This is a genomic window from Arcticibacter sp. (assembly GCF_053551015.1).
The window spans coordinates 1-45,775 of the sequence record NZ_JBMQOB010000014.1 but is presented as its reverse complement, the minus strand read 5'-3'; the positions used below and the strand labels follow the sequence as shown (position 1 = coordinate 45,775).

33 protein-coding genes, 1 pseudogene and 1 riboswitch are annotated in these 45,775 nt (G+C 47.1%); of the genes and pseudogenes, 22 read left to right on the top strand and 12 right to left on the bottom strand.

The features are described 5' to 3' along the window. The 3 genes from ACO1NU_RS08350 to ACO1NU_RS08340 form a co-directional block, all read right to left on the bottom strand. Positions 1 to 284: transposase (locus ACO1NU_RS08350; protein WP_448818018.1), on the bottom strand; the 284-nt coding region annotated here is incomplete at its 3' end. Between the two features lie 24 nt (positions 285 to 308). Beyond that, the gene (locus ACO1NU_RS08345; RefSeq protein WP_448818017.1) at positions 309 to 1,208 is read right to left on the bottom strand and encodes a helix-turn-helix domain-containing protein; all 900 of its coding nucleotides are present in this window, start codon (positions 1,206 to 1,208) and stop codon (positions 309 to 311) included. Between the two features lie 9 nt (positions 1,209 to 1,217). Then, on the bottom strand, positions 1,218 to 2,192 hold the full coding sequence (locus tag ACO1NU_RS08340; protein ID WP_448818016.1) for an alpha/beta hydrolase family protein: 975 nt from the start codon (positions 2,190 to 2,192) through the stop codon (positions 1,218 to 1,220). A gap of 276 nt (positions 2,193 to 2,468) precedes the next feature. Between ACO1NU_RS08340 and ACO1NU_RS08335 the strand changes: the two genes are divergently transcribed. The 14 genes from ACO1NU_RS08335 (at position 2,469) to ACO1NU_RS08270 (ending at position 20,106) form a co-directional block, all read left to right on the top strand. Beyond that, on the top strand, positions 2,469 to 2,798 hold the full coding sequence (locus ACO1NU_RS08335) for an ArsR/SmtB family transcription factor (protein ID WP_448818015.1): 330 nt from the start codon (positions 2,469 to 2,471) through the stop codon (positions 2,796 to 2,798). A gap of 53 nt (positions 2,799 to 2,851) precedes the next feature. Further along, positions 2,852 to 3,700, top strand: a complete 849-nt coding sequence (locus ACO1NU_RS08330; RefSeq protein WP_448818014.1) for an arsenite methyltransferase — start codon at positions 2,852 to 2,854, stop codon at positions 3,698 to 3,700. Positions 3,701 to 3,760: 60 nt separating this feature from the next. Further along, a complete protein-coding gene (locus ACO1NU_RS08325; RefSeq protein ID WP_448818013.1) occupies positions 3,761 to 4,177 on the top strand; it encodes an arsenate reductase ArsC in 417 nt (138 codons plus the stop codon). Positions 4,178 to 4,192: 15 nt separating this feature from the next. Next, entirely contained in the window at positions 4,193 to 5,278 is a 1,086-nt protein-coding gene (gene arsB, locus ACO1NU_RS08320) for an ACR3 family arsenite efflux transporter (protein ID WP_448818012.1), read from the top strand. A gap of 27 nt (positions 5,279 to 5,305) precedes the next feature. Then, positions 5,306 to 5,467, top strand: a complete 162-nt coding sequence (locus tag ACO1NU_RS08315) for a hypothetical protein (protein WP_448818020.1) — start codon at positions 5,306 to 5,308, stop codon at positions 5,465 to 5,467. 120 nt (positions 5,468 to 5,587) lie between these two features. After that, positions 5,588 to 6,178: an RNA polymerase sigma factor gene (locus tag ACO1NU_RS08310; RefSeq protein WP_448818011.1), complete on the top strand. Its 591-nt coding sequence runs from the start codon at positions 5,588 to 5,590 to the stop codon at positions 6,176 to 6,178. 76 nt (positions 6,179 to 6,254) lie between these two features. Then, positions 6,255 to 7,409, top strand: a complete 1,155-nt coding sequence (locus ACO1NU_RS08305) for a FecR family protein (protein WP_448818010.1) — start codon at positions 6,255 to 6,257, stop codon at positions 7,407 to 7,409. Positions 7,410 to 7,657: 248 nt separating this feature from the next. Continuing rightward, the gene (locus ACO1NU_RS08300; protein WP_448818009.1) at positions 7,658 to 11,062 is read left to right on the top strand and encodes a SusC/RagA family TonB-linked outer membrane protein; all 3,405 of its coding nucleotides are present in this window, start codon (positions 7,658 to 7,660) and stop codon (positions 11,060 to 11,062) included. A gap of 21 nt (positions 11,063 to 11,083) precedes the next feature. After that, positions 11,084 to 12,673, top strand: coding sequence for a SusD/RagB family nutrient-binding outer membrane lipoprotein (locus ACO1NU_RS08295; protein ID WP_448818008.1), 1,590 nt, complete (start codon positions 11,084 to 11,086; stop codon positions 12,671 to 12,673). Positions 12,674 to 12,691: 18 nt separating this feature from the next. Continuing rightward, positions 12,692 to 13,693, top strand: coding sequence for a glycosyl hydrolase family 18 protein (locus ACO1NU_RS08290; RefSeq protein WP_448818007.1), 1,002 nt, complete (start codon positions 12,692 to 12,694; stop codon positions 13,691 to 13,693). Positions 13,694 to 13,714: 21 nt separating this feature from the next. Then, positions 13,715 to 15,052 carry a glycosyl hydrolase family 18 protein gene (locus ACO1NU_RS08285; protein WP_448818006.1) on the top strand — a complete coding sequence of 446 codons (1,338 nt, stop codon included), beginning with the start codon at positions 13,715 to 13,717 and terminating at the stop codon, positions 15,050 to 15,052. 12 nt (positions 15,053 to 15,064) lie between these two features. Continuing rightward, positions 15,065 to 16,237 (top strand): DUF5009 domain-containing protein, encoded by a 1,173-nt coding sequence (locus ACO1NU_RS08280; RefSeq protein ID WP_448818005.1) that lies wholly within the window; start codon positions 15,065 to 15,067, stop codon positions 16,235 to 16,237. 4 nt (positions 16,238 to 16,241) lie between these two features. Continuing rightward, positions 16,242 to 18,863, top strand: a complete 2,622-nt coding sequence (locus tag ACO1NU_RS08275; RefSeq protein WP_448818004.1) for a family 20 glycosylhydrolase — start codon at positions 16,242 to 16,244, stop codon at positions 18,861 to 18,863. Positions 18,864 to 18,972: 109 nt separating this feature from the next. Further along, a complete protein-coding gene (locus tag ACO1NU_RS08270) occupies positions 18,973 to 20,106 on the top strand; it encodes an acyltransferase family protein (RefSeq protein ID WP_448818003.1) in 1,134 nt (377 codons plus the stop codon). Between the two features lie 147 nt (positions 20,107 to 20,253). On the opposite strand, the gene ACO1NU_RS08265 is transcribed toward ACO1NU_RS08270, so the two are convergent. Both ACO1NU_RS08265 and ACO1NU_RS08260 read right to left on the bottom strand, forming a co-directional pair. Further along, positions 20,254 to 23,043 carry a glycoside hydrolase family 2 protein gene (locus ACO1NU_RS08265; protein ID WP_448818002.1) on the bottom strand — a complete coding sequence of 930 codons (2,790 nt, stop codon included), beginning with the start codon at positions 23,041 to 23,043 and terminating at the stop codon, positions 20,254 to 20,256. A gap of 175 nt (positions 23,044 to 23,218) precedes the next feature. Continuing rightward, a complete protein-coding gene (locus ACO1NU_RS08260) occupies positions 23,219 to 24,853 on the bottom strand; it encodes an ABC-F family ATP-binding cassette domain-containing protein (protein ID WP_448818001.1) in 1,635 nt (544 codons plus the stop codon). 309 nt (positions 24,854 to 25,162) lie between these two features. Next, positions 25,163 to 25,380, top strand: a riboswitch (cobalamin riboswitch). A gap of 162 nt (positions 25,381 to 25,542) precedes the next feature. Between ACO1NU_RS08260 and metE the strand changes: the two genes are divergently transcribed. Then, positions 25,543 to 27,861: a 5-methyltetrahydropteroyltriglutamate--homocysteine S-methyltransferase gene (gene metE, locus ACO1NU_RS08255; RefSeq protein WP_448818019.1), complete on the top strand. Its 2,319-nt coding sequence runs from the start codon at positions 25,543 to 25,545 to the stop codon at positions 27,859 to 27,861. Between the two features lie 114 nt (positions 27,862 to 27,975). Beyond that, on the top strand, positions 27,976 to 29,424 hold the full coding sequence (locus tag ACO1NU_RS08250; protein WP_448818000.1) for a PepSY-associated TM helix domain-containing protein: 1,449 nt from the start codon (positions 27,976 to 27,978) through the stop codon (positions 29,422 to 29,424). Positions 29,425 to 29,435: 11 nt separating this feature from the next. Here the strand turns inward: ACO1NU_RS08250 and ACO1NU_RS08245 are convergent, their stop codons facing one another. Next, positions 29,436 to 30,113 carry an anaerobic ribonucleoside-triphosphate reductase activating protein gene (locus ACO1NU_RS08245; protein WP_448817999.1) on the bottom strand — a complete coding sequence of 226 codons (678 nt, stop codon included), beginning with the start codon at positions 30,111 to 30,113 and terminating at the stop codon, positions 29,436 to 29,438. Then, positions 30,106 to 32,292 (bottom strand): ribonucleoside triphosphate reductase, encoded by a 2,187-nt coding sequence (locus ACO1NU_RS08240; RefSeq protein ID WP_448817998.1) that lies wholly within the window; start codon positions 32,290 to 32,292, stop codon positions 30,106 to 30,108. The genes ACO1NU_RS08245 and ACO1NU_RS08240 overlap by 8 nt, the downstream gene beginning before the upstream one ends. A 185-nt stretch (positions 32,293 to 32,477) precedes the next feature. On the opposite strand from ACO1NU_RS08240, the gene ACO1NU_RS08235 reads away from it, so the two are divergent. The 3 genes from ACO1NU_RS08235 to ACO1NU_RS08225 all read left to right on the top strand — a co-directional run bounded on the left by ACO1NU_RS08235 (position 32,478) and on the right by ACO1NU_RS08225 (position 37,855). Continuing rightward, positions 32,478 to 33,197: an RluA family pseudouridine synthase gene (locus ACO1NU_RS08235; protein WP_448817997.1), complete on the top strand. Its 720-nt coding sequence runs from the start codon at positions 32,478 to 32,480 to the stop codon at positions 33,195 to 33,197. A gap of 509 nt (positions 33,198 to 33,706) precedes the next feature. Further along, positions 33,707 to 35,488 (top strand): site-specific DNA-methyltransferase, encoded by a 1,782-nt coding sequence (locus ACO1NU_RS08230; RefSeq protein ID WP_448817996.1) that lies wholly within the window; start codon positions 33,707 to 33,709, stop codon positions 35,486 to 35,488. Positions 35,489 to 35,491: 3 nt separating this feature from the next. Further along, a complete protein-coding gene (locus ACO1NU_RS08225) occupies positions 35,492 to 37,855 on the top strand; it encodes a DEAD/DEAH box helicase (RefSeq protein WP_448817995.1) in 2,364 nt (787 codons plus the stop codon). A 165-nt stretch (positions 37,856 to 38,020) separates the two neighbouring features. Here the strand turns inward: ACO1NU_RS08225 and ACO1NU_RS08220 are convergent, their stop codons facing one another. Continuing rightward, complete coding sequence (locus tag ACO1NU_RS08220; protein ID WP_448817994.1) at positions 38,021 to 38,230, bottom strand: hypothetical protein; 210 nt, start codon at positions 38,228 to 38,230, stop codon at positions 38,021 to 38,023. A 318-nt stretch (positions 38,231 to 38,548) separates the two neighbouring features. Between ACO1NU_RS08220 and ACO1NU_RS08215 the strand changes: the two genes are divergently transcribed. Continuing rightward, positions 38,549 to 39,769: an IS256 family transposase gene (locus ACO1NU_RS08215; RefSeq protein WP_448817993.1), complete on the top strand. Its 1,221-nt coding sequence runs from the start codon at positions 38,549 to 38,551 to the stop codon at positions 39,767 to 39,769. 360 nt (positions 39,770 to 40,129) lie between these two features. Here the strand turns inward: ACO1NU_RS08215 and ACO1NU_RS08210 are convergent, their stop codons facing one another. The 4 genes from ACO1NU_RS08210 to ACO1NU_RS08195 form a co-directional block, all read right to left on the bottom strand. Beyond that, on the bottom strand, positions 40,130 to 40,555 hold the full coding sequence (locus tag ACO1NU_RS08210) for a DUF6591 domain-containing protein (protein ID WP_448817992.1): 426 nt from the start codon (positions 40,553 to 40,555) through the stop codon (positions 40,130 to 40,132). Between the two features lie 235 nt (positions 40,556 to 40,790). Beyond that, positions 40,791 to 41,294 carry a hypothetical protein gene (locus ACO1NU_RS08205; RefSeq protein WP_448817991.1) on the bottom strand — a complete coding sequence of 168 codons (504 nt, stop codon included), beginning with the start codon at positions 41,292 to 41,294 and terminating at the stop codon, positions 40,791 to 40,793. Then, complete coding sequence (locus ACO1NU_RS08200; protein WP_448817990.1) at positions 41,294 to 41,962, bottom strand: DUF3800 domain-containing protein; 669 nt, start codon at positions 41,960 to 41,962, stop codon at positions 41,294 to 41,296. Before ACO1NU_RS08200 ends, ACO1NU_RS08205 begins: the two co-directional genes overlap by 1 nt. A 176-nt stretch (positions 41,963 to 42,138) precedes the next feature. Continuing rightward, complete coding sequence (locus ACO1NU_RS08195) at positions 42,139 to 43,071, bottom strand: helix-turn-helix transcriptional regulator (protein WP_448817989.1); 933 nt, start codon at positions 43,069 to 43,071, stop codon at positions 42,139 to 42,141. 462 nt (positions 43,072 to 43,533) lie between these two features. Between ACO1NU_RS08195 and ACO1NU_RS08190 the strand changes: the two genes are divergently transcribed. Both ACO1NU_RS08190 and ACO1NU_RS08185 read left to right on the top strand, forming a co-directional pair. Then, positions 43,534 to 44,778: an ATP-binding protein gene (locus ACO1NU_RS08190; RefSeq protein ID WP_448817988.1), complete on the top strand. Its 1,245-nt coding sequence runs from the start codon at positions 43,534 to 43,536 to the stop codon at positions 44,776 to 44,778. A 732-nt stretch (positions 44,779 to 45,510) separates the two neighbouring features. Further along, positions 45,511 to 45,775 (top strand): annotated as a pseudogene (locus tag ACO1NU_RS08185) (hypothetical protein); the annotation flags it as partial.

Below are 45,775 nucleotides of genomic sequence, written 5' to 3'. Positions count from 1 at the left end.
TTGGCTGAGACTTTTTTTAAAAAGTCATTCTCCACTTTCAGTTGCCCGATCTGGGCGTAGAGTTTCTCCGTATCGACCGTTTCGCTCTCTTGGGAGGAAGATCCTGGACGATCAAAAATACCCGGTAGCTTTTCTAAAAGCTCCGATTTCCACTTCGAAATAACGATCGGACTTACATCAAACTTCTTACCCAATTCGGCTAAAGTTTGCTGGTTCTTAATGGCTTCCAAAGCCACTTTGGCTTTAAATGCAGACGTAAATTTGCGTCGGATTTGCTTGCTCATCTCTTTAGTTAAGTTAAGAATTTTTTAACTAAACAAATGGTCCGGATTTAGGGGAGTGTTATATAGTTTGCTAAAAGACTGAGGATGTTCAAATCCTAATGCATAGGCTATCTCGCTTATCGAAGCATTGCTGGTCGACAAGTGTTCCTTTGCCTTTTCAATTAAGTGGTTATGAATGTGCTGTTGCGTATTTTGTCCGGTCAGTGACCGAAGCATATCACTTAAATAACTTGAGCTGACATTTAACTGGTCAGAAAGAAACTGAACAGTTGGAAGCCCGGGCCTTTTCGCTTGTGCTGACTGAAAATAAGCACTTAAAATGTCTTCTACTTTTCGAAGAAGATCGCTGCTTACCGCCTTTCGGGTGATGAACTGCCGGTTGTAGAACCGGTTGGCATAATTGAGCAGCAATTCGATCTGAGAAATAACAACGTCCTGGCTGAAATTATCAATTCTGCCCTTTAATTCTTCTTCAATACTTTCAAAAACTGAAATGATCGTAACTTTTTCTTTTTCTGATAGGTGCAGCGCTTCATGGACAGAATAGGAAAAAAATCCATACTCTTTGATCTTTCTGGCGAGTTCGTAACCAAGTAAAAGATCCGGGTGAAAAAGCAAAGTATAGCCAGACTGGTCACTGAGTGGGGCGTGGCCTCCTGTGATTTGATTCGGCGAAACAAAAAACAAGCCCCCCTCGTCGAAATCGTAGTAATGCTGTCCGTATTTGAACTTGCCCCTGAAGTTCGTCTTGTAGGAGATCTTGTAAAAATTCAAAATGTGGGGACTGGGAAGCCTTTCCAGCGGAACGGTCCCTTCAGCATTATTTATCAAACTCACCAAGGGGTGCATAGGTGCCGGCATACCCAGCGCCTTATGCAACCTTGATAAAGAATTGAATCTATGGTTAGACAGGTCATTCTTCATTTTGTCTGTTTATGATTTACTTTCAATGCTGCCTAATGCACCATGTACCCCGTTGAGGTTTTTCTTTGCTTGTTCCCAACTCGTATCGTTTGGATCAAGGGTACTCCGAATATACGCAAGAATGGTTTCACATACAAAAGCAACACGGCCCGGATCTTCATCACTTGTCTCGTGGGCATCATAACCTGAAATGCCCCCAAAGATGTGTTCAGCGCCAAACACTGTCAACAGATCTTTCGGACCCGGGCTTTGATGATAAGCGTCTGCTCGCCAGTTGTCCACATCAGAGAACATGGGGTTCTTGTCTTTGTCACCGTTGACTATGAGCGCTGGTAAGTTCATCGTGCTAAAATCGGAAGCTGACAATACAGGATAGTGATGTCTAGCTGCTTCGTTCAATCCTTCAGGACCGCCAGGTAAGCCAATCAGTACAGGAGCTTTTATCCGTGGTTCTGTTAAATTCAATATTTTGCCAGTTGAGGGATCCTTCACCTCCATGCCAGCAAGCATAGCAACCGTATGACCGCCTAAAGAGTGGCCAATAGCTGCAAGCTTTGCTTTATCAACTCTTCCGGCTAAGCCTGGTACTGTTGAAATAATTTCGTCTAAATGATCCAGAATGAATATCATGTCCGCTGGCCGTGAACTCCAAAACAAGGGTGCTTCTGGAAGGGATGAAGAAAGCGCAAGTGCTTTTGAATTTTGATGAGTAGGTTGGATGACTACAAACCCCTCTGCGGCAAAAAAATCTGCAACCGGGCCATATCCTCTGTAAGAAGAGAGGAAGTTAGAAGCGCCGTGCCCGTGCGATAGAAGAATGACAGGCAGGTTGTTTCCGATCGCTGGAAAAGAAACTTTCATTTCAAGGTCTACATGGCGACCGGGAACCGGTAATACAACCGGACTAAAGCTGATGATGGGTGTTTGTGACTGTTTCATTTTATTATTGATTAAATTTTGATATAAGCAAAGGTCATCAGTCATCAACTCCCTGGTGTAGTGAAATCGGGCTATTGCTTAGCCAAAATCAGGAAACGGTAGCGATCGCCAGGTGGAGAATGTTACAGGGATGGATACAGGCGCAGAAGCATACATGCTTTGACTCAGCTACCCAGCTGCGTCCATACTTAGAGGGGAGATAGAAGGACGGGAAGAGAAGACCTTGTAATCGTTTTTCAGGGCAAACTGCCAAATCCTAAGGAAATATTTTTTTGATTCTAATCATGGTAGTATAAAAGTATAATCGTAATATTGCAATGAATGGGAGCGACTAAAACAGAAATATTTACAGAACAGCAGAACAGGATGGCGATTCTATTAAAAGCAATCGCTCACCCTGCACGAATCGCCATTTTGCAGGAAATCATCAATAGAAATGCCTGTATTTGTGGTGATCTGGTCTCTGAGCTTGGGCTCGCTCAAGCCACAATATCTCAGCACCTAAAAGAATTGAAAAACGCCGGACTGATTCAAGGCACCATCGAAGGGGCCAGTGTATGTTATTGTATTAACCCCGAAGCTTGGGAGACTTTGAAGAATGAACTGGATGGATTCTTTCATTCGTACAAAGGGCCGACAACCTGTTGCTAAAAAAATTTAAATAGAAGTATCGCAATATTGCAATAATCTAATAGCCAAATGTCATGAAAACAGATGATCAATTAAAAGAACTTGTAAGGCAGAAGTATAGCGAAATAGCACTTCAGGATAAAGAAACCAATCAGTCGTCATGCTGTGGGGCGGGTGGTTGCAGCACCGAAGTCTACAATATCATGAACGATGACTATACGAAATTAGAGGGCTATAATCCTGAAGCAGATTTAGGTTTAGGTTGCGGACTTCCAACCGAATTTGCAAAGATGAAGCCGGGCGATACCGTTATCGACCTTGGTAGCGGTGCCGGGAACGATTGTTTTGTAGCGAGGTCAGAAGTAGGGGAACAAGGAAAAGTTATCGGTATTGACTTCACTCCGGCTATGATAGAAAAAGCTCGTTTAAACGCTGATAAACTTGGATTCAATAACGTTGAGTTCAGACAGGGTGATATCGAGAAGATGCCTCTTAGGTCTGATGTGGCCGACGTGGTTGTAAGCAACTGTGTTTTAAACCTGGTTCCAAACAAGGATGGTGTGTTTAAAGAGATCTTTAGGGTGTTAAAACCAAAGGGACATTTCAGTATATCTGACGTGGTTTTAATCGGCGATTTGCCGGATGGATTACAGTCTGCAGCTGAGATGTATGCCGGCTGCGTTTCCGGCGCAATTCAAAAAGATCAATATTTAGAACTTGTTCAATCAAACGGGTTTAAGAACATTGTCGTCCAAAAAGAAAAGCAGATTCATATTCCGAACGATATTCTGGTGAATTATTTAAATGAATCCGAGATAGCTGCTTTTACATCCGGCAATACCGGGATCTTCAGCATTACCGTATATGCAGAAAAGCCAGCGCCTGAAGGAGCGGCGTGCTGTGGAACAAATTGTTGTAATTAAAATTAATGGAATTATCCTGTAAACACCTCAGGATGGTTTCTCAACCTTTAAACAAGATACATGAAAAATATTCTAGTGCTTTGCACCGGTAACAGCTGCAGAAGTCAAATTGCAGACGGATATTTAAAACACTTTGCGGGTGATAAAGCGGCTGTCTACAGCGCCGGTATAGAAACGCATGGAGTAAATCCCAAAGCAATCAAAGTAATGGCGGAAAACCAGATTGATATTTCCGGGCATACATCTAACCATGTTGACGAATATCTGAACATCCCGTTTGATTATGTAATAACGGTTTGCGATAATGCTAATGAGGCATGTCCCTTCTTTCCCGGAACGGTTGAACGTTTTCATCAGAACTTCCCTGACCCCGCAAAAGCGTCTGGCTCAGAAGAAGAAATATTCCAGGAATTTGTCAGGGTCCGGGATATGATAAAAGTGTATTGCGAAAATTTTGTTAAGCGGCATCTTTCGTAAATAACACCAGAATTTATGTCAGCAACAAATTGCGCTCCGGCAGCAGAACGCAAAAAACTTGGATTTCTAGACAGGTATTTAACCCTATGGATCTTCCTCGCCATGGCTATTGGAGTAGCGATAGGCTACTTTCTGCCATCTTCGTCCGGCTTTATCAATTCCTTTTCGTCCGGCACTACTAATGTCCCCTTGGCGATCGGATTGATCCTGATGATGTATCCACCTCTCGCCAAGGTAAAGTATGAAAATATGGGCGAAGTATTCAAAGATACCAAAGTACTCGGTGCTTCACTCTTCCTCAACTGGGTAGTAGGGCCGGTACTGATGTTCTTCCTGGCCATTTTCTTTCTCCGTGATTATGCTGAATATATGGCTGGGCTGATCCTGATTGGTCTTGCCCGTTGTATTGCCATGGTGGTGGTGTGGAATGAGCTTGCAGAAGGAAATCGTGAATACGGAGCCGGGTTGGTTGCCTTGAACAGTATCTTTCAGGTCTTACTATATAGCGTTTATGCTTATATTTTCATCACCGTATTGCCGCCCTATTTCGGACTTGATTCCCTTCAGATAGAGATTACGATCGGTCAGATAGCTGAAAGCGTAGGTATTTATCTGGGTATTCCATTCGCACTAGGTATCATCAGCCGGTATGCTTTAATCAAAATGAAAGGGGAAGAGTGGTTCCAGGAAAAATATGTTCCGTTCATTTCGCCGATTACGCTGGTGGCCTTGTTGTTCACCATTGTGGTCATGTTTAGCCTCAAAGGCGAACTGATCGTACAAATTCCCTGGGACGTAATTCGTATCGCTATTCCCCTCGTGGTTTACTTTGCCATCATGTTCCTGGTGAGCTTTTTCATGGGCAAATCCTTTGGAGCGGATTATTCCAGGAGCACTTCCATTGCATTTACTGCAACCGGGAATAATTTCGAACTGGCTATTGCCGTAGCTATAGGAGTATTCGGAATAAACTCGGGGCAGGCATTTGCAGGGGTAATCGGACCTTTGGTAGAGGTGCCCGCTTTGATAGCCCTGGTTAACGTAGCATTCTGGCTCCGGAAGAAGTATTACAGGACTGAGTCAGGCGCAGGGGCTAAATAGTATGCTGCCTGAGTTAGAACTGGACTCATTGATGAATTCTACCTGGTTGTTCATCCTGTTATTGCGGGTCAGGGGAGACCCTGGTTTCCTGCGGGAAGCCTGACTGACTTCTTAAAACTAAAACTGATACATACGCGCACGTTCGAAAATGGGTGCGTTGCACATCATTATGCCCGGAAGCTTTCCTAAACTTGCATACCAACTGAGGAACTGGCCAATTTTTGTTACCGTGTTTTCGCTTGAAATTCATTAACTTTTTCTAGTTTTAGTGAAATGATACGGGCTTTCTTAAAGAAAGAAGGTAAAAAAATGAAGCACAGGGACGAATTTTCGCTTCTTCAGGACATAGCAGCCGGTAATACGACCGCTTTTAAGGTAGTCTATGAACATTACGGTCCCCCTGTTTGCTCTTTTATCAGAAAATATCTGCGGTCTGAGGAGCTTTCCGACGATATCTGCCAAAACGTTTTCATCAAGATCTGGGAACAGCGTGAACAGCTATCCGGAGTTAGCGAATTCGGTGCATGGGCGTTCACCATCGCCAAAAGGCAGTGTATAGACTTTTTGAAGAAGGCTTCCCGCGAACAATCAGCCATGAGCATGATCCTTTCTGCGTATCAGGCAGATGCCAGTCCAAGTGAAAACATGCTTTACACCAGGGAGTATCTTCAGTTTATTGAGGGTGTTCTGAACCGTATGCCGCCAAGAACGGTGGAGGTTTTTCGGCTCTGCCGCCAGCAGTTCAAAACGTATGATGAAGCAGCAGAGGAACTCGGCATCACGCGCGATGCCATAAAGAAGCATATGGTGCGCTCCATGCGAATACTGAAAGACTCAGCTGAAAAAGAACTCGGTGTTTCCTTTACGCTGCTTTTCATCCTTTTGAATACCTGGGAATAACATCATGGTATAATTATTTTAATATAAGGGTACCCTCTTTCCAGTTTCAGCCGACATACTGATAAATACCGTCTCCATGTCGCTTTCCGATCAAGAACATATCAAGGAACTACTTGCCAGGTACAAAGCTGGTGAAGCCAGTCCGGAGGAGCTGCAGGCGCTCCTGGGACTGATCGGCGAAGAGCGCTTTGATAAACTCCTGGAACAGGATATGGACGGGGAGATTGCATTGCATCTGTCCTCCGTTTCCCCCAAACGTAGTGCAAAATCTTGGCCCCGCTATTTCGCCGCTGCCTCCATCTTTCTCTTACTGGGTACGGGTATCTACCTGTATCAGAGAAGCCCGGCACCAGCCACAGAAAAAGAAGCCAAAATCAGAACCATAGTAACAGATGTTGAACACGGTTCCTCCAGGGCAACGCTTACCCTGGCAGACGGACGTGTTATAGACCTCAATAATGCTGCCTACGGTACCATATCAGGGCAGGATGGAATAAAAATTTCAAAACGTAAATCTGGACAGCTGATCTACCTGGCGGAGGAAGATGGCTGGGGACAGCCGGCAGGAGAGGAAATAGCTTATAACACGATCACGACCCCGAAAGGCGGGCAATGGCAGGTCATCCTTCCCGATGGTTCCGCCGTATGGATGAATGCCGGTTCAAGCCTTCGTTATCCCACACGCTTCAGTAAGGAAGGGCGACAAGTTAACTTAACGGGCGAAGCCTACTTTGAAGTCGCTAAAGCAATCGATCCCACCACGGGTGGGCGCATGCCTTTTATTGTCATGACCGGCAATCAGAAAATAGAAGTACTAGGCACGCACTTTAATGTCAACGCCTACACAGATGAAAAGATTGTCAGGACCACACTACTCGAAGGCAAGGTACGGCTCTCTTCTCCGCAGACGCCTACATCCATTGAACTAAAGCCGGGCTATGAAGCTGTGCTCAACGATCAGCGCTTTACAACAGCTAAAGCAGATGCACAGTTCGCGCTCGCATGGAAAAACGGGGATTTTATTTTCGACGGTCAGGATTTGAAAGCTACAATGAGGCAAATTGCCCGCTGGTACGATGTTGAAGTAGTTTACCAGGATATGCCTGATGAAGTGCAGATAGGCGGTACAGTTTCCAGGAATAAAAAGCTCTCCGCAGTGCTCCGTGCACTTGAGCTAACAGGTAAAGTAAAGGTTGAAACACAGGGTCGTAAAGTGACCCTAAGCAGATAACTAGTATTCACCATAAAACTCAAATGTATGTCCCTAATTCTACGATGTTAAGCTAAACTGAGGACAAACGAAAGAAACGTAAAGGTGCTGGTAACACCTTCACGCAATCATCTGAGTTCGTCCCTTCCGGCATAGCCGGCCTTTGTCAGTAATCAGGTATTCACTCAAACTCAAGCAAAAGTATGCATTTTAATGCTATTAATCTTGGCAGGCCACTTCTATGGCTGCCAACTAAACTACTCTTGGCTGTGAAACTAACTATTCTCTTGCTCTTCGTCGGCGCCATGTCTGTCAGTGCGGGATCTTTCGCACAAAGGATCAGTATGGATAAGAGAAACGTTCCCCTTAAAGCGGTTTTCCAGGAGATCAGAAAACAATCGGGCTATGACTTTATTTTCGATGAGAACCTCATTAGCAGGGCCCGCCTCGTTAGTCTTTCCATTAAGAACGCAGAGCTGACGCAGGTGCTCGATAAATGCCTCGAAAACCAGCCGCTCACCTACGTCATCCAGGAGAAGATCGTCGTTGTAAAAGAGAAAGAAAGACGTGCCTTCAGGCTGCAGGGCCTCATCAAAGATGCAAAGGGGACGCCTCTCCCTGGCGTCGTGGTCGCAAACGTAAATAAAAGCCTCTCTGTCGCCAGCGACCAGTCCGGTCGCTTCAGCATTGATGCCGATCCGGGCGACATGATTCGCTTCCGCATGATCGGCTTCTCTGAGCACTCGGTGGTTGCCGAAGAGGGACAGCGAGACATTACCGTCATCCTTACCGAAACAACTGTTGAATTGCAGACTACCGTGGTAACAGCCCTCGGTATCAAAAGGGAACAGCGTGCACTCGGATACGCGGTGTCTGAGGTGGACGGCGAAAGTCTTAAGAAGGCCCGTGAAACAAATGTGATCAACTCACTGGCGGGTAAGGTGCCGGGACTGATCATCAACAGTACGGCAGCTGGACCTTCCGGTTCATCACGCGTCATCATTCGCGGAAATACCACCGTGACCGGCAATAATCAGCCGCTGTATGTGGTCGACGGTATTCCGATTGATAACTCCAATTACGGAGGTACCGGTTCGGGGATGTATGCCCAGGGATATGATTTCGGGGATGCGATTTCGGCCATCAATCCGGATGATATCGATAAAATAAGTATTCTTCGCGGACCCTCTGCTGCCGCTCTTTATGGTGCAAGGGCCGCAAACGGCGTGATCCAGATCACCACCAAGAAAGGGAGAGGGAATTCGGGGATAGAGCTGAACAGCACGACTTCATTTGAAGATCAGCTCACCAGTTTTGACGGTTACCAGTATCAGTACGGACAGGGCAGGAATCAAACCATTAACACTTCAGCGGATCAGGCCAGGACCTCCATGTTCAATAACTTCGGTGCGCGTCTGGATCCTGATCTAAGCGTGATCTCCTATGATGGCGTCTACCGGCCTTACCAGAAGGTGGAGGATAACATCGGCGGTTTCTTCCGTACGGGAGTCACCACAACCACTACGGTATCGCTGAACAGCTCTACTGAAAGAGGATCATTCCGTCTGTCCGTCTCCGACCTGAGGAATCGCGATATTATCCCTGAAAGCGGGATGCGCAGAAATTCCTTCACCTTCAACGGAACCTCCAATTTCGGTCCCAAACTGACAGTAGAAGCCCGGGCGTTCTACATGAATGAAAAGGTTGATAACCGTCCCGCCCTCGCAGACGACCCCGGCAACATTGGTAATGCTTTCATCGGCCTGGCTAACAATGTCGACCAGGACTGGTTCGCCCAGAAATATAAAAATGCCGACGGATCGTACATTGAGTGGGGCGGAGGCCAGTACCGCCTGAATCCCTACTGGGTCATCAATGAAATGCGCAACGAAACAGGCAAGAACAGACTTCTCGGTGCGTTCCAACTGAACTACAAGGCCACTTCCTGGTTAAGCCTGCAGGGACGTGCCTCTACAGATCTTACCTATATCGATTTTGAGAAGTTCAGTCCCCGCACCACGCCAGGATTTATCACCGGCGCACTCGATCAGATCAATCGTAAATATGTCACCACTGAAGCCGATGTGCTGGTCACAGCGGAGAAGCAGGTTACCAGGTCCTTACATCTTTCGGCCCGCTTCGGAGGAAGTATCTCCCGGGTGCATAATCAGGCAGACAATATGCAGTTCACCAATCTGACAGTGCTTGATGCGATCACGCCGACCAGTTTTACCGACAAGAATATCGTTCAGGTGCCCTATCGCAAGCATCTGAACTCTGCCTACGGATTGTTCAGCGCCTCTTACAAGGGCTATCTCTATGTCGACGCAACGCTGCGGCAGGATGCATACTCTACGCTCTCTAAATCCTATACGTATCCCTCATTAGCTACGAGCTTTGTCTTCTCGGATGCATTGAAGCTTAATAAGAAGTTCCTGAGCATGGGTAGGATCAGAGCGGATATATCCGAAGTGGCCAGCGATACCGACCCCTATTTGCTTGATCTTTATTATGCCGTGAATCCCCTGCCATTTGAATCTATTTCTTATGGGGGATTGAGCACGGATGTGATGGCCAACAAAAATCTTGTTCCTACCCGCACGCGCTCATGGGAAGTCGGTACGGAGCTTCAGTTCTTTGGTAACCGCATTGGTCTCGACCTGACCTATTACAACCAGCGCTCCCGCGACCAGATCAACCGGGTACCAGTACCTGTTTCATCCGGATTCGCTACCCAAACGATCAATGCAGGAGTGGTGACCAACAGAGGTCTTGAGATGATGCTGAATGCAAGTCCCTTTACCAAAACAGCTTTAAAATGGAACTTCAGCCTGAACTTCGCGAGGAATATCAACAAAGTCGAATCCCTTGCCGATGGCGTTCCCTTTCTCACTTTGTCTGAAGCCAGATGGATGGGGGTTGCTGTTATAGCCAAACCGGGAGAGGACTATGGTTCCATATTGGCGTTCGACTATCAGTATGATCCGCAGGGAAATCTTGTCCTCGACCCAAATACCCTATTGCCTATGCAAAGTACTGAAAGGCAGGTAGTGGGTAAAGGGATCTACGACTGGACCGGAGGTATGAGCAATACTTTAAATTTCAAAGCCTTTACGCTGAATGCCCTGATCGATGTGAAATACGGCTCAGACCTGTTCTCCATGACCAATCTTTTTGCAGCAAGCAGAGGAAGTCTCAACACTACTCTCGAAGGCCGGGAAGAATGGATCGCTTCGGAAGAAGAGAGGCAGTCGCTGGGCTATACCGCAGAACAGTGGAGAGCAATGGGACGGGTCAAAGGGCTGGTTCCGCAAGGCGTGGTGATGGACGCAGACGGGAAGTATGTACCGAACACCCGCGCAGTCGATCCTTCGGTTTACTGGCCACAGATTGTCGCCAGCGGTGGCGTCGCCAGGCCCTATATCTATGATGGTTCCTATGTCAAAATGCGTGAGATCTCCCTGGGTTACAGCTTTCCGTCGAAACTGGTCTCCCGCTATGGCATCCGCGACCTGCAGCTTTCTGTGGTCAGCAGAAACCCCTTCATCATCTATAAGGACACACCAAACGTTGACCCCGATTCGAACTACAACAACGGCAACGGGCAGGGACTCGAGTACGGCTCCCTTCCAACCAGACGCAGCTGGGGCTTCAACCTGAACTTTAGATTTTAAAAACTTATCATGAGATATAACATGAAGACGAAATTAACTCGACATCTGCTCCGGTTGCTGGTCATCGCCGGAGTAATGAGTTCCTGTAATAAGTTCGAGGCTACCAATATAGACCCTTCGCGGTCCAGCAATCTCGATCCCGCGCTGCAGCTGACCAACGTACAGCTTCGTTTCTCCGGTGATCTGGAAGTAAATGAAAAGCTGGGTCTTGTTTTTACCATGCCGCTCGTGCAGCAGATCGGAGGGATCTGGCTGAACAGGAACGGACAGTTCTACGTGTATGACAGGAACTACCTTTCTTCGCTCTGGAATAACACCTACAATAACGATGTCGTCAATATTGTCGATGCGGTAAACCGGACGAGCGGAGATCCTGCCAAGTCAAACATGAATGCCGTGTGCCGGATCATGAAGGTCTATGAGTTCGCGCGCCTGACTGATGTGTATGGCGATATTCCCTACAAAGAAGCCGGAAAGGCGTATTCAGACGGTATCATACGGCCGGTGTTTGATAAGCAGGAAGATATTTACAACGATTTCTTTAAGGAGCTGACCGAAGCCGCAGCTCAGCTGGATGCATCAAAAGATGCGGTGACGGGTGACCTGTTCTACCGCGGCAATATAGAGTCCTGGAGAAAGTTTGCCAACTCACTCCGCCTGCGCTATGCCATGCGGCTGGTCAAGGTCAATCCGGAGAAAGCCAGGCAGGAGGCCGAAGCTGCCGTCCAGGCCGGGGTATTTAGCTCCAACGCCGAAATGTGTAAAATGAACCATCTGAATATCCAAAATACGTATACAGATGTCCGCGGAAACGCCGTATCTGCTGCCTTCTGCCAGTCGGAGGTGATTCCGCGCGTTCAGAATACCTTTATCGAGCAGCTTCGCAGCACCAACGACCCGCGTCTGTCAAGGCTCGTCAAATATTATATTGATATCGTCAACAGGCCCTTTGAACGGATCGATATCACGGCTCCTGTGGTGGCCCAGATCGGATACAATGGCGTTCCATCCAATGAATACATCTGGGACGGCTGGCGCAATCCCATCACCATTGATGTTCCAGGAAGAGGGACCATGCAGGCCGTGAATAACGATCAGAAGGCACAGCTCGCCAACTTTATGATCCGGAATGACGCTCCTTATCTGCACCTCACGTATGCAGAGGTCGAATTCCTTCTGGCTGAAATGGCAGTGCGCTGGGGTAGCAATAACGGTGGAACAGCCGCAGAGCATTATGCCAGGGGCATACAGGCGGCGATGGGACAGCTCAGTCTGTTCCCTGGTGGACCTGTAATTCCCGATACGGAGATACAAGGCTTCATCAGAGCGAACGCACTTCTGCCGGGCAGGGAGATCGAAATCATTAACCAGCAGTTATGGATTGCCCTTCTGCTGAACGGCCCTGAGGCCTATGCGAACTGGAGAAGGACAGGCTTCCCGCGCCTGACTCCGTCGCCAAACTACGATTCATCCATTCAGACAATTCCCCGCCGCTTTGAATACCCATTACTTGAACTGGAGCAAAATGCAAGCAATGCAGCAGCGGCCGTTCAGTCGATCGGACCGGGAGGCAACGTCTGGACAAACCGTGTATGGTGGGACAAGCCCTGATGCTTAACAAAAAAGAACATGATGAAACAGATCAAAATATTATTCCTGCTCAGCCTGCTTTTTTCGCTGCTGGCAGGCTGTGAGAAGTCCAAAGCTGAAGAAGGGCAGAAAGATGATGCAGGCGCAGAACGCAGCCGGCCCTTTGTAGTCGGCTATCTCTTTAGCAGCAGCGATAACCTGAATGCCGCATTTGCCTCTCTGGATCTCAGGCACATCACCCACCTCAATATCGCCTTCCTTAATCCCGGAGCAGATGGCCTGTATAAACCGGTGAACAGGTTGGCAACAATAGTGAAGCAAGCTCAGGATCAGAAGGTCAAAATTCTCTTCTCAATAGGTGGAGGAGTGCCGCCGCCGTACCTGAAAGACCTGCTCAAACCGGAGAAGCGTTCTACCCTGATCAATGAGCTTGTGAAGTTTGCAGTCGACAATAACTTTGACGGCATCGATGTGGATATTGAGAATGAGTTTATCGACGAAAACTATGAGCCTTTCGTGCTTGCTCTTTCCGCTCAGCTTAAAGCACTCAACAAGATGATCACCTCGGCGCTGAATACCTGGACAGGGAAGGCGGTGTCTGACAAGGCGCTTGCCGTTTATGACATCATCAATATCATGTCCTACGATCAAACCGGTCCATGGAACAAAGAGCGGTCCGGTCCCCATTCTACTTTTGAGGCTGCTCAGGCAGACCTGGATTATTGGATCAATACCCGTAAAGTTCCGGCCGCGAAGGTCACACTGGGACTTCCGTTCTATGGCTACGGCTTCGGTCCCGCTATAGCAGAGAGTTTCTCTTACGGCGACATTGTGAAGCAATGGCCCGGCACTGAGCTCCAGGATCAGGTAGAAGTTCCCGGACAAGGAACCATTTATTACAACGGCCTGCTCACCATCCGCAAAAAAGTAGAGCTGGCCCGCTCAAGGAAAGCAGGCGGGGTGATGATATGGCAGCTGCTGGGTGACGCTCCGGGAGATAAGTCCCTGCTCAAGGCGATCAATGAAGTTCTATCCGATTAATTACTGTTAATCTATTTCAACATGAAGAAGCTTAGTTATTTTCTCTTATTTATATCTTACTTGCTGGCGTCGTGTGCTAAAGAAGATGAGCCGGATACCTCCAATTACTTCCCGCGGATCTTTGACGGGGGGCTCGTTTTTCAAGCCCCTTCCCGGATCATTCAGGAGGGAGAGTCAGCGGTGTATACCGGGTTGCTTTTCTCACCGAAGCCTGTAGAAAAGACAAAGATCAGCTGGAAGGTCAACGGCCAGGAAGTATCCACCGACACGGCGTTTACCTTTGCTCCGAAGGAAGGGGGAGAGTTTGAGATCAAGCTGGAGGCCAGCTACAACGGGCAGACGGCAACCCGCATCTCCAAAGTGCTCGTTAGCCCTTCAAGATATACTCCCAAGCCCGCTGCTCGCACCGTTATGTCGTATCTATCAGAGAATGCGACTGCCGCAGGTATTAACTGGGGCGATGTGACACATATCGCTTTTAACGGCGCAAGAGTCCTGCCTGGCGGAAGTGTGGATTTCTCGAAGTCCAACCAGAATCAGAACCTCGACGAACTCGTAGCAAGGGGACATATCAACGGCGTTCCTGTCCTGCTTGGCGTCAGTGGCCGGCTCTCGGGCGTTGACGGCTGGTCCCTCTATAACAGCAATGATTTCGGATCATCGATCAGTGATCCTGCCCTCAGATCCTCGCTTGTGGAAACACTGGCCAGCTACGTTCAAGCCCACCGCTTGGATGGGATTGATATTATGATGACAGATTTAAGTAATGACGATCCTGCCATCGCCGGAGGCAATGCTGCTGCGGTGACACCGTTCCTGACGGCCTTAAAAGCAGCATTGCCACAAGGCGCACTCGTCACAGTAACCGTCACCACCAACTATATGCATTGGGAGTATGCCAATCTTTCAGCAGCCGACTGGATTAATGTTCATGCATTTGAAAACGGCGTGACGGTCGGTCCCGGTGCGAAACCCGGACAAGCCTCTCCGTTTAATTTTATGACTGCAGGAGCAACGATCTGGACCAATAAGGGTATTCCCGCCAATAAACTCGTGCTGGGCATCCCGGCCTTCGGTCTGAGGTACAACGAACTCGATGCCAACGGCAACAATGCCAGTTGGGGATCTTATGAGTACATGCCCTTTTCAGCTATTCTTGCAGCTGATCCGGGAGCTCTGGAGAGAGACTCCTCCACGACCATTGCCAAGGGAGTCTACTATAATGGCAAACCGCTTGTCAGCCAGAAAGCTACGTATATTAAAAATCAGGGTTTCCGTGGCGCATATGTATGGGCCGGCAACTACGACGCCGCTGAAGCGAATTCGCTGATCAAAATTATATCAGGCATCTTAAAGTAGACGATCAGGACTGTGAAACCGCCCCGTTCAATTGCTATCGATGCCTTCAGAGCACTGATCATGCTCCTGATGATCTTTGTCAACGATCTCTGGACCCTCCATCATACTCCCGGCTGGCTCGAGCACGTGCCAGCCGATGTGGATGGTATGGGTCTGGCCGATGTGGTCTTCCCGGCGTTTTTGTTTATTGTAGGACTCTCCGTACCGTTCGCTTTGGAAAGTCGCCGCCGCAAAGGCGACAGCCCGATCGGGATCTTTATACATATCCTGTCGCGCACCTTTGCCTTGTTGCTTATGGGGCTATTTCTGGTGAACGCCGAAATGTATGGTAAAGCCGGTTTGCTCCCCCGGAACATCTGGATGATCTTGCTTATCATCGCTTTTTTCCTGATCTGGACAGCATATAAAGATCCCGGAGCCACGAGCGTGAAAGTAAGGAAAGCTTGCGGATTGCTTTTTCTGCTGGTCCTGACCTTTCTCTATGGCAACGAAGATTCGTCCGGCATTAAAGCTATGGGAGTGCACTGGTGGGGAATCCTCGGCCTGATCGGCTGGGGATATTTCAGCGCTTCCTGTGTTTACCTGTTTTCAAAGGGCAAGCTCTTTATCCAGGTCATCGCCCTGGTGTTTTTTCTTTCTTTCAGCGCGGCAGCCTCTCTCGGCTGGCTCGGGTTCCTCGAACCTGTTCGTTCCTATATCTGGATCTCCGGTGATGGAGCCATGCCTGCTTTATGCATGGGTGGGGTGATCACCGCTGTTCTTTATAGAAAATACGATATCAAGCGATCGATGTTCTGGATCACGCTGGGCCTTTTTACTTTAGTGATGACGGCGCTTGGCTTTATGAGCCGTCCACTCTGGGGGATCTCCAAGATCCACGCCACGCCATCCTGGGTACTCATCTGTTCAGGCATCAGCCTGATCTGCTTTATGCTGATTACCTGGATCACTGATCTCCGGCAAAAAACAAAATGGTACACCCTGATCAAACCGGGCGGAACGAGTACGCTCACCTGTTACCTGCTGCCCTATATTCATTATGCATTGATCTCCATGATGGCACTGCAATTACCTCCCGAACTAAGGGAAGGAGGAGTAGGCATCCTGAAATCCCTGCTTTATGCACTTGCGATTATTATATTTACAGGACTACTGGAAAAAAGAAATATTCGCCTGAAAATTTAACTGTATGAAGATAACCATGTACGAACTTCCCAAAAGCTTACTTTCAGCGTTGCTATTGATCTCTACCGTCACAGCAAGTGCAGAAGCGCGAGTACCATCCCGACTAAATGACAAAACAAAACACAACCCTTTTGTAACAAGTGGACCCATGCAGAACACCCAACGTGCACTGGCTACAGACAGTATTCCCCTTACACTCACATGGGAAGTCCTGGAAAATAACTACAACGGAACAAGAGAAACCCGCTCCGTTCTGAAGATCAGCAACACAGGCAGCGAAGTCTTTCCCGCATCCGGTTGGACGATCTATTACAACGGCGCCGCTGTCTGCTCTACAGGTGCCGACACCGCCGCCATTTCCGCACAACTGATCAATGGTGACTTTCTGAAGATCATGCCGGGAAAAGCCTTCGCAGCATTAGCTCCCGGTAAGACCTTCCAGGCTGCTTTTCTATCCAGAAGCCTGAAAAACATCACGGATTATCCCAAGGGCTTTTATATCATATTTAATGATCGTCCCACTCAGGCATACATTCCCAGACTGGTCACAAGATCCCTGACGGACTATCCAAAACGGGAGGAGCAGCTCGCTGCGCGGAGCTTCCAGCAGAACGCGCAGATCACCAATCTTCCTCTGGAAGCGCTGCCTCCGGTGTTTCCAACGCCTGCGAGCTATAAGAAGAACACCGGGTATTTCGAGCTAAAGAAAGTGATGACTGTATATGCAGATGCAGCATTCCGCGGCGAAGCGGATCATCTCCGGGCAGAAGTGCTGAGACTGACAGGTACAAACCTGACATCTTCGAACCAGAGATCCGGTGCGAGCATCGTGATCAGCAAGAAAGCGATGCCCTCAGTTGAAGCATACGAGCTTCTCGTCAGCCCGGAGCAAATCACGATCACCGCATCATCTCCCGCAGGTGCCTTCTACGGAATTCAATCATTGACGATGTTGTTTCCTTCCGATAAAGCTGCAACAACCGCTCAGCCTAAGAAGATCGCTGCTGTCGAGATAAAAGATCAGCCGCGCTTTGGTCACCGTGCCTTTATGATGGATATTGCCCGAAATTTCCAGTCCGTATCCCAGATCATGAAAGTGCTCGACATGATGGCCTTATACAAACTGAACGTTTTTCATCTTCACATGAGTGAGGATGAGGGCTGGCGCCTGGAGATACCCGGACTGCCGGAACTCACCGAAGTCGGCTCCCGGAGAGCTCACCCATTCCATCCGCACCAGGCTATCCAGCCATCTTATGGATCGGGTCCCGACACCCTGAACCGTTTCGGAAGCGGACATCTCAGCAGAGCAGATTATATCAAGATCTTAAAGTATGCTACTGCACGGCACATCAAAGTAATTCCGGAGGTTGAGACCCCCGGCCATGCAAGAGCAGCCATCAAAGCGATGGATGCGCGTTATGAGCGACTGATCAAGCAAGGCGATAAAGCCGGGGCCGAAAAATACCTGTTGCGCGATGTGAACGACAAGTCGGTCTACCGTTCCGTCCAGGGCTTCAACGATAACGTCATTAATCCGGCTGTACCCTCCGTTTATACCTTCCTGGAGAAAGTTACCGACGAGATTATCGCCATGCACCGCGAAGCAGGCGCCCCGATCGAAACGATCCATTTCGGTGGAGACGAAGTACCCGGGGGAGTATGGGAGCGGTCGCCCGCCGCAGAAGCCTTGATCCAGCGTGATAAATCCATCGGCACGGTCGACGAGCTCTGGTACTATTTCTTCAACAGGATCAATACCATGCTCGCCTCCAAAGGTCTGTACACCTACGGCTGGGAGGAGACCGGTATGAAGAAGGCCATGGTAGACGGCAAAAAGAGAATGGTGGTAGAACCCCGATTCGCAGGAAAGAACTTCCATGTTGACGTTTGGAATAACCTCTCCGGAAATGAAGACCTCGCTTACAAGCTGGCCAATGCAGGCTACAAAGTCATACTCACAAACGTTACCAATATGTACATGGATCTGGCCTATAGCGAAAGCTATGACGAGCCCGGACAATACTGGGGCGGTTATGTGGATGTCGAGAAGCTCTTCCGCTTTATTCCGTTCGACTACTACAAGAACCAGACGGACAGGGAAACCGACGAGCCGCTTCCCAAATCGTATTTCGACAAGATGGAGCGACTAAAACCAGAAAATAAAGCGAATGTAGTCGGCTTGCAGGCACCCCTCTGGAGTGAGATCATCACCAGTGCGGAGAGACTGGAATACCTGCTTCTGCCTAAAGTGCTGGGCCTTGCAGAACGCAGTTGGGCGCCCGATCCTGCCTGGGCGAACGAGACAGACGAAAGTAAGGCAGCTGCTCTGTACAAGAATGCCTGGTCTGAGTTTGTGAATACCCTTGGCAAAAAAGAGTTGCCGCGCCTCGACCAGCATGCAGGAGGATTCCAGTACAGAATTCCGCCAGCAGCATATGTCAAAGAAAACGGTCAGCTAAAGGCTAACGTGCTTTACCCCGGATTTACCATCCGCTATACAACAGATGGTACAGAACCAACTGTGCAAAGCAAAGTCTTCCCGGGTGAGATGAAGGATGTGCCGGGAATATCCCTGCGCGTCTTTAATCAGGCTGGAAGGGGAGGAAAGACGATCAAGCCCTAGGCAAAGCAATACCCCCGGGGAACAGGAACCCCCGGGGGATTGCTAAAAAAACCACGCGATGCGATTCAAGCTTTTCAAGAACGACCGATAACCAATTTGAATACCTCAAATGAATGCTACTCAATCTGCTCCCCTCAGGTATCTCTCACTGGATGTGCTGAGAGGCCTGACAGTTTGCCTGATGATCATCGTAAACACCCCGGGCGACTGGGGGAATATCTATGCCCCCTTCAGGCATGCAGAATGGCATGGCTTTACATTGACGGACCTGGTCTTTCCGACTTTCCTGTTTGCAGTTGGGAATTCGATGAGTTTCAGCATGAAAAAGCTGGGGGACTTATCCCAATCCGCTTTCCTCGCCAGGGTTTTCAAAAGAACGCTCATCATATTTGCGATCGGCTATTTCCTGAACGGCTTTCCTTTTTACAAGCTGCAGAACGGAGAAATCCATCTGGTTGATCTGACCAGCATCAGAATCATGGGAGTACTGCAGCGGATTGCGATATGTTATTTCCTGGCCTCCCTGATGATCTATTATTTTACAAAGAGAACGGTCCTGATCGCCAGCTGTGCAATTCTCTTCCTGTATTGGGCCATCCTGTGCTACTTTGGAGATCCAGGTGCACCTTACAGTCTGGAGGGCAATGCCGTGCTTAAGTTCGATCTTCTCTTCTTTGATCCCGCCGTATTGTATAAGGGCTTCGGCATTCCGTTCGACCCTGAAGGCCTTTTGAGTAGCCTTCCCGCAATTGTCAATGTCACTGCCGGCTATCTTGTCGCCGATTACATACGCGAAAGCGGGCATGCCAAAAAGAGCTTGCTAAAAATGATGCTTCTGGGTTGGCTGCTGGTTGCCATGGCTCAGCTATGGAACCTGTACCTTCCGATCAACAAACCGATCTGGACCAGTTCTTATGCCCTACATGCTATCGGTCTCGACCTGATTATTTTGTGCGTCCTGGTGTATGTTATTGAAGTATGTTCGATCAAACGCTGGACCTATTTCTTTGAAGTGTTCGGCAAAAATCCTTTGTTCCTTTACGCCTTATCCGGAACCCTCATCATGATCCTCTATTCCATTCCTACAACAGAATCGACCGTAGCGCAAGAGATCTACGCAAAGCTTTATACCAGGCGGCTGGCGGATAAGAATGCCTCGTTGTTATTTGCGATTTCATACATGCTGGTATTATGGTGTATCGGGTATGTGTTAGACCGGTTAAAGATTTACCTCCGGGTTTAGAGATTCTAGACAAATACAGCGATCTTCCATATGTAGTTAAACAGGCATTTCAAGGAAAAATTAGTGTTTATCTCATATTAATCTCAAAATCAGTAGCCGTTCGAACAGAAACGCCTGCTGATCAACCCTCAACAGTATGTAATGCCATCAAGACGACAAATCAAACCTGAAATAAAGTCTGTTCCTCATATTTGGCGTACCACTAAACTCCTTGAACCGGTGCAGCTGCGATTGTGGACCCATTTCCTGTGCACCACCGAACTTGGTTCCTACAGCCGGAATCGCATCCATAAAGGAGATATTTCCCTGCGGATACTTAGGAAAGGTGTAGTTTTTCTTCGGATCGTACTGACGCTGGATACTGGGTGTAAAAAGATGCAAAGTCAGATCTTCTGATGCCGAGTAGACTTCAAAAGGAGTGGGGCATTGAAGGGACATACCGTAGAACAGACTATAGTACCCTTTGAACTCCGGATATTCCCAGACCTCTCCTGTTATTGCATCGTTGTACTTCTTGTTCCAGACATCAAGGGAGCCCCCCTTCATGCGGTTGTTATACACCCGGTAAGGTCCATTGGCAAGCAGCTGAGCCCCCCGAATATCTTTCTCAGGGAAAGTAAATGTGACCCCAGCCATCTCGATATTATCCTGAGGGCGGTAATAATAATCTAACTGCAGTACCCCGCTGGCAGCCATTGCCCAGGTAAAGCGATACGCTTCACGGCCACCCCTGTAATTGTAGGTAACCTCTATTTTGCTGCTGTTATCCGAGCGGATAAGCTCCACCTTCTTACATTCTACATCCCTGCTGGTGATCAGTACAGGACCGTCTGTCAGCGGAATCCGTTGTCCTTTATTGATCACTTCCTTCAGCATCCCGCTTTCCTTGCCAATCCGAACGGTAACGCCAGAAGCCGTAAGGTTGTAAAAGGATGCATCTTCGCTGAGTTTTGACCCTTTAGGATCTGAGGCTATCTTGTTCAATATCCGCTCCGTAAAGAAAGCCGGAGAGCGCAATTCAAAGCTCCAGGTAAAGATCTCCGCGCCCCGTTGGTCTCTTGCAGTCAGATGCAACACATCAAATTCCTTCCAGTTTTCGGGCAGAGCTAATTTAAGCTGTCCTTTTCCGCCCGGGGCAAGGTCGGGGGCACTGAGGGTACCGCTTATGTTGTCCGTGTTCCCGTTCAGGGAATTGAACCTCGACAGTCTGTACGAAAAGCTGCAGGTGTTCGTATTGGTAAAGTCGTAGCGGTTCTCCAGGTTCAGTGTACCATCCCAGGCCAAAGTGATGTATTTCTTCTCGATGAAGAGGGGCGACCATATTTCTTTGATGGTGTAAAAGCTTCCTTCTTTCTCGCGGTAAGGCCCTACAATCCCGTCGGCTCCGTGATCTTTATCGGTATCGAGTATCCCATTCTTATCCGTCCGTACCACAGCCTGATCAGCAAAGTCCCACAAAAACATCCCTGCCGAAAGTGGATTGGAGAGCATCAGGTTCCAGAAATCATCCAGTCCCGCACCATGGCCGCCGTCGTACAAGCCGTGGATCAGCTCGGTCGGCATAAAGATGTCTCGGCCATTGAACATATTCTTGATGCCCGAATTATACGTAATATAGTGAGTGGTATTAATTCCCCCAAAGTGCGCAAAAGGATGAATCACAGGTCTTTTCTGGATGTCGAGCTTCGGAAACAGCGGGTCAAGGTCGAAGTTGAAGCCTCCTTCATTGCCGTTTGCCCAAAAGATGATGGAGGGATGATTGATATCGCGCTTCACCATTTCGTTGGTCAGTATGGTCCCCACTTTGGTGTCATACGGCGGAGACTGCCAGGCACAGAGCTCGTTGATCACGTACAATCCCAGCGAGTCGCACAGTTCCAGGAAATGCTTGTCGGGCGGGTAGTGCGACATGCGGACCGCATTCATGTTCATTTCCTTCATCAATTTGATATCGGTCAGGCTATGTTCTCTGCTCGTCGTTCTACCCGTAGTAGGCCAATAGCTGTGCCGGTTAACTCCCTTGAACCGTACCTTTTTATCGTTGATGTAGACGCCGTCCCGCTCTCTTAGTTCCACTGTTCTGAAGCCGAACCGCTCCGTGATCTGGTGCAGCGGTTTACCCCTTTGTTCGACGGAGATCACCGCATGGTAAAGCTGAGGCAACTCAGGCGTCCAGGCGCTGATTCCCGGGACAGTGGTGGATGCCTGCAGACGAGCGGTCTTTCCCGCCGGATCGGATCGGAACGACTTCACCTTCCTGCCGCCCTTCACATCAAAAATGTCCACCCGGAGGTTCGCGTTGGCAATCTCCTTATCCAATATGACCTCCATATGGAAGTCTCCATTATGTTTAGCATCAATGCCGGAATACTCTATGTGGGTCTTTAGGACTGCCTCCAGATATACCGGCCTGAAGATACCGCCGAAAACCCAGAAGTCTGCTTCCCGCTCGGCGGCGTTCACCGATGCGTTGGCCGACATTTTGCTTACCTCCACTTCGAGCTTGTTGACCTGTCCCGTACCAACAAGATCCGTGATCTCCCGTTTGAAGCGGTAGAATGCACCCTGGTGGACGTCACCCGCCTGTTTACCGTTGATCATGACCTTCGTGTCGGTCATGGATCCATCAAATACCACAAACACCCGTTTATCTTTCCAGCCTTCAGGAATCCTGAAGCTTGTCCGGTAGATGCCCTTCTCAGCTGCCATGTTCTTATCATGGCCGTAATTGTACTCCCCGAATCCTTCCAGTTCCCAGCAGGAGGGCACCTTTATTTTGGTCCATTCCTTGCTTTTCCGGCCGGCAGTACAGAAGAAGTCCCAGAGGACAGCATCTTCAGGACCCGCTCCTGAGAGTAAAAGTTTTTCTGTTTTTTGAGCCTGTAAAGTATTTCCGATGAACAAGAGCAGGAGTGCGGCAATAATTGGTCTGAACATGCTATTCCTTATTTTTCTGGCGGTTAGTTTTAGGTTACGTTCCGGAAAGATAACATTTTGCTGCATAGCAATTTGTATACATTTCCCGAAACGTAATTCTTATGCCGCACATACAGGGGCATCTACAAATAACAGTAGACATTTCCCTGGCAGAATTAAGGAAGGATGATTTTTCCTAGCCCTGTTCAATCTCCTTCAAGCTCGTCATCTTCTTATACTCCAGGAATCCTTTGATATCTTCAAAATGCTCTCGCACGCGCTTATTGCCGAACTCAAACACCTTCTTTACCAATCCGTCTAAGAAGTCGCGGTCGTGAGATACCAGGATCAGTGTACCATCGAAATCCTGCAGGGCCTCTTTGATGATATCCTTGGTTTTCATATCCAGGTGGTTGGTAGGCTCATCGAGGATCAGTACGTTCACCGGCTCCAATAACAGTTTAATCATGGCCAACCGGGTTTTTTCACCGCCCGAAAGGACTTTAACCTTTTTGGTGGTATCATCGCCACTGAACATAAAAGCACCCAGGAGGTCTTTGATCTTGATAGTTCCGTCGCTCAGCGGAATTTGATCGATCGTTTCGAATACCGTCAGGTTTTCATCCAGCAAGGCAGCCTGGTTCTGGGCAAAGTACCCGATCTTGGCATTGTGACCCACTTTCAGGCTTCCCTCAAAGTCAATCTCGCCCATAATGGCTTTGATCATGGTCGATTTACCTTCACCGTTCTTTCCGACAAAAGCCACTTTCTCACCGCGCTCAATCACCATCGAAGCCTTTTCGAATACCACATGATCGCCGTACTTTTTAGTCAGCTCCTCAACCATCACCGGGTACTGACCCGAACGTGGCGAAGGCGGGAACTTCAAGCGCAATGCGGAAGTATCTACTTCATCAATCTGCAGGATCTCCAGTTTCTCGAGCATTTTCACGCGCGACTGTACCTGCAGTGTCTTGGAATACGTACCCCTGAAGCGGTCAATGAATTCCTGGTTGTCGGCAATAAAGCGTTGCTGTTCTTCGTAGGCTTTCAACTGATGCACCCGTCGGTCAGCACGCAGCTGCAGGTAGTGGCTGTATTTGGCTTTATAGTCGTAGATCCGGCCCATGGTGACCTCAATCGTACGGTTGGTAATATTATCAACGAAGGTACGGTCGTGGGAGATGACCATCACCGCTTTTGCAGAGTTGATCAGGAAATCCTCGAGCCACTGGATACTCTCGATATCCATGTGGTTGGTAGGCTCATCCAGCAGGATCAGATCAGGTTTCTTCAACAAGATTTTAGCCAGCTCAATCCGCATGCGCCATCCGCCGGAAAACTCAGAAGTCTGGCGGCCAAAGTCTTCACGACTGAAACCCAGACCTTTTAATACTTTCTCTACCTCAGCGTCGTAATTCGTTTCTTCAACAGAATAAAACTTCTCGCTCAGCTCGGATACACGTTCAATTAACTTCATGTAATCATCGCTCTCATAGTCGGTCCGGATAGTGAGCTGTTCGTTCAGTTCTTCCAGTTCCTTTTGCATGGAATGCACCTCATGAAAGGCTTTTGACGCCTCTTCGAATACGGTAACATTATCCTGAGTAAGCAAATGCTGTGGGAGATAAGCAATGACCGCATCTTTTGGTCCGGTGACACTACCGGTAGTTGGTTTTGCTGCACCGGCAATGATCTTTAAAATCGTCGACTTGCCTGCGCCGTTCTTACCCATCAGGGCTATCTTATCGTTCTCGTTGATTGGGAAAGTGACGTCGCTAAACAGGGTGGTTCCGCCAAAAGAAACAGAGATGTTATTTACATTAATCACGAAGTGAGGGTATTAAAATGAGCGGCAAATATAAAGTAATTTCTGGTACTAAGGGGCAGCTAAAGGTGGTCAAAGCCGTAGATTCAGACGCGAATCAGCTTCGGATCAACTTGACCAACTTCGGACCGACTTCGAGAAAACACGTTAAAAAAGCGTAGTTGATCCGGGGTTGGTTTGCCTTTTCTCTGAATTTATTGTAGACAAATCATAGAGCGTTTGTAGCCCGTTTATGCATCGTTCGCAGACCAATCGGGGGAAGCCATTCGCTATTCTCAAAGCAGTACACTATATTTGGAGCAGTTCTTTACATTCATTCTTATAACAGACAGGTTCTATATCGCAAACGATATGGATTAAAGAGGAACCGTGTGCAATTCACGGGCTGTCGCGCAACTGTAAGTAACAACCTGCTCATAGGCAGGATTTTCGAGCCACAAGACCATGTCCATTGTCCGCCTTCACGCGGATGAGAAGGACGGCGAAGGAAAGTTACAAGCCAGGATACTTGCCATCTGTTCAAGACCAATGCTTTCGCGATTGAAGCAGTAGTCCCGCGCCATGTTCCGCGGCAACGATCCCCATGCTGGTCGCTGCACTGCAAACTACGCCAACTACACCACAATTCTGAAAGCATACCCAAAACGTAAGGAGCATTAATTCACATTAATGTTTAACAAAGTTTTATGCGTATGCTCAAAAACAACCTTGGTTACCCCCGCATCGGAAGTAACCGACAACTGAAAAAAGCCTGTGAAAACTACTGGTCAGGCCAAATCACCCGTGACGAACTCTTTCATGCTGCCAGGCAGCTCCGCGAGGAGAGCCTGAAACTGCAGCAGGAGGCAGGTATCGACCTGATCCCCTGCAACGATTTTAGCTTCTACGATCATGTGCTCGACATGTCGCTCATGCTGGGCGCCATCCCCAAACGCTATTCGCCTGTGCTGACGGAGGTGTCCGGAAATTCCGAAATCGATGTTTATTTCGCTATGGCCAGGGGTTACCAGCGTGACGGACTGGATATTCCTGCAATGGAAATGACCAAGTGGTTTGATACGAACTACCACTACATTGTGCCCGAATTTACCGCCAACCAGCGCTTCAAACTATTTTCTCAAAAGGCATTTGCGGAATACTCCAGTGCGGCCCAGATCCTGGGTACAGCACCGAAGCCGGTGATCACCGGTCCCGTTTCCTACCTGCTGCTCGGAAAGGAAAAAGACAGTGAAGCCGGTCGCGCAGAAGACTTTAAGCGGATCGACCTCATCAAAAAGTTGACTCCCGTTTATATCGAGATCATCAACACCTTCAAAGGCTACGGTGCTAAATGGATCCAGATTGATGAGCCTTGCTTATGCCTGGACCTGAGTGAAGAAGAGCAGAACGCCTTTGAATACGCCTATACCGAGATCAGCAAGAAATGCGGCGGCATCAAGGTGCTGCTGACGACCTATTTCGGGTCTTTAGGTGATAATACCGCTCTGGCGCTTCGGCTGCCAGTAGCAGGGTTACATATCGACCTGGTAAGAGGAGCGGAACAGCTCGAAGGATTGCTGCAGCGCTTTCCGCAGGGAAGATGGCTGTCGCTGGGACTGGTAGACGGACGCAATATCTGGAAGAACGACTACCAGAAATCGCTTGAGCTGATCGAAAAAGCCGAAAAGGTTGTAGGCGAAGACCGCCTGATGATTGCGGCATCCTGTTCGCTGCTGCACAGTCCCTGTGATCTCGATCAGGAGACTAAGATTCCTTCGCAGATCAGGAACTGGATGGCCTTTGCCAAACAGAAGCTGCAGGAGATCGGGGAGCTGGCGGAAATTGTGGCAGGTAATACCGAGCTGCTTTCTTCGAACACCCATGCACTGGAAGACCGGCGCAGCAGTACGCTGACCCAGCGCCAGGAAGTCAGGAAGCGGGTAGAAGCCATCTGCGAGGAAGACTCCCGGAGAAAGAGCCCTTTCGCTGTGAGGCAGAAGCTCCAGCAGGAGCGGCTGAAACTTCCGCTGTTCCCAACGACGACGATCGGCTCCTTCCCGCAGACGGCAGATATCCGTAAGCTGCGCGGACAGCTGAAGAAGGGGGAGATCAGTCAGGAGCAATACGACGAGGCCATTGCCCATGCCACAAGCGAGAGCATCCGCTGGCAGGAAAAGATCGGCTTGGATGTGCTGGTGCATGGAGAGTTCGAGCGTAACGATATGGTGGAGTACTTCGCCGAATTGCTCGAGGGATTTCTCTTTACCAGCAACGGTTGGGTGCAGAGCTACGGAAGCCGCTGCGTGAAACCACCTGTTATCTTCGGCGATGTGAGTCGCGAGAAAGACATGACCGTGCGCTGGAGCAAATTCGCGCAGGAATGCACCAGTTTGCCGATGAAGGGCATGCTCACCGGACCAGTTACCATCCTGCAATGGTCCTTCGTGCGGGACGACCAGCCGAGGTCTGCAACAGCCATGCAGATTGCCTTGGCGATCCGCGACGAGGTGCTGGCACTGGAAGAAGCAGGCATCAATATTATCCAGATTGATGAGCCGGCAGTACGGGAAGGATTGCCCTTAAGGAAGAAGGACTGGGAGGCTTACCTCGACTGGGCCATCCGAGCATTCCGGATCTCGGCATCAGGAGTACGTGACGAAACTCAGATCCATACCCATATGTGTTACAGTGAGTTCAATGACATTATTGAAAGTATTGCTGATATGGATGCCGACGTGATCACGATTGAAACTTCCCGTTCTCAGATGGAGCTGCTTGACGCTTTTGTCGAGTTCAATTACCCCAACGAGATCGGTCCCGGCGTGTATGATATTCATTCGCCAAGAGTGCCTACCACCGAAGAAATGGTGGCGCTAATGGAGAAAGCCGCAGCTTCTATTCCGCTGCGCAATCTGTGGGTGAATCCGGACTGCGGGCTGAAAACGAGGGATTGGCCGGAGACGACGCTTGCCTTAGGTAACATGGTGAAAGCCGCACTAACGCTTCGTAAACACGTAGAAGAACCAGTTTAGGAACAATCCTAATAGTAATATTTAAGGAAGTTGTGTCATGCAACTTCCTTTTTTCGTTTTATTACTTATCTTTAACCAGTCTAAATAACTACGTACTATTAATATAAGAAGCGCATGTCATCCAGGCCAAAAACACTTTGGGAGAAAGTAAGAAAGTTTTTAAACGACGTCCACCTGTGGATCGGTCTATCAAGTGGTATCATTTTACTGCTGGTTTGTCTGAGCGGAACCATCTACGTCTTTAATACTGAGATCCGCGAAAGTACATCTCCGGAGTTGTTTAAGGTCGACTATAAAGAAGGCATGTTTGCTCAGACCTCGACGGAGCTGATCGCGAAAGTGAAGGAGCAAACCAAGGGACAAGTGCTTTCTGTACGGATTCCGGCAGACCCAGCGCGGTCATGGCAGTTCGTAGTGAAGCCGAAGGCTGAGGGCGAAGGAGCCGGAGGCAAAGGTGAGCGTGGCGGAAAGGGCAGACCGGAAGGTGCTACAGGACCTGAAGGCCGTGGGACCGGGCCACGCGAAGGAAAGGCGGATGCTAAAGGCGCTGGTCATGGCGGTGGTGAGAAAGGAAAAGGTGCCGGTCAAGGTGGAGGAGAGAAAGGCAAAGGCGGCGGTCATGGTGGCGGCGGCGGTCGCGGTCCCCGCGGTACCACCTATTACGTGAACCAGTACACCGGAGCTATTCTGGGCGACTCGAAGACAACCAAGACCGCCAGTTCAGAATTTATGCAGCTGATGTTCAGTCTGCACAGATGGCTGCTATTAGATAAGATCGAGAAACCCATCTTCGGGGAGTTAGAGAACCGCACGCTGGGCAGCTATATCGGCGGTACGGCCACCATCCTGTTCACCATAGGGGTGATCACGGGAATGATCATCTGGATCCCGAAAAGGGCAAGGTCATGGAGACAAGGATTAAAGATCAAGACAAAAGGAAGCTGGAAGCGTACCAACCACGACCTTCATAATACACTGGGATTCTATTCCTGCATTTTGCTTTTCATCATGGGTGCAACCGGACCGCAGTGGTCGTTCCCCTGGTACAGGGAAGCCCTTCAAAAGACATTGGGGACCTACAAATCTCCGGATGCAGCACCACAGGCAGCAACCCTTTCTGTGAATCCACTAGGTGGAGCCGGTCGTGCCTTGACTGCCGAAGATTACATCCTTGCCGTTAATCCCGTGCTTGGATACGAAGGAGACTATACGGTCAGCCTGCCGGCTGATTCGGCCGCAACAGTAAATGTTGCCAAGAACAAGCTGGGCTTTTTTGCTCCGGCGGCCAGCGATAAAGTAGTGCTCGACCAATACAGCGCCAAGGTTTTGGAAGTAGACAAGTTTGGCGATAAGCCGTTCAATGAGCGCGTAGCAGGATCGATCAAGGCACTGCACGTGGGAGATGTTTACGGGATGTTCAGCAAGATCCTGTACTTTATCGCCTGCCTGATTGCAACCAGTCTGCCGGTAACCGGAACGCTCATCTGGATCAATAAGATGAAGAAGAAATCCCGTCCAGCAGGCAGCAGGAAGGCTTTGAAAACACAGCCGGATGTGGCATAATCTCCGGTAGATTAGCGGTCTCTGATCACGATCTTCTGGCCCAAGCCCGGGAGGTGTTCAGTCCGCAGAGGGATAGAAGGTCCCAGGTTTTTCAGCGTAGGGGCGTCGGATACGAAGTTCTGAATGAAATAGGTGCCGGGGTATCCTTTGTTGAGGAGCAGGTTCTGAATCTCCTGAAGATCAGCGAGGCTAAGCAGATCCGAGTGATAGGTCGTCCGGGCCTCAAAGGGGATATCCGAATCAAGAAGTACATCTAAACTTTTGATCAATTGTTCGAAGAGCTTACTACTGGTAAGCTCTTCGAACGTTTTAGAAGGAGCTTTGAAGTCGAGCGCCACATAATCGACGAGCTTATTCCTGATCATCGTTTCAAGCTTTTTCGGCGAGCTGCCGTTCGTATCGATCTTGACAAGCATCCCGAGCTCCTTGATCGCCGCAGCAAATTGCGGCAGGTCTTTGTGCAGCATACACTCACCTCCGCTAAGTACCACACCATCCAGCAGTCCCCTGCGCTGCTTCAGGAAATTTAAAGCATCCGCATAATGGAAACGCCCCTTTCCATCGACGATCTGTGGGTTGTAGCAATACCCGCACCGCATATTACAGCCTGCAAACCAGATGATGCAGGCCGTCTTATCAGGAAAGTCGAGCGCAGAAAAGGGCGTTATGTCGTAAATGGGTCTATGCACTTTTGCTCTCCAGGAAGTGCAGGCGCTGCTTATGTTCGCCTTTTTTACCAATGTTGAAGCTTTCGACCGGACGGTGATAACCCATCACACGCGTATAGACCAGGCATTTCGTGTCCTCACAATCCGGGCAATAAGCATGTTCACCATGCAGGTAGCCGTGAACCGGACAAATGCTGAAGACAGGCGTGATGGTGATATACGGCAGGCGGAAGTTGGACACGATCTTCTGCACAAGATTGCGGCAAGCCTCAGCAGAACTCAGCCTTTCGCGCATGTAGACATGCTGCACGGTACCGCCCGTGTATTTGCACTGCAGCTCATCCTGAAGCAGGAGCGCCTCGAAAGGATCATCCGTATGATCCACCGGGATCTGCGAGCTGTTGGTGTAGTAAATATTTTTCTCTTCACCCGCCTGGATGATATCGCTGAAACGTTTCTTATCTTCCTTGGCAAAGCGGTAGGTAGTACCCTCGGCAGGAGTCGCTTCCAGGTTGTAGAGGTTGCCCGTTTCTTCCTGAAATTGAGTCATGCGTTTGCGGATGAAATCAAGCACCTTGAGTGCAAATTCCTTCCCCTTGGCATCGACGATAGTTTCCGTGTCGCGGCTGAAGTTGCGGATCATCTCGTTCATGCCGTTCACGCCAATGGTGGAAAAGTGATTGCGGAAATGTTTGAGGTAGCGTTTGGTGTAGGGGAAAAGACCACGGTCGAACATCTCCTGAATGAAGATCCGTTTCTTCTCCAGGGTAGATTTAGCGATATGCAGGAGTTCGTCCAGACGCTTATATAGCGCCTTTTCGTTGCCCCGGTACAAGTAGCCCAATCGGGCCATGTTGATGGTGACCACACCGATGCTGCCCGTCATCTCCGCACTACCGAAGAGGCCGTTGCCGCGTTTAAGGAGCTCCCGGAGATCCAGTTGAAGGCGGCAGCACATGCTTCTGACCGCATTGGGTTTATAGGCTTCCGGGTTCTCTTGTTTGTTGCCGTTCTCGTCGCGGATATACTGGCTGCCGATGAAGTTCTGGAAGTAAGAAGAACCGATCTTTGCCGTATTCTCGAAGAGGACGTCGGTATTGGGGGAGTTCCAGTCGAAGTCCTCCGTGATGTTCACCGTAGGGATCGGGAAGGTAAAAGGCTGCCCGTTGGAGTCGCCCTCCGTCATGATGGTGTAGTAGGCGCGGTTGATCATGTCCATTTCCTGCTGGAAGTGGCCGTAACAAAGGTCTTCCAATGAGTTGGCGCCGCGGGCTTTTGCCCTTGTCAGAAGCTCATGATTACTGATGCTTCTGAAGAGATGCAGGTCGTTCTTCGTAGGAATCTGCGCTTTCAGGTCTTCAGGAACCGTCCAGTCGATCGTGATATTAGTGAAAGGCGACTGACCCCAGCGGGCAGGAACGTTCAGGTTATAGACGAAACTTCTGATAGCTTTCAGGACATCATCATACTTGAGCTGATCCTTGAAGACGTAGGGAGCGAGGTAGGTGTCGAACGAGCTGAAGGCCTGCGCACCCGCCCATTCACTTTGCAGAATGCCCAGGAAGTTAGCCATTTGTCCCAGTGCCTCCCTGAAATGGGCAGGAGGGCGGCTCTCCACACGACTGCGGACACCGTTAAAACCTTCATTCAGGAGGGCGCGGAGGCTCCAGCCAGCGCAGTAGCCAGTCAGGCAATCCAGGTCGTGAATATGCAGATCGCCATTCCGGTGCGCATATCCCTCTTCTTTAGAGTAGACCTTGTCGAGCCAGTAATTGGCAATCACTTTACCCGCCACGTTGTTGACGAGGCCCGCGTTGGAGTAGGAGGTGTTCGCGTTTGCATTGATCCGCCAGTCCGTTTGATTGATGTATTCAGCAATAGTCTGGGTGCTGTTGACGAAGGTCGTATCATCATCGATGCCGTCGACATGCTCGCGCTGCAGCTTGCGGGTGTGACGGTAGAGCATGAAGGATCGCATGATCTCAAAGTAGCCATTCGCAAACAGTTCCTTTTCGATGATGTCCTGGATCTCCTCTACGGACCAGATTTTCTGATCGTGAATCTGAGAGCAGACATTGCGGAATATGCTCTCATCGAGCGGTGTGTTGGTGCTCTGGAAGCCTTTTTCTATGGCGTCGCTGATCTTATAAGGTCTGAAGCTCTCGTAGTCGCCGTTTCTTTTTATAACGTATCTGGTCATGACAAATTTAGGATGGGCGGCAAGATTAGGTGTTATCGGGCTGTTGACTGAAGTTTTGTTATCAACAAAGGGTGCAGAAATTTTTATGGAGTTTTTTAAACAATCGGGGCCTGTTTTCATTACATGCTTTTCCGGTGTTTACCGGCAGATTGAGAATTCAGGAAACTAATCTGTATTTTTGCCCCGTGAAAATTCCTAAGATACAGGATCTGGTCCTGTTTGAAAATGACGACCTGCTGGTCGTGAATAAACCCCCATATATCAGCTCCCTTGACGAACGCGAAGGAGGGGAGATCAGCATGCTCCCCCTGGCGCGGCAGTATTCTCCCGATGCACAGATCTGCCACCGTCTGGATAAGGAGACTTCAGGCTGTCTGATCATAGCCAAGAACCCGGCGACATACCGCTTAATCTCCATGCAGTTTGAGCACCGGAAGGTGAAGAAGGTGTACCACGCCGTGGTAAATGGGACACATACGTTTGAGGATGTTCATGTGAACCTGCCTATTCTGAACCTGGGGAATAAGAATGTGAGTATCAGCAGGCAGGAGGGAAAGGCCGCGGAAACGATCTTTAATTCGTTGAAGTATTATAAGCATTATACGTTGGTGGAATGTCAACCTATTACCGGAAGGATGCACCAGATCAGGATTCACCTGGCTACGCAGAGGGCGTGTATTGCAGGGGATGATATGTATGGGGGGCAGCCGGTGTTTTTGTCGGAGATCAAGAGAGGGTACAGGTTAGGGAAGGATCAGGAGGAGCTGCCGATCATGAAGAGGTTTGCGTTGCATGCGAAGCAGTTGACGTTTAAGATTAACGAGGAGGAAGAGATTGTGGTGGAGGCTCCGTATCCGAAGGATTTTGCGACGTTGATTAAGTTGTTGGATAGGTTTGATGGGTAGGGGGAGTCAAGAATGATATTTGGCACGACTTGGGAATTGTAAATCGAAGGTTGTGCAACGATGCCGAACGTTTTTTGACATATAGAGATTTTCACTCATCGATGTTCTTTCTTCAGCGAAGTGGGAACGCGTATTCAAGAAAATTAAATATTCTAATACAGAATAGCGAAATTGAGCATCCTCTTACCTACAGTACGGGAGACCTTGTCGCATTTAGTGAGGACTAAGGAGTATTTTCAGCCTTGAACGAATCCGATTAGGTAGCCTGCTTTCACTTAAAGGTGGTTCAACCGATCGGAGTTCCGCATCATGAGGATTAATCATGAATCTAACTCCAAAGCCTAAATTGGAATGTAACTTGTTGAACCCGAATGCTTGCCAATCAATCTTGATCTTATGTTCATGATGAAATGCCAGTCGTTAGTTATTCGTGTTATTGATAATTTTGGCTCAAAGGCGTTTGATGAAAGAAATAGACATTTTGGCAACAAAACAAATTTAGAGTTAACATGAACAAACAGGAACTAATACAGAAACTAAAGAAGTTAGAAGGATTAACAGCAGAAGAAAAAGCTGACTTGATAAATTTAGTGAATAAAAACAAAAAATACGGTCTTGTTTGGGAAGACAAACCTGAAGCAGTAGAGGAAGAGCTTTGTCAGTCCCTACCCGTGCTCAAAGAAGTAAAAGACAAAGCTATCATATCGGATGTAAATGTGCCTAACCACATCCTCATCGAAGGTGATAATCTACACGCTTTAACCGCCCTCACCTTTACTCATGAGAGCAAAATAGATGTCATTTATATAGATCCACCTTACAATACCGGAAACAAAGATTTTAGATATAATGACAGTTTTGTAGATAGAGAAGATAGTTACCGTCATAGCAAGTGGCTGAGCTTTATGAGCAAAAGGCTTGAGATAGCAAAGCAACTGCTTAGTGAGCGAGGCGTGATTTTTATTTCCATTGATGACTATGAACAAGCAACATTGAAATTGTTGTGTGATCAAATTTTTACCGAGATGAATTTTGTAGGTAATGTTATTTGGCAAAGAGCCTATGCTCCTATCAATCTAAAGAAAACTATATCACAAAATCATGATTTCATTTTAGTTTACTGTAAACAGAATATCTCATCGCTTGTCTTCAATAAGCTACCTCGCAAAGAAAAGCAGGTGGCTATGTATAAAAACTACGACAACGATCCTAGAGGTGATTGGAAATCGGATAATTTATCTGTTGGTCCGGCAGTAGAAAAGAATATATATCCTATTACGACTCCAAGTGGAAGGGTTGTTTATCCGCCGAAAGGGTATTCGTGGAGATTATCTAAAGAAAGATTGCAGGAGTTTATCAGCGACAATAGAATTTGGTTTGGAAAAGATGGGAGTAATGTTCCTTCTATGAAACGGTTTATATCGGAAGTCAAGGAAGGCGTTGTCGCAATGTCTTTATGGACTTACGAAGAAGTGGGGCATACCCAAGAAGCAAAAAAGGAGCTGAAGGAAATTTTACATGAAGAAGATGCTCCATTTGAAACTGTAAAACCAATTAAGCTAATTGATAGAATACTTAGACTTTCGACCGATAGCAAAAAACCTTACGTAATCCTTGATTTTTTCGCTGGTTCCGGCACAACCCTTCATGCGACCATGCAGCTCAACGCTCAGGATGAGGGAACTCGGCAGTGTATTTTAATAACCAACAACGAAAGCAACATTTGCGAAGAAGTAACTTATGAACGAAATCGCCGGGTAATTCAAGGTTATACTAATGCAAAAGGGATAGACGTCGAGGGTTTACGCAAGAACAACCTCCGCTACTACAAAACTGACTTTGTCCCCAGCCCCAAATTCGAGGTCAACAAGCGCATGCTCACCCAAGTCAGCGCAGAATTACTACAAATTAAGGAGAACTGTTATCATGATGTTACACGGGCTAACGGGTTCAATCCACAGCAGTGTGGCATCTTCACTGATAATGGATGTAGGGTCATGATCGTTGTCTATCATAGTCGTAATCAACTCGAAGTCTGCGAGCAGCTAGTGGCCTATATTAAACAGTTAGAACCAACAGATTCTGTAAAACTCTACGGATTCAGTCCGGAGAAAGAAACCCTCATGGAGGATTTTGCTGAAGTAGCGGATAGGATAGATCCTGTGCCGTTACCTGAACCCATTTACAACGCATTTAAAAATGCTTTTCGGACACTAAAGCTTGACAGAAAATCGATTAACCACTCAGACAAAATCGAAATTGAACCCGAATTACTTACCCCAGAGGACTAACAAATGTACATACTTAAACAATTTCAGATAAAGGCAGTAAACGCCCTGCTTGGCCACATATTCGAAGTGTTGCGTTTACCAGCTTTGCAAACGCCAATTTTGTTGGAAGCGCCTACTGGATCTGGCAAAACGGTTATGATGGCGTCTTTTTTAGAGAGATTAACAGATGAACTTTCGCTGCAACCCGGTCTCCATGATAATGTAGCCTTTATCTGGTTTGCACCAAACACCTTGCATATCCAGAGCTTTCATTCAATACAAAAGCTATATACCGACACAAACAAGCTCCGTTGTACTGAATTGGACAACTTGAGCACTTATCCTGTACTCAACCCAAAAGATCTGTTGTTTGTAAATTGGAGCAGTGTAGATAGTTTGAAGAAGATTTGGCGCCGCGATAATGAAACCGGAAACAACCTCGAATCTCTCATTGAAAACACCAAAGGAAACGGTACTGAAATCATCCTGATAATTGATGAAGCGCACTTAGGAGCTTTCACCGGAAAGCAGGCAATCGCGGTTAGGAACCTGATAAAAGCCAAATGCGAAATAATGATTACGGCTACCCCTAATTACCGTCCACAACGCGCCGTTTTTATCAGCCGTCACGAAGTGACAACAGAGCAGATGATCAAAAAAGGTGTGCGGCTTAATATAGGCTTAGACCCTGAGCAACAAAATGGAGAGAATTTGCACATTCATTTACTGAGAACTGCCTTTTCAAAGAAAAAGGAACTGCAGGAAAAGTATAACAAAGAGTTGGGTGAAGATAAAGTAAATCCGTTGTTGCTTATTCAGCTACCGAGCGACAATAATGTTCTAAGTGAAGAGGATAAAAGCATAAGAGATACCTTGGTTGGCCTTTTGAACGCCGAATATGGAATTTCCACAAGTAATGGACGCCTAGCGGTGTGGTTAAGCGGCGAAAGGGATACAGATGGACTGGAAGATATTAATGGATTACAGGATGTGTTGGTATTTAAACAAGCTATCGCGCAAGGATGGGATTGTCCGCGAGCAGCGGTATTGGTAAGTTACAGAAATGTTCAAAGCCCTGATTTTGGTGTTCAAACTGTTGGTCGCATTTTAAGGATGCCACATCAGCGTCATTACGACAACGACGATTTAAACTACGGCTACGTGTACACGAACATAGAAAGCAGCCGAATCAATTTCGTGCCTTCAGACGCTGATTATTTCCATCAGCAATATGCCATAAGGAAGGAAAATCCCGAGTGGACGTTTGACAAGCTTACAACAGCTCGTATTATAAATGACAGACCAAGCCTTGGGGTGTTGAATGGGGTTTTTGAGCAGACGTTTTTTCAAATAATGGAGAATCGCTATGGAATTATTCAGGTGCCGGAGATAGATCTATTTACAGGTAAGGAACAAGAAGGGGCTAAGACGCAAGCTATAGTCAACCGCCAGGCAATGATTGCAAATGGATGGGGGTTCGAAATTGACGAACGTCAGATTCATATCCCCGCGGATATTGAGGTGGATACATATGAGGTGAACTCAATGGTGCTGAATAACCATCAGATAAAGCATTTTGCCATTACTACGGCTCAGTTCAGTAGCTATTTCGAACGTTTCTGCTATGACAATATCACCCGGCTTAACCGATCTAAAAGCTGGAGAAAACTACGGGAGACGCTCATTCACTTCGCTGAGTATTATCTTAACATGTTTGAAACTGACGCTCACAAACTTTTCCTCTACCCCCAAAACAAGGCTTTACTAATCCCTCATATTACCCAGGCATTAGAAAAGTTTGAAGCGTGGCAAGCCGCAAAAGGAAATGCGAACAGGAGGTTACTAAACAGCGACTGGGAAGTTCCCGAACTAAGATATTACAGTGATCTTTATAATCGCGAGGAGATCGATAGTCATGCCTTAGAGCCTTTCTGGCAGTATCACAAGGTATCTTCGGTAGAAGAGACATTTAAAGTATTCCTAATACAGCACGAAAGTGAACTGGAATGGTGGTATAAGAATGGAGATAATGGTAAGGAACATTTTGCTGTTCCTTACGAAAATCTTCAGAACGAATTAAGGTTATTTCACGTCGATTTCATCATTAAGTTTAAATCGGGAACGATTGGTTTATTTGACACCAAGACGAGACGATCTGATGCAGATGCGCCATTGAAACATAATGCATTGATCGAATATATACAAGCAGAAAATAGCAATAGAAGCGATCGGCAGTTGATTGGAGGGGTTTTGATAAGTACGGAAACCAACGATACCATTTCCTTCCGTTTTTCTAGAAATAAAATTACCGATACGGACGATTTAGCCGGCTGGGATTTTCTTAATCCGGCAGAGGTAGATAGAAATTCTAATGACCTCAAAAGTTAGATTACGTCCCTCCTTAAGTACTCGGAGAAGATGTAGTATGCTCGTGAGAAGGGTATTAGTTGGAGGCTACTGGTTAGTTGATAATTCTTACAGAGGGTATTTCATGAATTGTGTGGATAGTTTAAAGTTATACTATTGAGACAGTTGGTGAAACACCCTCTATTGCTAACTAAATTCTTCATTAGCGGTGTTGACGATATCTACTTCCAAGCCGCCAATGGATATCGTTTGGTCTAATGCCTTCAGCCTGTTTTTATCAGTCCTGGGAAGCACAATAAAAGAGCCTCTGAGGTTTAATATTGACGTTAATTGATTCTTGAGCTGTCTTAAAATTACTTTTTTCTGCTTCATCAGGATAACTGCTTCTACTGCCATCAACGTCATCCGTTTTGGTAATTGCCATCATCATTCTAGCAAAGTGCTTGATCTGCTTAGGATTGTTAAGGAGGCTGCTATGTTCTGCCCGCAAAGCATTAAAGCAATAAGGTGCCGTAGTTTCCCGTAGTCTCCTGTACACACTGGTGATCCGCATTGGAAAAAGAGCGAATGAACTTCTTTGTCCCCTTTAAGTCATTCGTGTACGTTTGTGTTTGGTAGCATTTTGACTGGGGGTTAAGCTGCTAAAAACGCGCTTTTCGAAGAGTATGCTCATTTAAGTGTGTCAAGTTAAAAAAATCGTAACTTGATACAGCCATGAAAGAAGATAAATTTGACTTTGAAGCCTTTACACGTCAGGCGGGAGAGCAACTACGGAAAGGCAAGCCGTTTACCGGCAAAGACGGGGTTTCCACGCCATTAATCAAACGGATTCTAGAAGCAACGCTTGAGGGCGAATTGGATGATCATTTGGAGGAAACCCGTTCCGAAAAGAAGAACAGGCGCAACGGCCACAGCACAAAAAACCTTAAAAGCTCTGTGGGGAGCTTTGAGATTTTTTCTCCCCGGGACCGCAATTCGACTTTTGAACCTCAAACTATTCCCAAACGGCAGCGTACGATTAGCGAGGATATTGATAAACAGATCCTGGCTCTATACAGTCGGGGAATGAGCTACTCAGATATCCAGTCCCATATTGGCGAAATGTACGGGGTTGAACTGTCGGACGGAACGCTTACAGCCATTACCGACCGGATCATTCCTCAGATTAAAGAGTGGCAAAACCGCCCTTTAGAAAGCATTTATCCGGTGATCTGGCTAGATGCCATGCATTTTAAAGTACGGCATGAGGGGGTGGTAAAAAGTCGGGCCATCTATTCAGTACTAGGTGTAAGCATGGAGGGCCAGAAAGAAGTGATCGGTATCTACTTCGGGGATAACGAGAGCAGCACTTACTGGAGGCAAGTCCTAAATGATCTGAAGATGCGTGGTGTAGAAGACATTTGCATAGCCTGTATCGATAATTTGAAAGGTTTTGCTGAAGCGATCGAAGACGTTTATCCCAGGACAGAAGTACAACTGTGCCTGGTTCATCAGATGCGTAACAGTATGAAATATCTGAACTGGAAAGACTTAAAGCCCTGTGTGGCAGATTTCAAAAAGATCTACAAAGCTAATAATGAGGAAATGGCCGTGACTTATCTGAAGCAAGCAGAAGAAAAATGGGGAGCCAAGTACGGAATCATCTTTAAAAGCTGGCATCACAACTGGGATCGTATCGCAACCTTCTTCCAGTATCCTCCCACTATTAGAAAGATCATCTATACCACTAATCCGATTGAAAGCTATCACCGAATGGTACGCAAAGTCACCAAAACCAAAGGCGCCTACTGCTCGGAAGACGCCATCGTCAAACAGATCTATCTGGCCACCATTAACTGTACTACCAAATGGCGTGGTACATCATATAACTGGACAGCCGTAAGAATTGAGTTAAATAACTATTTTGGTAATAGATTGAATGACACAGTTAATTGAGCACTACCTTTTCGAAACATCAATTCCAATAAATTTCCTGACCTTAGGATTGATTAACATTATACATCCCACAAACTATCGTCGCTTACACAGGCTTTTAAGCTAGCGAACTATTCAGTTTTAGAATGTAAAAACGCATGGGAGCAGAACGTGTTAGACGGTATTCACCAACAGTTCATCGGCTTTATTCCATGCGTTTTCTTACTTACTCAAATCTACGACAGTTCGTTTGCGGTCTTGGCGTGGATATAGCACTCTATAATCAAACAACATTAAGAATGTTTTCTCAACAATTCACCGAAGTACCAGTAGGCCGATCCGTTTAAGCTTTGTTAAGCTACTACAACAAGACGTTTATCTCTATTGAATTCCTTTCAGCATCTTAGTTTGTATTTCGCTCATTCTCGTGATTTGCCTGATACTCAACTGATCACTGCTGTGAGCATTCCCAATGCTTTTCTGTAGGCTTTCTGCTTTTTCGAGCATTTCTGGATAGCTTGCTAAGGCACTCATGTCTCCTTTCATAGCTTTTTTATAGAAGCTTATGTAGGAATCTACATACTCCTCGTATTCATCTAACATCTGATCCCATTCTTCACTATCTGGTGCCGACAAAAGAGATGACTGATCATCCGGTGCAAGATCTTCATCGACGGAGTCTTCCATCTGGTTATCTGTCGTCGTTAGTTCGACTGATTCGGTTTTTTCTTGCTCAGAGCTGTTTCCGCAGCTGGCAAAAGACAAAGCAACAAGGATTAGTGCACTTAAAGTAGTTCTTCTTTTCATATCGTGATTATTAATATGATGCAAAGAAAGTCCGGTCGTACGCAAGCCTGCTTCGTAGGTACAATATTATATTCAAATTTAATCGCGCGCTCCTCTAAGCGGGATACATGTCTAAATTAGATAGCGCAATAGTTGGAATTCTAAAAAATATTACTACATTTGCATCAGAGTTCATTTCTCAGTTGAGAAAAGGAAATCAGGAAGCGCAGGCCTAGATGTCGTGCGCTTTCTGCTTTTATAAGATTTCCGGAAGCTTTCTTTTATACTTTTTTTCTATCTTATCTCGCTTTCCGTCTCGGCCCTCGATGGGATAGGCAGTTAAAAGGAAGTAATATCTGTCCTTTTTAGGTTCTAAAACAATAACATACTTCTCTTGCTTGTCGTAGATATAAGTGCGATTACCATCTGGCTCTTTTACAGAAAATACCAGTAAGTCGTCGGTATTTGCTTTTTCTATATGGGCTTTTACCCAATGTAGACGGGAGGAGCGCTGTATATCAAATTCGCGTTTCCGTTCTTTTGGGTTGTTTAATTTACATGTCAGATGTGTAAAGAGGGTGTCCATAGTGATGTGACCGTCTTCTTTAGTGGGTACGATGTCCTTTCCCCTGAAGTTGAACTTAGGGTTATTGCTTATGTCTCTGTCGAATACTCGTCTGAGGGAGAATTTTCTCTCCTGATCATTCAGGGTAGACAGTTCCAGCAGTTGGTTGTAGCATTTAAGCAGGTTGAAGGGCATTACTGTAATTCAATAAAAAATAAGTTTACTTTATCTTCGCGGTTAGTAACTTCGAGGCTGTGCCGGCAGTACTCTTCAATCTTTTGAATAACCTTCACTTTCGCTTCGTTTGTCTTTTCCTTATTGTTCTTAATGTAGGAAATTGCTCCCATCAAAAAATCCGATAGTTGCATAAGAAGGCTTTCATGGGATCTAATGTTCTGGAGATTCCTGAACACGCCATGACGGGAATTCAGGATGTCTTTCAGCGTAGTCACTTTGTGAGCACTCAGCGTGTCTTTAATATCCAGGTATACGTTGTATTCACAGGTGCTGTCAATATTGTGGTTGATCAGATGGAAATACATTTTATAGTATAGGTCATCATAGGTTTGGCCAAAAGCTTCATTATTGATCTGAGCCTTCCGCACTCCCACAACACGGAATCGAAGATCAGTATCGAAAAAATAATCAACGAGCTCCAGGTAAAACGGCAACTTGGAGTTGGATACTTTTGTCCACTTGATTTCTGCACCGAACTTGTGTCGGTCTTTGATATCGTTGATCGCTGCTGTATGTCTCTTTACCTGATTGTAGGGAGAGCTTATCCTGCCCAGGAACATATAGGGTTTGCCGTCGTTTTCAAGATGACAGCTTTCGTCACAATAGAAATTATATACCTTATTCATGAAGTCACTAAAATAGCTAAGATTCTTCAATCAGCCAGTGAGAATTATTTGTCTTTGACGGAGAACGCGCTTAACGTTGATACTCAATGGTCACTTAGGTAGTGAATGCGGTAAATTAATGACCTTTCGCAAAACCCAGATTTTTCACGTTATATGCGTGTGTGGATGGGGCGTACTTAGTAATTCTGCTCGGTATATTCTGAATTCCTTGCCATTGCACCATCATACACGTCAACCATTTTCTGCTTTAACCAAGCTGGTTTTACGACAGCGAGCGATGAGCTCAGGGAAAGCAGCTCCATGATAAAGTCATCGGTAATTTTCAGTTTCAGCGCGATTCTAAGACCACTCTCATCGTCTTTTAGTATCCGCTGCGAATGGTGAAGAGGGGATGACTTAATGTAGTTTCCATCAAATTCACTAAAGCTGAGTTCAACATCATCAATCTGCCCCTCATCGGATGCGTAAATGCCGAAGCTGTTCTTAAACTTCATATCGTAGCTGAAATGCGGATCTTTGAAGAAGTGCTCCTTGCCAATCTCCAGATCGAGAATTCTATCCAGACCAAACGTCTTAAACTCGCTGGTCGATTCTAATCTGCCTACAACATACCAACGGCGTCGGAATTGCCGGATTAAATAGGGATGAAGTGTTCTGACGGTCGGTTCTTGAGTGCCAAACTTCATGTATGTAATATTAATCCGGAGTGTATTCTTTATTGCATAGATGAGCTTACTGAGATAATGCGTTCCGGCAGGTTGATAGGGCTCGGTTTTTACATATTCAGATAGTTCTGTGTGACCGTGAAGGGCATTGAAGATTTCAAATGGCTCGAGGATCTGTTCGATGTTCAGGAGTGCCTCATAGTTTTGTTCTATGCGGTACCCTTGATTCTGTTGGCAATATACAATGTCGATCCCGAACTGCGTTCTGATGTTCTCTATGTCTTTCTGAAAGCTTCGATCAGAAAGTCCGCTTTGAATTCCACGAATTTCGAAGTCCTCCTTTACGTATTGTATTATCTGTTTAAGTGTCGGATAGGCGGGACGCTGGGATTTGATTTTACGAATGATCAGTAATAATCTGATGATTTGGTTAACGGTTGCCATTGAATAAGGTTATGGGGCAAAGCTAAAAAAATAAACAATTTAAAGGCTACGAAGTCGCTTGGCGTAGGAAGGGATGTTCCTTTGTTGATATCAGACTTGAGGAATGAAATTAGCTTTAATTATACTGACTGCTCTTATCTATAGCGGTCTAATAGCGAGAAGGAAAGACAGAGAACGGCTGCACCTTTCCTTAGGATACAATCCGATTTATTGGGTTATCTGGCAGGTAATAAGTACTGCTCTTTTGATTCATCTGTTATCCAAACTCTGGAGTTGATGTTTTTGGGCTTGTCAGATCAACTTAAATTCTATGTGATCGTAATCATAGGAGCTTAAACGTGTAACTAAAGTCTTTGGGAAGCATTCCTTGTCTCACTAACGCTGCCTTGAATTGCCTCCAGTTATTTTTGTTGAGTGCGCTGCCTTGTTTCTTTACTTATATTAGTACACACTTACAAAAGAATGAATAAGCATACGTCAAAAATTACGACTAAGAGCATTGAACAGAGTGGCTTACCGAGCAATTATAAAAAGGCTCTCTCCGAGTATATCTGGAACGGCTTTGATGCCGGTGCGACAAGAATTCATATAGATTTTGAGGCGAATGAACTTGGTCACCTGGGGTCATTCTCCATCAGCGATAATGGGGCAGGCATTGATATTGAGACTATCGATGATACGTTTGGCAACTTTCTTGATTCTCACAAACGAGATTCCGCTAATAGAGATTTTTATCAAAGGGGTAGGAAGGGAAAAGGGAGGTACGCTTTCAGCACTTTTGCGAATAGTTGCACTTGGGTTACGACCTTCTCGGGGCCTGATGGGACCTTATTGCGATATACGATCGTGATAAACAAAGGTGATTTGCAGGATTTCATTATTGCAGACAGATCGATAGTGAAAAAGAGTTCCACCGGTACGGTTGTTAGCTTTCAGAACATCTTTGATCTGTCTGCAAATCTGCTATCCGGCAAAGAGTTTGAAGATTACCTTTCAAGTGAGTTCGGTTGGTTTTTATTTCTTAATAGAGAGCGTGAAAGTAAGATCTTTATCAATGGAGTAGAGCTGTTGTATGAGAATATCATCGACGATACAGAAGAGGTGAGATATCAAATTGGCGACTATCATTTCAAGGCTATTTTCATACGCTGGAGCGAAAAAATCGGAGATCGGTACTACTTTTATTTTCTGGGAAAGAATCAGAAGGAAGCGGCCAGGAAGCACACCTCTTTTAACAACAAAGCTATCGACTTTCATCATTCGGTTTATGTTGAATCTCCGTTCTTCGACAATTTTCACGAAACAATTGACGAGCATCCTGTACTGGAGTTTTCTGGTAAGAATCAGACGCATCCTTCTTACAAATCTTTGTTAAGAGCTCTGAATGCGCTGGTGTCGAGTAAAGAGAAGCAGTTTATTCGTGGTATCCAGGCAGATAAGTTGATTGAAGAATATCAAGGACGTGGAATCTTTCCAGGCTCCCAACAAAAGGCCGATGGTTTGGAGAACGTGGTAAAGGAAATTTACTGTGCAGAACCTCGAATCCTACAAAGTTCCAATACACAGCAGATTAAAACGCTTGTAGGCCTGTTAAATGTTTTGCTCGTTACCGACAATGGCCGGCATATTGTTGAGGTTATCGAAAGCGTTTCGGTCTTGCAGGATGATGAGCGGGAGAGACTCAGGGAGGTTTTCAATAAGAGCTGATTTTTTTTAGCTACGCAGCAGTTTGGCGTAGTCAAGTCATTTCTTTGTAGTATCAAACCTATGATAACGCTCTCATAACTTTTATGTTTTTTGATGACGCAGCCTCTTTCGGGAGGCTGCGTTGTTTTTTGCGAACTGTTTTCAGCAGTTGATGCAGAGCTTCTTCGTTACTTCATTAGCTCCCGGCTTCTTTGTATTGCTTTATCGTAAATGTCAACTAACTTTTTGCTAAAGCCAGCCTGGCTTTAGCACGGATAGTAGGGAACTGAGTGAAAGGAGTTCCATGATGAAGTCATCGGTGATTTTGATTTTAAACGGATGGTAAGACCGTTCTTATCATCAGCCTTGATGATTTTTGACACATCTAAAGGTGCTTTGAAAAGAGATAAAGTCCCGGCTGGACACTATGCTATCCCTTTTTGTTTTAAAACACCGGGGAAAAGGTTAAGGCCCAATATAAAAGTGGCTGATTAGTTTGGAACCCCGAATCAACGCTGCCCATATCTGGCCGGATTACTTCCGGGATAAGTCCGACTGTGGCAGCAAAAAGTGGGACTTTACACTGCCTGTTGTCTCAAGGTACGGGTGCTGATGGAGAGGATATCCATGCTCATATACGGGCCCAACTTTGAGAAAAACACGCTCTATTCGGGAAGATTCGGTTTTAAACCGCTAGAAAATCGACACCTGCCATTGTCTGCCCTATCTTGTTCCCAACAAAAAAGCAAAGCAATGGCAAAAGTAGACAACAAAGGCATGGTGCATGGCACTGCCGGATCTGTAGTATATCGCAGATACCGTAATATGAACATTATTCAGGGAAAGCCCCGCAAGTTTAAGCAGACCACGGAAAGCATTCGTGCCGCCACGGAGTTCGGCCTTTCCAGTACAACCGCTGCGGTTATCCGTCAAGCCTTCCAGCCAGCGTATGTCCACCGGGATGGCCAGGCAGCGAGTAGGAGCACACAACTGGTGTATTGGGGCATCCGGGGGAGCG

Excerpts from the sequence above, each read along its gene's own strand:
- ACO1NU_RS08195 (WP_448817989.1), bottom strand. The coding sequence starts at position 43,071 with ATGGCAACCGTTAACCAAATCATCAGATTATTACTGATCATTCGTAAA.
- ACO1NU_RS08250 (WP_448818000.1), top strand. The coding sequence starts at position 27,976 with ATGTCATCCAGGCCAAAAACACTTTGGGAGAAAGTAAGAAAGTTTTTA.
- ACO1NU_RS08265 (WP_448818002.1), bottom strand. The coding sequence starts at position 23,043 with ATGTTCAGACCAATTATTGCCGCACTCCTGCTCTTGTTCATCGGAAAT.
- ACO1NU_RS08340 (WP_448818016.1), bottom strand. The coding sequence starts at position 2,192 with ATGACTGATGACCTTTGCTTATATCAAAATTTAATCAATAATAAAATG.
- ACO1NU_RS08310 (WP_448818011.1), top strand. The coding sequence starts at position 5,588 with ATGAAGCACAGGGACGAATTTTCGCTTCTTCAGGACATAGCAGCCGGT.
- ACO1NU_RS08275 (WP_448818004.1), top strand. The coding sequence starts at position 16,242 with ATGAAGATAACCATGTACGAACTTCCCAAAAGCTTACTTTCAGCGTTG.
- ACO1NU_RS08345 (WP_448818017.1), bottom strand. The coding sequence starts at position 1,208 with ATGAAGAATGACCTGTCTAACCATAGATTCAATTCTTTATCAAGGTTG.
- ACO1NU_RS08325 (WP_448818013.1), top strand. The coding sequence starts at position 3,761 with ATGAAAAATATTCTAGTGCTTTGCACCGGTAACAGCTGCAGAAGTCAA.
- arsB (WP_448818012.1), top strand. The coding sequence starts at position 4,193 with ATGTCAGCAACAAATTGCGCTCCGGCAGCAGAACGCAAAAAACTTGGA.
- ACO1NU_RS08335 (WP_448818015.1), top strand. The coding sequence starts at position 2,469 with ATGGGAGCGACTAAAACAGAAATATTTACAGAACAGCAGAACAGGATG.
- metE (WP_448818019.1), top strand. The coding sequence starts at position 25,543 with ATGCTCAAAAACAACCTTGGTTACCCCCGCATCGGAAGTAACCGACAA.
- ACO1NU_RS08270 (WP_448818003.1), top strand. The coding sequence starts at position 18,973 with ATGAATGCTACTCAATCTGCTCCCCTCAGGTATCTCTCACTGGATGTG.
- ACO1NU_RS08210 (WP_448817992.1), bottom strand. The coding sequence starts at position 40,555 with ATGAAAAGAAGAACTACTTTAAGTGCACTAATCCTTGTTGCTTTGTCT.
- ACO1NU_RS08220 (WP_448817994.1), bottom strand. The coding sequence starts at position 38,230 with ATGGCAGTAGAAGCAGTTATCCTGATGAAGCAGAAAAAAGTAATTTTA.
- ACO1NU_RS08230 (WP_448817996.1), top strand. The coding sequence starts at position 33,707 with ATGAACAAACAGGAACTAATACAGAAACTAAAGAAGTTAGAAGGATTA.
- ACO1NU_RS08205 (WP_448817991.1), bottom strand. The coding sequence starts at position 41,294 with ATGCCCTTCAACCTGCTTAAATGCTACAACCAACTGCTGGAACTGTCT.
- ACO1NU_RS08200 (WP_448817990.1), bottom strand. The coding sequence starts at position 41,962 with ATGAATAAGGTATATAATTTCTATTGTGACGAAAGCTGTCATCTTGAA.
- ACO1NU_RS08240 (WP_448817998.1), bottom strand. The coding sequence starts at position 32,292 with ATGACCAGATACGTTATAAAAAGAAACGGCGACTACGAGAGCTTCAGA.
- ACO1NU_RS08295 (WP_448818008.1), top strand. The coding sequence starts at position 11,084 with ATGAAGACGAAATTAACTCGACATCTGCTCCGGTTGCTGGTCATCGCC.
- ACO1NU_RS08330 (WP_448818014.1), top strand. The coding sequence starts at position 2,852 with ATGAAAACAGATGATCAATTAAAAGAACTTGTAAGGCAGAAGTATAGC.
- ACO1NU_RS08190 (WP_448817988.1), top strand. The coding sequence starts at position 43,534 with ATGAATAAGCATACGTCAAAAATTACGACTAAGAGCATTGAACAGAGT.
- ACO1NU_RS08285 (WP_448818006.1), top strand. The coding sequence starts at position 13,715 with ATGAAGAAGCTTAGTTATTTTCTCTTATTTATATCTTACTTGCTGGCG.
- ACO1NU_RS08305 (WP_448818010.1), top strand. The coding sequence starts at position 6,255 with ATGTCGCTTTCCGATCAAGAACATATCAAGGAACTACTTGCCAGGTAC.
- ACO1NU_RS08215 (WP_448817993.1), top strand. The coding sequence starts at position 38,549 with ATGAAAGAAGATAAATTTGACTTTGAAGCCTTTACACGTCAGGCGGGA.
- ACO1NU_RS08225 (WP_448817995.1), top strand. The coding sequence starts at position 35,492 with ATGTACATACTTAAACAATTTCAGATAAAGGCAGTAAACGCCCTGCTT.
- ACO1NU_RS08290 (WP_448818007.1), top strand. The coding sequence starts at position 12,692 with ATGATGAAACAGATCAAAATATTATTCCTGCTCAGCCTGCTTTTTTCG.